Source organism: Paraburkholderia sp. J69-1, from assembly GCF_905220255.1.
GTDB lineage: Bacteria > Pseudomonadota > Gammaproteobacteria > Burkholderiales > Burkholderiaceae > Paraburkholderia.
In genome coordinates this window covers 287,784-344,710 of sequence record NZ_CAJMZG010000006.1, presented here as the reverse complement: position 1 = coordinate 344,710, position 56,927 = coordinate 287,784, and the positions used below count along the sequence as shown (strand labels likewise).

General features: G+C 62.2%; 50 protein-coding genes (2 of these 50 cut by a window edge). 24 read left to right on the top strand and 26 right to left on the bottom strand.

The window, feature by feature from the left end:
- Positions 1–380: the 5' end (the start) of an alkaline phosphatase D family protein gene (locus tag U5A67_RS13685; protein WP_321814729.1), read on the bottom strand. It extends 1,444 nt beyond the left edge of the window; 380 of the gene's 1,824 nt are visible here — the first part of the coding sequence; it begins with the start codon at positions 378–380; its stop codon lies beyond the left edge, outside the window.
- Positions 381–749: 369 nt separating this feature from the next.
- Here U5A67_RS13685 and U5A67_RS13680 point away from each other — a divergent pair, with 369 nt between their 5' ends.
- The gene (locus tag U5A67_RS13680) at positions 750–1,862 is read left to right on the top strand and encodes a ParB/Srx family N-terminal domain-containing protein (RefSeq protein ID WP_205985823.1); all 1,113 of its coding nucleotides are present in this window, start codon (positions 750–752) and stop codon (positions 1,860–1,862) included.
- 3 nt (positions 1,863–1,865) lie between these two features.
- Here the strand turns inward: U5A67_RS13680 and speB are convergent, their stop codons facing one another.
- Genes speB through U5A67_RS13640 form a run of 8 tightly spaced genes read right to left on the bottom strand, consistent with a single transcriptional unit; the run spans position 1,866 to position 8,628 of the window.
- On the bottom strand, positions 1,866–2,786 hold the full coding sequence (gene speB / locus U5A67_RS13675) for an agmatinase (RefSeq protein ID WP_415767832.1): 921 nt from the start codon (positions 2,784–2,786) through the stop codon (positions 1,866–1,868).
- A 33-nt stretch (positions 2,787–2,819) separates the two neighbouring features.
- Positions 2,820–3,509, bottom strand: coding sequence for a cupin domain-containing protein (locus U5A67_RS13670; protein WP_321814731.1), 690 nt, complete (start codon positions 3,507–3,509; stop codon positions 2,820–2,822).
- A 40-nt stretch (positions 3,510–3,549) separates the two neighbouring features.
- Entirely contained in the window at positions 3,550–4,263 is a 714-nt protein-coding gene (locus tag U5A67_RS13665; RefSeq protein ID WP_205985825.1) for a DUF1989 domain-containing protein, read from the bottom strand.
- Between the two features lie 13 nt (positions 4,264–4,276).
- Positions 4,277–5,548, bottom strand: a complete 1,272-nt coding sequence (locus U5A67_RS13660; RefSeq protein WP_321814732.1) for a M20 family metallo-hydrolase — start codon at positions 5,546–5,548, stop codon at positions 4,277–4,279.
- On the bottom strand, positions 5,545–6,390 hold the full coding sequence (locus U5A67_RS13655; protein ID WP_241024182.1) for an amino acid ABC transporter ATP-binding protein: 846 nt from the start codon (positions 6,388–6,390) through the stop codon (positions 5,545–5,547). The genes U5A67_RS13660 and U5A67_RS13655 overlap by 4 nt, the downstream gene beginning before the upstream one ends.
- Positions 6,387–7,040, bottom strand: coding sequence for an amino acid ABC transporter permease (locus tag U5A67_RS13650; RefSeq protein WP_321814733.1), 654 nt, complete (start codon positions 7,038–7,040; stop codon positions 6,387–6,389). Before U5A67_RS13650 ends, U5A67_RS13655 begins: the two co-directional genes overlap by 4 nt.
- A gap of 22 nt (positions 7,041–7,062) precedes the next feature.
- A complete protein-coding gene (locus U5A67_RS13645; protein ID WP_205985828.1) occupies positions 7,063–7,725 on the bottom strand; it encodes an amino acid ABC transporter permease in 663 nt (220 codons plus the stop codon).
- Between the two features lie 45 nt (positions 7,726–7,770).
- Positions 7,771–8,628: a transporter substrate-binding domain-containing protein gene (locus U5A67_RS13640; RefSeq protein ID WP_205985829.1), complete on the bottom strand. Its 858-nt coding sequence runs from the start codon at positions 8,626–8,628 to the stop codon at positions 7,771–7,773.
- Between the two features lie 151 nt (positions 8,629–8,779).
- On the opposite strand from U5A67_RS13640, the gene U5A67_RS13635 reads away from it, so the two are divergent.
- Both U5A67_RS13635 and U5A67_RS13630 read left to right on the top strand, forming a co-directional pair.
- On the top strand, positions 8,780–8,926 hold the full coding sequence (locus tag U5A67_RS13635) for a hypothetical protein (RefSeq protein ID WP_321814734.1): 147 nt from the start codon (positions 8,780–8,782) through the stop codon (positions 8,924–8,926).
- 99 nt (positions 8,927–9,025) lie between these two features.
- Positions 9,026–10,366: a methyl-accepting chemotaxis protein gene (locus U5A67_RS13630; protein WP_321814971.1), complete on the top strand. Its 1,341-nt coding sequence runs from the start codon at positions 9,026–9,028 to the stop codon at positions 10,364–10,366.
- Positions 10,367–10,375: 9 nt separating this feature from the next.
- Here the strand turns inward: U5A67_RS13630 and U5A67_RS13625 are convergent, their stop codons facing one another.
- The gene (locus U5A67_RS13625; RefSeq protein WP_321814735.1) at positions 10,376–12,187 is read right to left on the bottom strand and encodes a PAS domain S-box protein; all 1,812 of its coding nucleotides are present in this window, start codon (positions 12,185–12,187) and stop codon (positions 10,376–10,378) included.
- 53 nt (positions 12,188–12,240) lie between these two features.
- Positions 12,241–13,362 carry an ABC transporter substrate-binding protein gene (locus tag U5A67_RS13620; RefSeq protein WP_321814736.1) on the bottom strand — a complete coding sequence of 374 codons (1,122 nt, stop codon included), beginning with the start codon at positions 13,360–13,362 and terminating at the stop codon, positions 12,241–12,243.
- Positions 13,363–13,700: 338 nt separating this feature from the next.
- On the opposite strand from U5A67_RS13620, the gene U5A67_RS13615 reads away from it, so the two are divergent.
- The 5 genes from U5A67_RS13615 to U5A67_RS13595 all read left to right on the top strand — a co-directional run bounded on the left by U5A67_RS13615 (position 13,701) and on the right by U5A67_RS13595 (position 16,884).
- On the top strand, positions 13,701–13,982 hold the full coding sequence (locus U5A67_RS13615; protein ID WP_241024190.1) for a hypothetical protein: 282 nt from the start codon (positions 13,701–13,703) through the stop codon (positions 13,980–13,982).
- 13 nt (positions 13,983–13,995) lie between these two features.
- Positions 13,996–15,453, top strand: coding sequence for an ATP-binding protein (locus U5A67_RS13610; RefSeq protein ID WP_321814737.1), 1,458 nt, complete (start codon positions 13,996–13,998; stop codon positions 15,451–15,453).
- Positions 15,450–16,082 (top strand): response regulator, encoded by a 633-nt coding sequence (locus tag U5A67_RS13605; RefSeq protein WP_205985834.1) that lies wholly within the window; start codon positions 15,450–15,452, stop codon positions 16,080–16,082. The genes U5A67_RS13610 and U5A67_RS13605 overlap by 4 nt, the downstream gene beginning before the upstream one ends.
- 151 nt (positions 16,083–16,233) lie before the next feature.
- Positions 16,234–16,479, top strand: coding sequence for a hypothetical protein (locus U5A67_RS13600; RefSeq protein WP_321814738.1), 246 nt, complete (start codon positions 16,234–16,236; stop codon positions 16,477–16,479).
- Between the two features lie 156 nt (positions 16,480–16,635).
- Entirely contained in the window at positions 16,636–16,884 is a 249-nt protein-coding gene (locus U5A67_RS13595; protein ID WP_205985869.1) for a hypothetical protein, read from the top strand.
- Positions 16,885–17,144: 260 nt separating this feature from the next.
- Here U5A67_RS13595 and U5A67_RS13590 read toward each other — a convergent pair whose 3' ends face one another.
- Positions 17,145–17,954: an H-NS family nucleoid-associated regulatory protein gene (locus tag U5A67_RS13590; RefSeq protein ID WP_321814739.1), complete on the bottom strand. Its 810-nt coding sequence runs from the start codon at positions 17,952–17,954 to the stop codon at positions 17,145–17,147.
- Between the two features lie 306 nt (positions 17,955–18,260).
- On the opposite strand from U5A67_RS13590, the gene U5A67_RS13585 reads away from it, so the two are divergent.
- The 5 genes from U5A67_RS13585 (at position 18,261) to U5A67_RS13565 (ending at position 26,540) form a co-directional block, all read left to right on the top strand.
- Entirely contained in the window at positions 18,261–19,160 is a 900-nt protein-coding gene (locus U5A67_RS13585; protein ID WP_321814740.1) for a LysR substrate-binding domain-containing protein, read from the top strand.
- A 191-nt stretch (positions 19,161–19,351) separates the two neighbouring features.
- Positions 19,352–21,853 carry a CoA transferase gene (locus U5A67_RS13580; protein WP_321814741.1) on the top strand — a complete coding sequence of 834 codons (2,502 nt, stop codon included), beginning with the start codon at positions 19,352–19,354 and terminating at the stop codon, positions 21,851–21,853.
- A gap of 56 nt (positions 21,854–21,909) precedes the next feature.
- Positions 21,910–23,586, top strand: a complete 1,677-nt coding sequence (locus U5A67_RS13575) for a GMC family oxidoreductase (protein ID WP_321814742.1) — start codon at positions 21,910–21,912, stop codon at positions 23,584–23,586.
- Positions 23,587–23,655: 69 nt separating this feature from the next.
- Complete coding sequence (locus tag U5A67_RS13570) at positions 23,656–25,104, top strand: cytosine permease (RefSeq protein ID WP_321814743.1); 1,449 nt, start codon at positions 23,656–23,658, stop codon at positions 25,102–25,104.
- 254 nt (positions 25,105–25,358) lie between these two features.
- Positions 25,359–26,540, top strand: a complete 1,182-nt coding sequence (locus U5A67_RS13565; protein WP_415767826.1) for a porin — start codon at positions 25,359–25,361, stop codon at positions 26,538–26,540.
- A gap of 31 nt (positions 26,541–26,571) precedes the next feature.
- Here U5A67_RS13565 and U5A67_RS13560 read toward each other — a convergent pair whose 3' ends face one another.
- Positions 26,572–27,471, bottom strand: a complete 900-nt coding sequence (locus tag U5A67_RS13560) for a LysR substrate-binding domain-containing protein (protein WP_321814744.1) — start codon at positions 27,469–27,471, stop codon at positions 26,572–26,574.
- Between the two features lie 210 nt (positions 27,472–27,681).
- Between U5A67_RS13560 and U5A67_RS13555 the strand changes: the two genes are divergently transcribed.
- From U5A67_RS13555 to U5A67_RS13545, 3 genes are read left to right on the top strand one after another with little or no spacing between them, the layout of a single operon-like run.
- Positions 27,682–28,875 (top strand): branched-chain amino acid ABC transporter substrate-binding protein, encoded by a 1,194-nt coding sequence (locus U5A67_RS13555; RefSeq protein ID WP_321814745.1) that lies wholly within the window; start codon positions 27,682–27,684, stop codon positions 28,873–28,875.
- Positions 28,876–28,892: 17 nt separating this feature from the next.
- On the top strand, positions 28,893–29,429 hold the full coding sequence (locus U5A67_RS13550) for an L-2-amino-thiazoline-4-carboxylic acid hydrolase (RefSeq protein WP_321814746.1): 537 nt from the start codon (positions 28,893–28,895) through the stop codon (positions 29,427–29,429).
- Entirely contained in the window at positions 29,422–30,675 is a 1,254-nt protein-coding gene (locus U5A67_RS13545) for a Zn-dependent hydrolase (RefSeq protein ID WP_321814747.1), read from the top strand. The genes U5A67_RS13550 and U5A67_RS13545 overlap by 8 nt, the downstream gene beginning before the upstream one ends.
- A 20-nt stretch (positions 30,676–30,695) precedes the next feature.
- Here U5A67_RS13545 and U5A67_RS13540 read toward each other — a convergent pair whose 3' ends face one another.
- Complete coding sequence (locus U5A67_RS13540) at positions 30,696–31,661, bottom strand: PDR/VanB family oxidoreductase (RefSeq protein ID WP_321814748.1); 966 nt, start codon at positions 31,659–31,661, stop codon at positions 30,696–30,698.
- Complete coding sequence (locus tag U5A67_RS13535; protein WP_321814749.1) at positions 31,661–32,710, bottom strand: aromatic ring-hydroxylating dioxygenase subunit alpha; 1,050 nt, start codon at positions 32,708–32,710, stop codon at positions 31,661–31,663. Before U5A67_RS13535 ends, U5A67_RS13540 begins: the two co-directional genes overlap by 1 nt.
- A gap of 157 nt (positions 32,711–32,867) precedes the next feature.
- On the opposite strand from U5A67_RS13535, the gene U5A67_RS13530 reads away from it, so the two are divergent.
- The gene (locus U5A67_RS13530; protein ID WP_321814750.1) at positions 32,868–33,380 is read left to right on the top strand and encodes a MarR family winged helix-turn-helix transcriptional regulator; all 513 of its coding nucleotides are present in this window, start codon (positions 32,868–32,870) and stop codon (positions 33,378–33,380) included.
- Here the strand turns inward: U5A67_RS13530 and U5A67_RS13525 are convergent.
- Positions 33,352–34,371 carry an aromatic ring-hydroxylating dioxygenase subunit alpha gene (locus tag U5A67_RS13525; RefSeq protein ID WP_321814751.1) on the bottom strand — a complete coding sequence of 340 codons (1,020 nt, stop codon included), beginning with the start codon at positions 34,369–34,371 and terminating at the stop codon, positions 33,352–33,354. The genes U5A67_RS13530 and U5A67_RS13525 overlap by 29 nt on opposite strands.
- 223 nt (positions 34,372–34,594) lie before the next feature.
- Here U5A67_RS13525 and U5A67_RS13520 point away from each other — a divergent pair, with 223 nt between their 5' ends.
- The 4 genes from U5A67_RS13520 (at position 34,595) to U5A67_RS13505 (ending at position 40,491) form a co-directional block, all read left to right on the top strand.
- The gene (locus U5A67_RS13520; RefSeq protein WP_321814752.1) at positions 34,595–35,113 is read left to right on the top strand and encodes a MarR family transcriptional regulator; all 519 of its coding nucleotides are present in this window, start codon (positions 34,595–34,597) and stop codon (positions 35,111–35,113) included.
- A 421-nt stretch (positions 35,114–35,534) separates the two neighbouring features.
- Positions 35,535–36,830: an MFS transporter gene (locus tag U5A67_RS13515; protein WP_321814753.1), complete on the top strand. Its 1,296-nt coding sequence runs from the start codon at positions 35,535–35,537 to the stop codon at positions 36,828–36,830.
- Between the two features lie 30 nt (positions 36,831–36,860).
- Positions 36,861–38,048, top strand: a complete 1,188-nt coding sequence (locus U5A67_RS13510; RefSeq protein ID WP_321814754.1) for a porin — start codon at positions 36,861–36,863, stop codon at positions 38,046–38,048.
- A 37-nt stretch (positions 38,049–38,085) separates the two neighbouring features.
- Positions 38,086–40,491, top strand: a complete 2,406-nt coding sequence (locus tag U5A67_RS13505; RefSeq protein WP_321814755.1) for a glycoside hydrolase family 31 protein — start codon at positions 38,086–38,088, stop codon at positions 40,489–40,491.
- Positions 40,492–40,500: 9 nt separating this feature from the next.
- Here U5A67_RS13505 and U5A67_RS13500 read toward each other — a convergent pair whose 3' ends face one another.
- From U5A67_RS13500 to U5A67_RS13465, 8 genes are all read right to left on the bottom strand, one after another.
- Positions 40,501–41,004, bottom strand: a complete 504-nt coding sequence (locus U5A67_RS13500; RefSeq protein ID WP_321814756.1) for a molybdopterin-dependent oxidoreductase — start codon at positions 41,002–41,004, stop codon at positions 40,501–40,503.
- Between the two features lie 166 nt (positions 41,005–41,170).
- Positions 41,171–42,478 (bottom strand): replication-associated recombination protein A, encoded by a 1,308-nt coding sequence (locus tag U5A67_RS13495; protein WP_321814757.1) that lies wholly within the window; start codon positions 42,476–42,478, stop codon positions 41,171–41,173.
- Between the two features lie 93 nt (positions 42,479–42,571).
- Positions 42,572–44,620 (bottom strand): elongation factor G, encoded by a 2,049-nt coding sequence (fusA, locus tag U5A67_RS13490; protein WP_321814758.1) that lies wholly within the window; start codon positions 44,618–44,620, stop codon positions 42,572–42,574.
- Between the two features lie 129 nt (positions 44,621–44,749).
- Positions 44,750–45,994 carry a glycosyltransferase family 1 protein gene (locus U5A67_RS13485; protein WP_321814759.1) on the bottom strand — a complete coding sequence of 415 codons (1,245 nt, stop codon included), beginning with the start codon at positions 45,992–45,994 and terminating at the stop codon, positions 44,750–44,752.
- A 123-nt stretch (positions 45,995–46,117) separates the two neighbouring features.
- Positions 46,118–46,891, bottom strand: a complete 774-nt coding sequence (locus U5A67_RS13480) for a slipin family protein (RefSeq protein ID WP_321814760.1) — start codon at positions 46,889–46,891, stop codon at positions 46,118–46,120.
- Positions 46,888–48,432, bottom strand: a complete 1,545-nt coding sequence (locus tag U5A67_RS13475; RefSeq protein ID WP_415767825.1) for an NfeD family protein — start codon at positions 48,430–48,432, stop codon at positions 46,888–46,890. The genes U5A67_RS13480 and U5A67_RS13475 overlap by 4 nt, the downstream gene beginning before the upstream one ends.
- A gap of 98 nt (positions 48,433–48,530) precedes the next feature.
- Positions 48,531–50,411 (bottom strand): methyl-accepting chemotaxis protein, encoded by a 1,881-nt coding sequence (locus U5A67_RS13470; protein ID WP_321814761.1) that lies wholly within the window; start codon positions 50,409–50,411, stop codon positions 48,531–48,533.
- 113 nt (positions 50,412–50,524) lie between these two features.
- The gene (locus U5A67_RS13465; protein ID WP_321959708.1) at positions 50,525–50,839 is read right to left on the bottom strand and encodes a hypothetical protein; all 315 of its coding nucleotides are present in this window, start codon (positions 50,837–50,839) and stop codon (positions 50,525–50,527) included.
- A gap of 138 nt (positions 50,840–50,977) precedes the next feature.
- Here U5A67_RS13465 and U5A67_RS13460 point away from each other — a divergent pair, with 138 nt between their 5' ends.
- Positions 50,978–51,517, top strand: coding sequence for a DUF4232 domain-containing protein (locus U5A67_RS13460; protein ID WP_321814762.1), 540 nt, complete (start codon positions 50,978–50,980; stop codon positions 51,515–51,517).
- 18 nt (positions 51,518–51,535) lie between these two features.
- On the opposite strand, the gene U5A67_RS13455 is transcribed toward U5A67_RS13460, so the two are convergent.
- On the bottom strand, positions 51,536–52,219 hold the full coding sequence (locus U5A67_RS13455) for a DUF3142 domain-containing protein (protein WP_415767831.1): 684 nt from the start codon (positions 52,217–52,219) through the stop codon (positions 51,536–51,538).
- A 44-nt stretch (positions 52,220–52,263) separates the two neighbouring features.
- Positions 52,264–54,438: a hypothetical protein gene (locus U5A67_RS13450; RefSeq protein ID WP_321814764.1), complete on the bottom strand. Its 2,175-nt coding sequence runs from the start codon at positions 54,436–54,438 to the stop codon at positions 52,264–52,266.
- Positions 54,439–54,684: 246 nt separating this feature from the next.
- Between U5A67_RS13450 and U5A67_RS13445 the strand changes: the two genes are divergently transcribed.
- Positions 54,685–55,563, top strand: a complete 879-nt coding sequence (locus U5A67_RS13445) for a Ku protein (RefSeq protein WP_321814765.1) — start codon at positions 54,685–54,687, stop codon at positions 55,561–55,563.
- A 29-nt stretch (positions 55,564–55,592) separates the two neighbouring features.
- A protein-coding gene (gene ligD / locus U5A67_RS13440) for a DNA ligase D (protein ID WP_321814766.1) crosses the window boundary here: on the top strand, positions 55,593–56,927 show its 5' portion. It continues 1,221 nt past the right edge of the window; only the first 1,335 of its 2,556 coding nucleotides appear in the window; the start codon lies at positions 55,593–55,595; its stop codon lies off the right edge, out of view.

Sequence of the window (56,927 nt, the reverse complement as noted above, 5' to 3'; positions counted from 1 at the left end):
ACGCTCATATCGGCGCCCGCAACGAAGCGGTAGTAATACGTCGATGCCGCGCTCAGACCGGTTACTTTCGCGCGTACCGTGTAGTCGAAATCGGCCAGCGCCTGCAGCGAAACATTGGCAACGAGCGCGGAAAAATCAGCGCTACTGGATACCTGCAATTGCACGGCGACCGGCGAGGTCGATGTGCCCGCAACGGTCGTGGCGCGCGTCCAGAACACGATGCTGTCGCTGCGCGGATCGCCGCTCGCCACGCCTTGCGCGAATTGATAGGTGCCTTTGACCGGCCCGGCGAGATCGTCGCTGCCGCAGGCAGTGAGTGTGCCGGTCGCGGCGGCAATGGTGAAAAATGCAGAGGAGCGTAGGAAGTGGCGGCGGTTCATTGTGTGGTTTCCCGTTTTTTTGGCCGGCCGACTTTACGGATTGAGTTTGACGCTAAAGTGACTCGCTTCTCTCCATGCAAAGAGAAATGACGGCTTTTAAAGTCATTTTGATCTATTGGTTTTTCACGAATCGTCCTTGTAAATGAAGGCTTTTCAAGCGCTCATTCTCACGCTCGTGCGCTCGCGAAAGAGAGAATCGAAGTAATGCTCTAGAGAACGATTCCGGCGGTTTCAGGCAGGACGCAATAAACGCGCGTGTGGAGCCGAGCGCGAACAATCGTTGCGCGAGCATCGAATCTTTCACATCACTTTCATCTTTGCCCGGCACACTACAAAAAAATTACGATACTTTCATACACCGGGTTTTACATGACGACCATCTCCAGCAGGCTCGCGCTGGCGGCTTCGCTGCTTTCGCTCGTTGCCTTGAGCGCCTGCGGCGGCGACCCCGCATCCACCGAAAAGACCGCGACATCGGACGCGGCCACGTCGTCCAGCGCCGCATCGGACACCACTGCTGCATCGGCTGGGGACGCCGCGAGCGCGCCCGGAACGTGGCAGGCCGCGACGGCGGGCCAGGTGCTCGACGTCACGCTTGGCGATCTGCATCCCACGCAAGCCGCGCTCGGCTACGACCAGATCTATTACAAGCTCGGCCGCTACGAAGCCGACATGACCAAGGAGTTCGACGACTTCTGCGCCGACGAAGGCCTGACGGGACTCGCAAGCAGCAGCACGACCTCGACGCTGACCGATGCCACCTCGTACACCTGCACGGTCACCGATACGACGCAGCGCGATACCTCGGTGCTCAATCCGGTCGTGATCGGCCCGAATGGCGACACGCTCTATCTGACCGATGGCCACCACGGTTCGTCCACGTATTACGAAGTCGCCAATGGCGGCCCGACCGTGCACGTACATGTTGTGGTCAAAGACAATCTCAGCGCGTATTCGGGCAGCACTTTCTGGGCGGAAATGCAAAACCGCGGCTATACGCGCCTGAAAGACGCCAACGGCGTGGCCATTACCGCCGATCAATTACCCACGGCGCTGGGTTTGACGCACGGCATGCAAAACGATGTGTACCGCTCGCTCGTGTATTTCACGCGCGATGTGGGCTATAGCAAGCCGACGCCTTCGACCGATTTCCTCGAATTCTATTGGGCCGACTGGCTGCGCACGACGTTCCCGCTCACCGGCTACACGCTGACGAAAGCGGGCACGACCGACCCGGACCCGGCAACGGCCGATACCGGTTATCTGAATGCCGTGTGGAATGCCTCGACGATGATGGTGGCTTCGACCGATGGCGAGATTTCCGGCCTGACCGGCGCGCAACTCGGCCGGCTCGCGCAGATCAACTCGGGCAAGGCCTATACCAAGGGCACGTTTGGCGATCTGTCGAAGGCTATTACCGCTTCGAAGCCAGGCAAGATTGCGTACGCGCTCGACTACAAGACGCGCCACGGCATTCAGTAATTGTCAGCGCAGATCGAAACGCTTTGCGAACAGGCAGAGCATTTCGTACATCAAGGTCGCGGCGACCAGTGCCGTATTGCCGCTCGGATCATAGGGCGGCGATACTTCCACGACGTCGCCGCCGATCCAGTTCAAGCCGTCGAGCCCGCGCAACAGCGCCTGCGTTTCGCGCGTGGTCAGTCCGCCAATTTCCGGCGTGCCGGTGCCAGGCGTGAATACGGGATCGAGCCCGTCCACGTCGAGTGACAGATAAACCGGGCCGTCGCCCACCACGCGGCGCGCTTCTTCGGCAATGGCAGCGGCGCCGCGCGCATCGAACTCTTCGATAAACACCACGCGCATACCGCTTTCGATCGAATAACGCCAGCCTTCATCGGAATTCTGCGCGCCGCGAATGCCGATCTGGATGGTGCGCTTCGGATCGAGCAGGCCCGCTTCCACTGCGCGTCTGAACGGCGCGCCATGCGTGAATTTGGAGCCTTTGAAACTATCCCAGGTATCGGTGTGAGCGTCGATATGCACGAGCGCAATCGGTTCTTTCGGCGCCAGCGCCTGAAAGATCGGATAGGTAATCGAATGATCTCCGCCCGCGCTCAAGGCGATTTTTCCCGCCGCGAAAATCGGCTCGAAAAAGCGCCGGATATCGTCGTGCGCGCGTTCGAGATGATAGAGATCCGTGAAAGGCACATCGCCGATATCGCCAATCCGGCAGGCGTCGAAGGGATTGAAACGCGTGACATGATGCGTCGAGCGCGTAAGCGTCGACATATTGCGAATCTCGCGCGGGCCAAAGCGTGCGCCGGGCCGCGCGGTCACGCCGCCGTCGAACGGCACGCCGGCCAGCACGATGTCGAGCGCGTTCAGATCGGTGCAAAGCGGCACGCGCATGAAAGTCGGAATGCCGCTGAAACGCGGCAATTGCATCTGTGTGACGTCGGTGCCTGACACGTTGAGTTCCTAGAATGTGGGCGGCGTATTGACCCAGAAAATACGCGTGACGACCTTGCCCGGATTGCGATAGCTATGCGGCACGTTACTGGGGAAATAGAACGAATCGCCGGCTTGCAGGAGATGGCGCTCCTGGTCGAGCGTGAGTTCCAGTTCGCCTTCGATCACATAGCCGAGTTCTTCGCCCAAATGCGAAATCTGTTCGTCGCTGCTGGAATGCGGCTCGATCACATGAATATCGCCTTGCAGCAACTGGCCGGGCGCGGGCACGACCACGCGTTCGAGCCTGATCGAACCGCGCTTGCCCGCTGTGGGAAAGCTCACCGATGGCCGTTCGTTCGCGCGCTGGATCGCCGAGACATTGACATCCGGTCCCGAGACCAGCGCGGCGATATTGGTCGATAGCGCGAGCGCGAGCCGGTGCAGTGTGGCCAGTGACGGCGTCGCGCGGCCGCTTTCGACCTTGGACAGCAGGCTTTCCGAGCAGCCCGCCTGTTCAGCGAGCGCTTTCAGCGTCAACTGATGCACCATGCGCGCGTGCTTCAGGCGCACGCCAAGCGAGTCGGCTGGCGTGGCGGGCGTGGCGAGCGTACCCGCTGCGCCGGGCGCCGCTGCGCCAGGCGCGGCTGCGGCGGCATGGCCGGAAGGGGCGCGGACTTTGCCGCTACCCGTAGATGAGGACGTTTTTCTGGTTGCCACCGTAGCACTATCGATTGAGTTGATGGAGTGGGCTGCGCCCTTACGCAAACACCGTGAATTCGACTTCGAGCGGGTTCAGCGCGTTGATCGGAATGATATCTTGCGGGCACGCGGACATCACCACGACACAATCCATCACCGCCTTGATATCCACGTGATCGCCGGCCTTCGAAACCGGCGGCAGCCAGTCGATCGAATAGTCGGGCTTGACGGGGATATTCATCCACAGATTGAACGGCTGCGGCACTTCGCGCGCGCGCAGACCGATTGCCTTGAGCGCGAGGCGCATATTGTCGGCGCAATTGTCGTGGTAACCCTCCACGCCCAGATTCTTGTAGCGATAGAGATCGCAGGCGGCAATCAGCGTGTCGTGAACGCCCGGCGAGGTATCGACGACCAGTTCCGCAATCGGGCGGCGCTGGTTCGTCACGAGCGGGTCGCCCGGTTGCGGAATGACTTTGTCGATAAACGCGCGCGTATGTTCGAACGAGAGAAACTCATTCAGATGCGTGGCATTGAAAATCCACGTATCGCAGACCTGCGTGCCATGCGGATTCGCAATGCGGATCGTCTGACCGGCTTTCACGCGCACGGCGCGGCCGCAGCGGGCGGGCACCGTGTAGGTCGTGCCCAGTTCGGGCGTGCCGTCGGCGGAGATCGGTTCGGTCAGCGTGGCATTGATGCCGTTTTCGGTGCCGTTGTCCTGCACGGCGTCGAGCGCGTGCGTATGTTCGTGGCTATGAATCGTGCTCATGGTTGCTCCTTCATCAAGGTTCGTTGCAAAGCGTGGCCAGGCAATGCGCGAGTGCGCGGGTGCCCAGTACGAGGTGATCGTCGTCGGTATGTTCGAGCGGGTTGTGGCTGATGCCGTCGCGGCTCGGCACGAACAGCATCGCCGTGGGGCAGTGCCGCGCCAGATACATGGCGTCGTGAAAGGCGCCGGAGGTGAGCGTCATCGTGGGGACATCGAGCGCGGCGGCGGCCTCGGTCAGGCGCGCCAGCAAGGCGTTGTCGAATGCCACCGGCGCGTGCGAAAAGAGCCCTTGCAGCGCAACGCCATCGCGCTGCGCGCATTGCGCGATCTGTTGGTCGAAGGCGGCAAGAACGGCTGCGTCCGGGTGGCGGAAATCCACCGTGAAGGTCACGGTAGAAGGAATCGTATTGATCGAGTTCGGCGCGACGCTCCAGCGCCCGAAGGTGACGCGTGTATCGTCGCCGCCCAGCGTATGGGCGAAGGTATCGATCGTTGCGCGTACATCGATGGCCAGCGTCATCGCATCGCGGCGCACCGGCATCGGCGTGGTGCCGGCATGGGCGGCTACGCCGGTGCAGGTGATCGAATACCAGCGCACACCTTGAATGCCACTGACGATGCCGAGCGGTAAATTCGCGTTTTCGAGCTGCGGGCCTTGTTCGATGTGCAGTTCGATAAAGGCGTGCGCGGGTTGATTGGCGGGTTGGTCGGCATTACGGCGCGCAAGCGCCGGGAACGTCTGCGCATGTTGCTGCAATGCCTGTGCGAGCGTCACACCGGTTGCGTCCGCAACGGTGTTGTAGCGATCCATCAACGTTGGATCGACGAATGCGCTCGAACCCATTGCACCCGGTTGAAAGCGCGTGCCTTCTTCGTTCGTCCAGACCGCGACTTCGAGCGGACGCCGCGTGCGAATGCCCGCGTCGTTGAGCGCTTCGATGCATTCGAGACCTGCAAGCACGCCATAACAACCGTCGAGCTTGCCGCCGCTCGGCTGGGTGTCGGCGTGGCTGCCGGTCATCACGGGCGCGAGATCTTCGCTGCCAGCACGGCGAATAAACAGGTTCGCGCAATGATCGGTGGTCACGGTGCAGCCGAGTGCGATGGCGCGCTCGATCAGATAGCGTCGCGCCTGCAGATCGCGCCCGGAAAGTGCTGGGCGATCCACGCCGCCATCGTCACGCGCGCCGAAGCTTGCGAGCGCTTGAATGGCGTCGAGCAGACGTTGCGGATTCACCTGCGCTGCAGCGGCGCGAGCATCGCTGCTCAATTCATCGAGCGTCATGCGTCACCCCGTTCGGCAGCGGCGATCAAGGCCGGTTCAGTGGCGCTCGCAGGCGAAACGGAAAGGCTGCGATCGAACCACGGCTTCAGGAACTGCTGCAGACGCGGCGTGCGCGTATTGCCGAACAATTGCGCGGGCGGCCCGGCTTCGACGATCTGTCCGGCTTCCATAAACACCACTTTGTCCGAGATCTTCGCCGCGAAACTCATTTCGTGCGTGACCATCACCATCGTCATGCCGTCTTGCGCCAGCGAGCGGATCACATTGAGCACTTCTTCGACGAGTTCCGGGTCGAGCGCGGAAGTCGGTTCGTCGAGCAACATCACTTCGGGTTCGATGGCAAGGGCGCGTGCGATGCCCACACGTTGCTGCTGTCCGCCGCTCAGCCGCGCGGGATACGCATCGGCCTTGTGTTCGAGTCCCACGCGCTGCAATGCGGCCAGCGCCTTGCGGTGCGCTTCGGCCTTGCTGATCTTTCTGGACAGCACGAGCGGCGCAGCGACATTCGCCACCACCGTCATATGCGGCCACAGGTTGAACTGCTGGAACACCATGGCGACCGGGCGGCGCACTTCGGCAACGCTCGCATCGCTGTCACGGTCGCGTTCGCTGCGGCCCGCCGAGCGATACCCGAGCAACTGGCCTTTGATCCAGACTTCGCCTTCGTCGTACGCTTCTAGAAAATTCATGCAGCGCAGCGCGGTAGTTTTGCCGGAACCCGACGGCCCGATCAGCGTGACGATCTCGCCGCGCATGATGTCGAGGTCGATGCCCTTGAGCACGCGCGTCTTGCCGTACGACTTGCCGACTGCCTTGAGTTGAAGAATAGGGAGTGCGCTCATGACGTCTTCTGCAAAAAGGGAATCAATGCGGTGGCGCGCGTGGCAATCAGCGCGATGGCCTGGGTCAGCAGCCAGTAGCAGACGATCAACATCGCGTAAGGGCCGATATACGTATAGGTCGACGCGACGATATCGCTGGCGGTCATGGTGAGTTCGGGCACCGTAATAATCGACGCTACCGCGCTTTCCTTGATGACCAGGATCACCTGATTGGCGAGCAGCGGAACCGCGAAGGCCAGCACCTGAGGCATTTCGATCGCACGAAACGCAGCCCAGCGGCCGATGCCGAACGCGCGCGCCGCTTCGATCTGGCCGCGCGGAATATTGCTCCAGCCGGCGCGAAAGATTTCGGCGAAATAGGCAGCCGCGTAAATGGATAGCGAAACGATGGTGGCTTCCACGGCGGTCATCGTCAGTCCCAGCACCGGCAGACCGAAATAGACGATCACCAGTTGCGAGAGATACGGCATGCCGCGCACGAGCCACACGTAGGTTGTGTACGGCACGCCCAGCGCCTTCGGGAAACGCATGCGCAGCGTATTGAGTACAAAACCGCCGATCATGCCGAGCAGCGCGGCAAGCAGGCTGACTTCGAGCGTGACCAGCATCGCGTCGAAGAAGCGGGGGAGGAGTTCGAGGAATGCGTTCATGAATATCGGCTCTTTCGACGCATCAGCCGCGCTTCGCCAGACGCCGCTCGTAGCCGTGGGCGGCGAGCGACAGCAGCGAAGTGATCGCCAGATAGAAGGCCGCCGCGAGCGTATAGACTTCGAGCGGACGATAGCTCGACGACGCCAGTTGCTGACCCACGCGCATCAGGTCCGTCACGGCGATCACCGAAATCACCGCCGACGCCTTTACGATATCGATCATCTCGGACACCAGCGCGGGCAGCGTCATGGCCACCACCTGCGGCACTTCGATATGCCATAGCGTTTGTTGCCGCGTGAGATTGAAGGTGCGGGCCGCTTCGATCTGACCGCGGGGAATCGAACGAAACCCCGCGCCCAGGATCTGCGATTGATAGGCCGCGGTGTTCAGCGACAAACCAATTGCGGCCGCAACGACACCCGGTAATTCAAGGCCGAAAGCCGAGGGCACGTAATAGAACACCAGCAACTGCGCGAGCACCGGCGTGCCGCGAAACACGCTGACATAGACCCGCGCGGCGCGCGACATCAGGCGGCTGTCGTTCACCGACATCATGTAGATAAAGATGCCGGCAAAAAAGCCGCACAGCACCGCCACGGCGGATAACCACAAGGTAGTGATGGCACCGTCGAGTAACTGCGGCAAATAACCCAGGCAGCGGGTCAACAGGTCAGGCGTGTTCATGGCGTCTCAATTCGGATGGCGGGCCGTGCGGTGCTGCTACTGCAATTACATGGAAGGCGGCGGCAGGGCGTCGGCGGGCACATCCATCGTTGCGCCGAACCACTTCTGCTGGAGCTTCTTCATCGTGCCGTCGGCGTTCGCGCGTGCGATGCCGTCGCTGAACAGTTTGACGAGCGCAGCGCTGTCCGCATCCTTGCGCGCCACCCACGCGAAATAGCTCTTCGGGCCAATGGTTTGCGGCATCACCATAAAGACGCCAGGACGCGCCTTCATGAGCGGCCCGAGATTCGCGACCGATTGCGCAACGGCATCGAGGCGGCCGACTGCGAGATCGGCATAAGCCTCGTCGAACGCGACGTATTGCTTGATCTGCTTGAGGCCAGGACCGCCTGCGTCCTTGAGTTTCTTGTCGAGCGCAACGAGCGCCTGAAGCTGCGCGGAGCCGGTCTGCGAGCCAACGATCTTGCCGTTCAGGTCTTCGGGTGTCTTGATGGCGGTTTCGTTGGTGCGCAGCAGAACGCCGGTGGTTGCGTCCGCAACGGGCAGCGTGAAAGCGAAGTGGCTGGCGCGATCCTTGTTGACCGTCACAGCCGTGACGACGATGTCGAAGCGCTTCGCGTCGAGACCCGGCAGCAAGCCCTGAAACGGCAGATCGAGTTGCTTGACCTTGACGTCGGGGATCGATTTCAGCACGTAGGCCATGAGATCGGCGTCATAACCGACGATCTTGCCGTTATCGACGTACTCGAACGGCGCGTAGCGCGCCTCGGTGGCGATCGTGATTTCCTTGTTGCTCTTGATGCGGTTGAGCAGATCGCTGTCCTGTGCCCAGCCTGAAGCCGACGCGCAGAATGCGAGCGCGCCCGACAACGACAGTACCAGAGTGCGGAAAGGCTTATTCATGTGGCTCCCGTGCGGTTCGATGCGTGTGAGAAATGACCGTGAACAAAATTCAAGTGACTTGAATGTTGTTCACTATGCATGAAGTGTGCCAACCCGCAGAAGCCTGATTTATCGGATGCGCTGGCCGGTGATGTGCACCGCGAACGGGACGATGAGCGCATTGCGCACTCCGCTGGTGCCGCGCGCACAAGCTTGGTGGCGCGTTGGTCGAATGAAGGCCGCACGCGCGCGCATTCAGGATTTCCTGAACGAAAAATCGGCCGATCCGTCGCTGAAATTAGGCGCCGCGCGTATTTAGCTCTGGCACATTGCCGCCGTTAGTCCGTTCATCCGTTGCGTCGTGAGGTGGTCGTGGTGCGCACGCAAGCGAACTTCTTCCGGGGCAAAAAAATTGAAAATCACCATTGCGCAGCGACTCTCGCTGACCTTGTGCGTATCGCTGTGCGCGCTGGTTGTGACGTCCGCATTGTCGTTCTGGAATTTGCGCGGCGCGCAGCAGCGCTTCAGCGACGTGCAGACCCATATCGTGCCGGGCCTGATCGATCTCGATCAAACCCGGCAGGCGATGACCGACATGCGCAATGCGCTCTACCGGCATGCGCTGTCGAATGATCCTGCGCTCAAGGACGCGGCTTCGCAGGCCGTGCGCGCCGGGCTCGACCAGCACGTGGCCTATAACGTCGACGCCACGCGCAAATCGCGCGCGGCAGGCGATCTGGCCTATGCGCGTTCGCTCTGGTTCATGGGTGGTTTGACGGCGCTGGTGTTCGCCGCGAGTGTCGCGCTGGCCGTGTCCTTGTTTCGCGTCGTGGATGGCGGCTTGCGCGGCACGCGTTCGACGCTCGGCAAGGTCAGCGAATCGCTCGATCTCACGGCGCGCGCGCCGGTGCCGCGCATGGACGAGATCGGGCAGAGCGCGGCGGCGTTTAATCGCTTGATGGAGCGCTTTACGCAGGCGCTGGAATCGGTGCGGGCCACAAGCGAAGACATCGCCAGTACAACGAAGCAAATATCGATCGGCAATGCCGATCTCTCGGCACGTACCGAACAGCAGGCCGCTTCGCTGGAACAGACCGCCGCGAGCATGACGCAACTCACGCATACCGTGCAGCAAAGCGCGGGCAATGCGCGCGAAGCGAATCTGCTCGCCGGCAAAGCGGCGGGCATGGCCGAGGTGGGCAACCAGGCCGTGGCCAGCATGGTCGAAACCATCGGCAGGATTCACGAGAGTTCAAAACGTATCGCCGATATCACCGGGATGATCGACGGCATCGCTTTCCAGACCAATATTCTCGCGCTCAATGCGGCGGTGGAAGCAGCGCGCGCGGGCGAGCAGGGGCGCGGCTTTGCGGTTGTCGCCAGCGAGGTGCGGAGTCTCGCGCAGCGTTCGTCGTCGGCGGCCAAAGAGATCAAGACGCTGATCGAATCGTCGGCGCAACTGGTCGATGCGGGATCGGAGCAGGCCGCGAGCGTGGGCGTTACGATGGGGCAGGTGCGCGATGCGATACGTCAGGTGTCGGAGTTCGTCGACCAGATTGCCGCTGCATCGACGGAGCAAAGCGACGGCATCGAGCAGATCGATCGGGCGGTGCGCCAGATGGACGCCGTCACCCAGCAGAATGCCGCGCTGGTCGAGCAGGCAGCGGCCGCGGCGCTGTCGCTCGATGAACAGGCGCTGCATCTTGAACGTGCAGTGTCGGTGTTCGGCTTCGATGCGCGGCGCCGCGCGGAGGCCTGAAATAAGGCATCAACGCGGCGATGATGCGCGGGTTTCGTCGGCAGCAACGCCGTCGTGCACGCACTGCACCGTTTCGCCAAATACCAGACGCACGGTCGATCCCGCGCCTTCGCCGCTCGCGATATGGAACAGTGCGCCGATGATCCGCGCGCGTTCCTTCATGCCCTGCAGGCCATAGGAGCCGCGCTCAATCGCGTTGGATACGTCGAAGCCGCTGCCGTTGTCGCGCACTTCGAGTTCGTATCGATCCGCAGTGCGCAGAATCACTTCCACGCGCGTCGCGCGCGCGTGCCGGCTGACGTTGGTCAGCGCTTCCTGCACGATGCGGAACACGGCGGTGGCGCGGTCGTCGCTCAGCGCAGGTTCGCAGCCTTCGAGCCGGAACGTGCAGCGAATCGCATTGTGTTTCGCGAAGTCCTGCACCAGCCACTCCAGCGCCGAAATCAGCCCGAAGTTCAGCGCCGCCGGCCGCAAATGGCTGGCGACGTTGCGCACGATATCGATCGTGCGCTCGGCCAGATCGCCGATATCGCGGCACTTGTGCGTCCAGTCGCCGCCCTGGGCCAGCACCATCTTCAGCAGCGACACATTGATCTTGATGGCGGTGAGCAATTGCCCGAGTTCATCGTGAATCGTCATGGCAATTTGCCGCCGCTCTTCTTCGCGGATCGATTCCTGGTGCGCGGAAAGCTGGCGCAACTGCTCGCGCGAATCACGCAGCGCGCGCTCGGTGCGCATGCGCTCGCGCACTTCCTGTTCCAGCTGGTCGCGATGGCGCACGAGTTCTTCCATCGCCTGCTTGCGCGAGGTGATATCCGTGAGCTGCCCTTCGAGTGCAGGCAGGCTCGACGAATCGCAATAGGTGCCGCGCGCATTCAGCAGACACCAGACGGTGCTGCCATCCGCGCGCGTGAGGGCGATTTCCATCCCGGCGATCTTGTCGCTCTGGTTCAGCATCGAAAACAATTGTTCGACGTGTGGCGGCGAAAACGGCGCGGCGCCGGATTTCATGCTCGCGTGCTTCTGCGAGGTGATCAGACTGGTCACATTGGGAAAGCCGAATAGCCGCGCCATCGCCGGATTGGCTTCCTGCAGCGCGCCATGCCGATCGAGCACGAAGATGCCTTCCAGTGCGTTCTCGACGATGCTGCGGTATTTGCGCTCGCTTTCCTTGAGCGAGGCGGTGGAGTCGTGCAGCCGCCCGGCCATCAGGTTCACGCGCGCGGCGAGGCGGCCGAGTTCGGCGCTCGACTCGATCACGCAGCGGCTTTGCAGATCGCCGCCGGCAATGCGGTCCACCATTTCCTCGAGACGGCGAATGGGCTCGCGCACGAGATGGCGAATCAGCAGGAAAGTGACGACATACACCACGAGCAGGGCAAGCGCGAGCGTGCCCAGAATCGCGGCACGCGCCGTGGCGAAACCGCTTTTCGCCACGGCCTTCGTGAGCACGACCCGCACTTCGCCCAGCCGCTCGCGCGGCGCATTGCCGGGCGGCGTGAATTCGATCGGCTTCACGCGCACGACTTCTTCGCCGGGGCGCGGTTCGCGCGCGTTGCTGACATCGGCGAGCACGCCATAGCGGGTCGCGGTGACCGTGAAGCGCACGACTTCGGGATTCGGCATGAGCGTGTTCAACTGCCGCACGATGGCGTCGCGATCGATATTCCAGAGCGGTTGCGCCAGCGACTGGCCGAGCAGATCGGCGATGCGGTTGGCGCGCTCGTTGAGTTCGACGATGCGCCGCTCGCGCGCGTGCTCCAGCACCACGAACGCCGATGTGCCGGCCACCAGCGTGCCGAGTACCACCAGCGATAGCATCAACCGGGCGTGCAGGCTGCGTGGGAAGCAGCGGCGTAACCGCGTTCGCCAATTCATGCGAACCGCGCAGCGGAATTCAGCATGGGCTGGAGGTTGAAGTCATACGCGCTGGCGCCGCCGCGCGCGAGGCGCGAAAACGCGCTGAAATCGGGCGCTTCGGCGCGTTCGAACACGACGTTGTAATAACGCGCGGCATCTTTGCCGTGCAGCACTTTCAGATAGTCGAGCCGTTGGCGCGCGCCGCCGGCCTGCGCGAAGTCCGCGCCGTGATGGTAGTCGTGCAGCAGCACCATGGCGCAGGCGCCGATAAACTGATCGCCCGCAACGATGGCGGCAAGCTCGCCGTGCATCACGGATTCGACCGCTTGCGGCAAAGCCCCCAGTCCGCCGACGATCGCCTTCGCATGACGATCGCGCACGGCGCTCATGGCGCCCAGCGTCATCGAATCGTTAGCAGCCCAGACGATATTGGCGTCGGGATAACGGGCCAGCAGCACGAGCGCCTTGTCGCGCCCGTCGTCGTAACTCCAGTCGCCGTAGACCAGTTGGCAGGTGCGATCCTGCGGGCGCTGCGCCAGCGCGGATTGCACGCCGTCGGCGCGTTCGTGCGAAACCGGTGTGGCCGGGTCGCCGGTAATGCCGATCACGCGCGCAGGGGCCGCGCCGTTGCGCGCGCGTAGATAATCCATCAGACGAAAACTGCCGCGTTGCGCATCGGCCGTGACCGTGCCGATCCAGTTGGCGATCGCGCCGCGCTCGCTGCCAATGGCGGCGCGCTGTGCGGCCGTGAGATCGTTGTGGATCAGCAGGACTTTCGCGGACGAGCGCGAGAGCGTTTGCAGCATCGTCGGCGCGGTCATTTTCTCGTTGACGATGACGACGTAATCCGGCGCCACGGCCCGCGCGACGATCGATTCGGCCTGACGCAGCATCAGCAGATGGTCGCGCTCGGCGTAGATGACTTCGAGTTCCATGCCGAAACGCTGCGCCGTGGCGGCCATGAAGCGCGAGACGATCTGCCAGTGCGGGCCGCTGCTGCCTTGCACGCGTTCGCCGGGATTCAGGAATACGATCCGCGCTGCAGGGCGGCTTGCGGGCATGGCCCATGACGCTGGCGCCGCCGCCAAGGCTGCGCTCGCGGCCAGGCAGCGCGCCAACATCTGTCTTCTGTTCATGACCATTTTCGGGCGAACCGGTTCGTCCAATTGCATTGCCCGACGCCCCTGACGCCGATCCAGCGCGCAGCATACCCCGCCGCAATGACACACACAATCCGCATAAATTGGCGCAACGGGCCGCGAATGAGTGACAGAACGTCGCGCATTGCGCTCAGGGAACAGTTCGCCGTTAAGGATTTCCTGACAAGGAATTCAGCAGACTTCCCGCCTCGTTTGCAGCGCGGGACGACTGGACTCGATCCGTTGCAGCCGCCATATTGATCCGGACGAATCTGGGCAAACCGTGTCGCAGCAAGAGGCAGAGCGTGATGACTTCACCCATGCAGGACCGCAGGATGCACATTGAAGAGGCCGATACGCTATGCCTGCGCCTGTTCGACAACTGGTGCGAAACCCGCGCGCTTACGCCGCTGGCCTATCTGATGCACTGCTGGCCGCTGCTAGATCAAGGTATCGACAGGATCTTGCGTTTGCAGGAAACGCTGAAAGAGTTGCGCGCGTTTCATGGCGACCAACTGGATGCCGAGGCGCTGACGATGCTCGACGCGCTGTTTCGCTGTCTCGATGCGCTGATCGACCGGGAATCCACGCCCGTCGCCTTGCGGCTGGCGAGTTGAGCGCGACGCCCGCATGACCCTGAACGGCGAGTCTCATCGCACGATTCTGCTGGGCGGCGCGCTGGCGGGCGACGAAGCCGCTGTGGCCGCCGTGGCGCAGACGCTCGCCGCGCAGGATTGCCGTCTGCTGACGGCCCGCGACGGCGCACAGGCGAGGGCACTCGCCCAGGCCGCGCGCCCCGACCTGATCCTGCTGGACGAGGACTTGCTCGCGACCTGTCGCGAACTCAAGCACGACGAGGCCACGCGCGAAATCCCCGTGATCCTCGTGCTGTCGGCGGGTTCGCATGAAGCGCTGCATGAATCCATCGCGGCGAGCTACGACGCAGGCGCTGCCGATCATCTTCTGAAGCCTGTTTGCGCAAGAGAACTGGCCGCGCGCGTGAGCACGCAACTGGCGCTCGCGCGACTCATGCGTCCAGTCCACGCGCCCGCACACGCTCACGCGAACGTTATCGACGCCTCCAGCCCGGTCGCGCTGTGCGTAACAGCGATGCCCGGCGGCGAACTCCTGTACGCGAACGAACCGTTGCGCCAGCTATTGCGCCTCGACGAAGGCACGAGCGCGCAGGTCAATATCGTCGACTTCTATGTCGATCGCAGCGTGCGCGAGCGGCTGATCCGCCACCTCGCATCGGAAGGCAATCTGCTCGATGCCGAAGTCGAATTGCGCCGGCGCGACGGCACGCAACTCTGGGCGCTGGCCAATGCGCGCGTCGCGACTTATGACGACGTGCCGGCCATCTTTGTCGGCCTCTACGATATTTCCGGGCGCAAGCAGATCGAGCAGGAACTGGTGCGCTCGCGCGAGCAGCAGCGCGAACTGTTCGGCTATTTCGACAGCGCGGGCGAGGACGAGCGCAAACGCAGCGCTTTCCAGATTCAGGACGAAGTGGGGCAACTGCTGACCGCCCTGAAAATGGACGTCTCGCTGCTGCGTATGCGCGTGCGCGAAGATGCCGATGCCATCAGCAAGACCGACGACATGCGCGCGCTGGTCGAGCGCTCGATCTGGACCGTCCGCAATGTGGCGAGTCATCTACGGCCTGCTGCGCTAAACTTCGGCATCGCTTCCGCGCTCGAATGGCTCGCCGAGGATTTCAGCCGCCGGCATGCCATCGCCTGCGAACTGCGTGTCGAAGGCACCGAGCCTGCCTTGTCCGATATGCGCGCGACGGTGCTGTTTCGTATTGTCGAGTCGGCGCTGGATAATGTCGCGCGCCACGCGGGCGCGCAGCGCGTGCAAATGAGCCTGGCAAACCGCAACTCGATCGATCTGACCATACGCGACGATGGCTGCGGCTTTAACGCATCGACGGGTGGCGCCGGTTCTGCAAGGCACGCTTACGGGCTGCTCGGCATGGCCGAACGCGCGCGGCTGCTCGACGGCACGGTGCGGATCGACAGCGCGCTAGGCAAGGGCACGACCGTATCGATACATATTCCGCTCGAGGGCACGACGCATACATGATCAGGATTCTCATCGCGGATGACCACGCCATCGTGCGTGGCGGGCTCAAGCAGATCATCGCAACGACGCACGATATCGTCGTCACGGCCGAAGCCGCGCAGGGCTCGGAAGTCGTCGATAAACTGCGCAGCTGCGAGATCGATCTGCTGCTGCTGGACATGACGATGCCGGGCATCAGCGGCGTCGATCTGATCCGCCGCGTGCGCGCCGACCGGCCCAGCTTGCCGGTGCTGGTGCTGAGCATCCACAACGAAGCGCAGGTGGCTTCGCGGGCCTTGCGCGCGGGCGCGACCGGTTATGTGACCAAGGACAGCGATCCCGATGTGCTGCTCGCCGCCATCCGCAAGCTGGCCGAAGGCGGCCGCTTCATCGACCCCAAGCTGGTGGACGCGCTGGTGTTCGACAAGCATGCCGGCGACGAGCCGCCGCATGAAGTGCTGTCCGACCGCGAATTCCAGGTGCTGCAGATGCTGGCGGCGGGGCGCAGTATCAACGATATCGCCGATGCCTGCGCCCTGAGCGCCAAAACCATCAGCACGCACAAGATGCGCCTCATGCAGAAGCTCGGCCTGACCAATAACGCCGAGGTGATCCGCTACGCGATCCGTCATGGATTGATCGCCGAATAGGCGCGCTGCCCGGCGCGCGTGCTGAAGGAAATCCTGACGCCGGAACCAGATTCTCCCGAGGGAACTATCCGTTGCCGCCGATATTGCGCGGCCCGGCGCTTGCCTACGATGCTTTCAGGAACCCGGGTGGCTCATACGGCAGGAGATCGGCATGACGGTGCAGCAGTCGCTTCGCATGGCAGTGGTCAAATGGCTCGCCCCGGGAGACGGGCATACGGTGCGTGTGCTGACTGTGCAACGCTGCACGGCGGGCCGGATTGTCAGCGTATGTGTCGAAATGGAGGGCGCGAACGGCCCGCGCGCGCTGTTTTTCTTTCGTCATGCCGACCGCGAATGGCGGGTGTTTTCGCCCGACCGCGCGCGTCCGGCGATGGGAATCGAGCGGATGTCGACATAATCCACGCAGCGATTGCGCTTCTGAAGTATTGTCATTAAAGGCAGCGCGCAGAAGAAGATAAGCAAACGTAAGGGACCACAGTAAGGGACCACAGTAAGGGACCACAGTAAGGGACCACAGTAAGGGACCACAGTAAGGGACCACAAGGAGCGGCCAATGCGAGTCACAGCATCGCTGGAGGTGCAGGGGGCGCAGGAGCTTGAGGAGGCGGTGGAGGCCCTGTCGGTGTACGAGACAGAGTTGCGTGCGTGGATGAGTCAGTGGTTCGACCACGCCGTTCTGCAGGGGCTCGTGCGACCGCCTTTTCTGCTCGACGAGGTCAAGGCCCGGCGTCTGGAGGGATTGTTTATTGCGGGGCTCACACCGGGCGAGGGCGCGCAGGCGTTTTTCGGCGTCGCCCACTGACGCGTTCATCGAATGCAGCACGAATGCAAAAAGGCCGGCAAGCGCCAAACGCTTGCCGGCCTTTTTTTGCCGTATAAAAAAGCCGCGAAAGCTACCGCGACGTAAAGAGCTCCAGCATCGGGTAACGCTGGAACCTGAGAGAGGGTGTATGAGGCAACGTCAACTTGCGGACCATCGTACCGCCTCTCTCACGCCGCGACTTATAGGTAATCGCTGAATCTCCGTTAAGGATTTTCTGCTTTTATCCGGCCAGGACGTACTTATTCAGCGGTTGCCGTGATCGGCAGGTCGACCGCTTGAGCCGGCGCTTCGACCGCTGCGACCGGAGCCGCCGCTTCCTGCACCTTGCTCACGGCTGCGGCTTTCTTTGCCGGAGCCTTTTTCTTTGCTGCGGGCTTCTTCGCGACGGCGGCCTTCTTTGCCGGTGCCGCCTTCTTCGCCGCGACCGGCTTTTCAGCAGGTGCTACCTTCTTTGCGACGGCTGCTTTCTTAGCCGGCGCTGCCTTCTTTGCGACCGCCGCTTTCTTTGCGGTTGCCGGCTTTTTCGCGGCTTGTGCTTCCGTTGCGGGACGGGCAGTTTCTGCAATCAGAAAGCGCGTGCGGTCCTTGGCGTTGGCGATCCAGGCGGGTGCACGGCCACGGCCGCTCCACGTTGCGCCGGTCTTGGGATCGCGATAGAGCGCCGGTTGCGGACCGCGCACATAGTTGCCGGCCTTGCTGGCCTTCACCGGAGCGACTGCTGCCGCCGATGCCGATTCAGCGCCTGCCACGAGGAACTTGCTGCGATCTTTTGCGTTGGCGATCCAGTGCGGTGCGCGGCCATGACCCGACCAGGTTGCACCGCTCTTCGGGTCGCGGTACTTCGCCACCGTTGCGGTCTTGACGGCACTGGCCGCCTTCGCGCCGCGACGCTTGCCTGCGTGCGCCTCGATGTCGGAAAGGCTGATGCCGTGCTTGCTCATCAAGTCGCGGATCTTGTTCAAGACGACGATCGATTTGCTGGCGGCGATGGCTTGTGCCTGCGCCTGAAGCTTTGCAATTTTCGTCTGAATGGATTCGAGCGTTGCCATTTTTTTCTTTCCCTGAAGTTAGTTGGACGCACTATGCCACATTGCGAATTGATTTTGTGAAAGTGCACGCAATATTGTGATTTCAATGCGTGCTCTTTCGATTTCCAACTATTTCCTGACGGCTCTTTCTGGAGAGAATGAGTTGGTGGTGGACGAACGGGCAAGCTTTCATTTGAGTGAGTTCGTTGTCACTTCTTGCATGTCGGGGTGTTGGGTGGTCAGACAAAATCACTCGAAATCCTTATCGCTTTGTCATGCAGATCACCGTACGATGCAGATCGCCCGTTACCTGAAAACGCCTTTCCGATGAAAAGATTGCCTCCGCTCAACTGGCTTCGTGCATTTGAATCGTCCGCGCGACACCTGAGCTTTACGCATGCCGCGAATGAATTGAGTCTGACGCAGGCCGCCGTTAGTCAGCAGGTCAAGGGACTCGAATCGCATCTGGGCACGGCGTTGTTTCGCCGTCTTCCGCGTGGAATAGAAATGACCGATGCGGGGCTCGCGTATCTGCCGGTCGTGCACGAAGCGATCGAAAGACTGGCGGTGGCAACCGATGAGATCTTTGGCCGCATCAATCTGCGCGTTCTGACCGTGCGCGTCAGTCTGGTGTTCTATACGCAATGGCTTGCCGTGCGTCTGCCTGCATTTCGCGCCTTGCATCCGGGAATCAGTCTGCGCATCACCAGCAATATCTGGGGTGGAGACAGTTGCGTAACCGATGTCGATGCGGATCTCGAGATTCGCCACGGCCATGGAAAATGGTCAGGATTACGTGCGGAACGCCTGACGTGGGACACGCTGATTCCCGTCTGCGCGCCGGGTCTGCCTTGCTCAGAAAGGCCGCTTGCCAAACCGAAGGACCTTGCCGCACATGAACTGCTGCACGTGCTCGGCTACGAAGAAGGCTGGGGTTACTGGTTGCGCAAGGCGGGCGCGGCGAAGGTCGATTCGTCGTCGGGCATGCATTTCGATACGCTGATTTCCGCGCTGAAAGCCGCCGAACTGGGACAGGGCGTCGCGCTCGCGCGTTCGTCGCTGGTCGAGCAGATGCTGGCGGACGGTCAACTGGTCGCGCCGCTCAAACCTCATCTGCCGACCGACGAAGCCTTCTGGCTGGTGTACTCGCCGCACAGCATCGTTAACCCGAATGCAAAGGCTTTTGTCGACTGGCTCGTCGAAACGGCAAACCACGCCCATCCCTGATGCCAGCGCAGCCATAAGAAAAACCGCCCCTCAGTCGTTTTTTTTATCGTTTTACCGCCGCCCCGCTCTAGCCGAAAGTCTGCTCCGGGCGCGCCGCCTGATCGCTGCACCGATCGCTGCGCGGCGCCGCCAGCCCATAACACGACGAGCCGCAGACGGCCACGCGCCGCTGTGCTGGAGGCAGGACGGAGATGACGGAAGCACAAGACAAGCGCCCGCTGAGCGGCGTCAACGTGGTCGACTTCGGCCAATACATCGCCGGGCCGGCGGTCGCGATGATACTCGCGGATCTCGGCGCGAAGGTGATTCATATCGATCCGCCCGGCGGCCCGCTCTGGGATAGTCCCGCCAATGCCGTACTCAATCGCAACAAGCTCACGGTCCAGCTCGATCTGAAGACCGCCGGGGGCCGCGCCGATGCGCTCGCGTTGATCGAACGCGCCGACATCGTGATCGAGAACTTCCGTCCAGGCGTGCTCGACCGGCTTGGCATCCGCTTCGCCGATCTGCGCGCGGCGCGTGCCGACCTGATCACGCTTTCCCTGCCGGGCTTCGCCAGCAACGACGTCTTGCGCCGCGAATGGCGCGCGTTCGAGCCGATCATCGCATCGGCGTCCGGCGTCTTCACCGACATGGGACAGAACCGTGTGCTGATGGGGATTAACCCGAGCTTTTCGCCGCTGCCGCTGGCTTCGTCGTACGGCACGATGCTGGGCGTCGCTTCCGTCGTGCTGGCGCTGCAGGCCCGCGAACGTACGGGGCGCGGCGACGGCATTGAAGTCCCGCTTTCGTCGGCGGTTCTGGAAGGGCTTTCGTACAACTCGATCAAGATCGACGACTATCCGCAGCGCTATAAAACGCTGCGCGAAAAAGAAGTCGAGCGCCGCCGCGCCGCAGGATTGCCGATGGATCTTTCATACGAGGCATTGCAGGAATATCTCGATCCGTTTTACCGCACTTATGAATGTGCCGATGGGCGCAAGTTCTATGCGGTTTGTCCGTCGCACAACGCGCACGCCAAACGTTGCCTGATAGCGATGGGCCTTTACGAAGAAATGATCGAGGCCGGACTGCCGACGGTCGCAGATTGCTATCGCCCCGTAGCGGAGTGGGAAGGCGATGCGTCGCTGGGCGTGTATCCGCTACCGGCGCATTGGGCGGCTCGCATCGCCGCGCGTATGAAAGCGGTGTTCCTCACGAAAACAGCCGCCGAGTGGGAGCGCATTTTTGGCGAAGGTGGCTTTCCGGGCGCCGCGCACCGCAGCACGCAGGAGTGGTTGCATGACGATCACGCGAATGCCGCCGGTCTCGTGCTGGAGGCGCATGATCCCGAATTCGGCACGATTAAGCAGCCGGGCCCGGTTGCCTGGCTCGAAGACAGCGCTGAAGCGATGCTCGCGCCGGCGCCGCGCTGCGCGGTGTCCGCTGCCGAAGCCCTCGCTGCGCTCGACGCCACGGCGCGCCCGGCGCGAGCGGTCAGTCCTCGCGATGACGTCGGCGGCTGGCTCGACGGCGTGCGCGTCCTCGATCTGACCAACGTGATCGCCGGTCCGCATTCGACGTCTTTCCTCGGCCGCTTCGGCGCGGAAGTCATCAAACTGGACCCCGTTACGCCGAATTACGATCCGTGGAATACGGTGGTCTTCGGCATGTCGTCCGCGCGCGGCAAGCAAAGCATGTTGGTCGATCTCGGTAAGGACGAAGGGCGGCAGGTGTTCCAGACGCTAGCCCGTTCGGTCGACGTGATCGTGATGAATGCGCCCGACCGGCAACTCGCGCCGCTGGGTCTGGACGAAGCCAGTCTGCGTGCATTGAATCCGGGTGTGGTGTTTTGTCAGCTAGATTGTTTCGGCGGCCCCAGGCGCGGCCCGCGAACGGACTATCTCGGCTACGACGATCTGATCCAGGCCTGCACGGGCATCATGGTGCGTTTTGGCGGCGGCATGGCGACGCCGGAAGAGCACGCGCATGTCGGCACCATCGACGTGATGTGCGGCTTTGCAGCGGCGCTGGGCGTGGCCGCCGCGTTGTACCGCAAGGCCCGTACCGGCGCGGGTGGCCGCGCACGGACGTCGCTGGCCGCGCTCGGCAACCTGGTGCAGATTCCGTTCTGCTACGACTACGCTGGCCGCGCGCCGTTCGACGAGCCGTCGGGACGCGAGGCTACGGGATTCGGGCCGCTGTCGCGATTCTTCCGCGCGGCCGACGGCTGGATCTACGTGCATACCGATGAAAGCGAAGTCGAACGGCTCGACGGTATCGAAGGTCTGCACGGCATTGCCGGTTCGCCAGCTCCGGCCGATTTTCTCGCCCACGCGCTCGCAGCGGATTCGGCCGCAAACTGGCAAACCCGGCTGCAAGCCGCCAATATCGCGGCCGCCGTGCCAGACAACCTGGACAATCTGCGCCGCAGCGCCAGCCGTCCCGCCGACGGCGAACCCGGCATCGATCGCGGCAGCTATGCGTTCAGCGTCTACGAGTCGCATCCCAGCGGACATCGTGTGACCCAGCTCGATCCCGTTGCCGTTCGACCCGCCAATGCGCCCGTTCGCGCACCGGCGCCCGCAGAAAAATTCGGCGCTTCGACGCGCACGATCATGCGCTCGCTCGGTTATTCCGAAGGCCTGATCGATTCGCTGATCGACCGTGGCGCGATTGGCGTGAGCTGGTCGAAAGAGTATCTGCCGAGCTGATCGGCTTCCGGTTCAATCGATTCAGATCTACTACATCGTCAGTTATGCAAAATGAAATGATATCGAAACGGCAATCACTCGGCGATTTCGACTTTATCGTGATCGGCGGCGGGACTGCGGGATGTGCGCTGGCCAACCGCCTTAGCGAAGACGCCAGGGTATCCGTGCTGCTGCTCGAAGCGGGCGGAAAAGACAACTATCACTGGATTCATGTGCCAGTAGGCTATCTGTACTGTATTGGCAATCCGCGCACCGACTGGAAATTCCGCACGGAAGACGAGCAGGGCCTGAATGGCCGCTCGCTCAGTTATCCGCGCGGCCGCGTGCTGGGTGGCTGTTCGTCGATCAACGGCATGATTTATATGCGCGGCCAGCGCGAAGATTACGACGAATGGGCGCACATAACCGGCGACGCGGGCTGGCGCTGGGAATCGGTCCTGCCGGTTTTCCGCCGCAGCGAGGATTACCACGGCGGCGCGAGTGAGTTGCATGGCGCGGGCGGTCCCTGGCGCGTCGAGAAACAGCGCCTGCGCTGGCCGATACTCGAAGTCTTTTCGCAAGCGGCGCAGCAGAGCGGCATACCCGCGACGGTGGATTTCAACGGGGGCGATAACAACGGCGTGGGCTACTTCGATGTCAATCAACGTCGCGGCATTCGCTGGAATACGTCAAAGGCATTTCTCCGGCCAGCCGCGCATCGAAACAATCTCACGGTCGTCACGCTGGCTCAAACTGAGCGCCTGAAATTCGACGGTAAGCACTGCGTGGGTGTCGAAGTCACCGTCGATGGCGTGCCGATGCAAGCCACCGCGCGGCGCGAAGTGATTTCATGCGCGGGTGCCGTCAATTCGCCGAAGCTGCTTGAATTGTCGGGCATCGGCGACCCGGACCGGCTGGCGGCATTGGGCATTCCGGTGCGTGCCGCGCGACTTGGCGTTGGCGAAAATCTCCAGGACCATTTGCAATTGCGCATGGTGTTTCGCATCGACGGCGCGACTACGCTCAATACCTTGAGCGCGTCCTGGTGGGGCAAATTGCGTATCGGGCTGCAATACGCGCTGGACCGCAGCGGTCCGATGGCCATGTCGCCGTCGCAATTGGGCATTTTCACGTCCACCCGCTTCGGCAGCGCGAATCGTCCCGATGTGCAGTATCACGTGCAACCGCTTTCTCTGGACCGATTCGGCGAGCCGCTGCACGGGTTCGATGCGATTACAGCATCGGTTTGCCAGTTGCGTCCCACGTCGCGCGGCAGCATTCATGCTGTATCGGCCGATTCTTTTGCGCCGCCGCGCATCGCGCCGAATTATCTCTCCACCGAACTCGACCGCAAGGTCGCGGCCGATGCGCTGCGCCTCACACGACGGATCGCGGCGGCGCCCGCATTGGCGCCGTTCCATCCGCGCGAAGTGCTGCCGGGCCTTGAATTCCAGAGCGAAGAAGAGTTGCAGCGCGCTGCCGGCAATGTGGGCACGACGATCTTTCATCCGGTCGGCACCTGCCGCATGGGGCGAATCGAAGACAGCGACGCGGTGGTCGATTCGCGCTTGCGCGTGATTGGCGTCACGGGTCTGCGCGTAGTCGACGCCTCGATCATGCCGACGATTACCTCGGGCAACACGAATTCCCCCACCTTGATGATCGCCGAGCGCGCAAGCGACATGATTCGCGAAGACTGGGCGAATGCGCGAAACATCGCATTGGTTCGCGACGACGAGGAACGGGTCGCCTGAACACGTAGTTCGCGCGAGCGGGTGGCGCGCCGCTGACCCCCGCGACAATTAAAACTCTTGGAGACAGTGATGCAACACAGCAGCTCTACGGTGGTCGCGGAGCCCACGAAGCCGCGCCTGGGAGTCGAGCGTCGGTCGATCGACTATATTCCGCACGCCGAGCGTCACGGGAAAATCTGGCAACTCGGCACGATCTGGTTTTCCGGATCGACGCAGATCGCCACGCTGGCCGTCGGCGCGCTGGGCGGGGCGATGGGATCGAATCTGCTCTGGACCGCGATTGCGGCGGTGCTCGGCGCGGCGTTCGGGACTTTCTTCATGGCGTTCCACTCGACGCAAGGGCCGCAACTCGGTCTGCCGCAGATGATTCAATCGAGGCCGCAATTCGGGTATATGGGCGCGTTGCTGGTGTGGGTCGTCGCGCTTGTTACCTACGTCGGCTATAACGCATTCAATCAGGTGCTGGCGGGAGATTCGCTGCATCATCTTCTGCATATCGACGCACATGTCGGGCTGATTGCGTTCACCGTGCTATCGCTGGCCGTGGCATTCCTCGGTCATGACTGGATTCATCAGGCGCAGCAATGGCTGGCGGTGATGATGGTCGTCGTGTTGTCGATCCTTTCCATCGGTATTGTGACGACGGTGCATTTCGATGCGGCCATGTTCAGCGTGAGCGGGTTTCGCAGCGTGCCGTTCTTTGTGCAGTTTTTCGCTGCTGCCGCTTATCAGTTGAGCTGGGCGATCTATGTATCCGACTATTCGCGCTACATGCCGGCCAATGTTGGCGTACGAGCTTCGTTCTGGTGGACCTATCTGGGCGCATTCATCGGCGGCGCGTGGATGATGCTGATTGGCGCGGCGGCTGCGGCCATTCATGTGAAGACCGATATTGGCGCAGCGGTGAAGCAGGTGGGCGATGCCATTTACCCGGGCCTCGGCGGGTTGACGCTGGTGCTGTCCGTGGCCACGCTCGTGACGATGGCGAGTCTCAACTTCTACGGTGCGTCGCTGACGCTCATGAGTATTGCGGATTCGCTGAAATTGTCGAAGCCAACGGTTCGCGCGCGTTGTGTCAGCCTGATTGTCGTTGCCGTCGTGGCAACCGCGATTGCTCTCGCCGCTTCCGGCGACTTTATGGCGAAATTCGGCGATTTCCTTGGCGTTCTGCTCTATCTGTTCACGCCCTGGACGGCGATCAATCTGGTCGACTTTTACTTTGTCCGCAAAACGGAATATTCCGTGCGCGAGATTTTCAATCCGCGAGGCATGTATGGGCGATGGAACTGGCGTGGTCTGAGCGCCTATTTCATTGGCTTTGCCGCGATGCTGCCGTTTTCGTCGACGGGCTTCTATATTGGCCCGCTGGCGCGTATGCTCGGCAATATCGACATGGGTATGGTGATTGGCCTGGTGGTGTCCGCGAGTGTCTATTGGGTGGCTTGCCTGTCACTGGATACGCGTGCGGAGCGCAGCCTGGCGCGCGACGCCGATCGTGGCCTCGATAGCAATATCTGATAGCGGTATTTCCCAAAAACTCTCGACCAGCCAGGCGATAGACCGCCTGGCTTTTCTCATTTCAGCGCGATTAACCCCCGTTCGAGGAAAGGTACTTTCGCGCGCATCGTATTAATCATCTCGCAAGCTGCGCCGACAATCGCGACCTTATGCGCGCACGGTCCCTGCGCGCGCCGCCTTTCCAACAACAATACGGGCGAGCGATGCCGCGAGTGAGTTTGCGCGCGCGGCCTTTACCCCCGCAAGACCAGAACATGATGAACAGGAAAGTCCTTTCCGCCTGCGCCGCCTGGATCGGCGGCCTCAGCGCCGGTGCTGCGCACGCACAGAGCAGCATCACGCTGTACGGTTTGATCGATGCTTCGATATCCTATGTAAACAATCAGCGTACGAATGGCGCTGGTTCGCCAGGTAGCGGCAATGTGTCGATGAACAGCGGCAATCTCAGCGCGTCGCGTTGGGGGTTGCGTGGTAGCGAGGATCTGGGCGGCGGTACATCGGCGATTTTCATGCTGGAAAGCGGCTTTTCTTCCGTCAACGGCAAAACCAGCAACGGCGGCAATCTATTCGGGCGTCAGGCCTACGTGGGCTTGCGCAAGAACGGTTACGGCACGTTTACGATGGGCCGCCAGTACGATTTCATTCTGACCTTCGTCACGCCGTTGGGCGCGGCCGGTTCGGGCTGGGGCGGCAATCTGGCGATGCATCCCTATGATAACGACGATTCGATCCAGAATATCCGCATCAATAACGCCGTGCGCTATACGAGCGAAACGTATCGCGGCTTCACGACGGGCGCGATGTACGGCTTTTCGAATACGCCAGGCAGCTTCGGCAATAACGCCGCGTATAGCGCGGGGCTGTCTTACGCGAATGGTCCGTTCAAGGCCGGTGCTGCATTCCTCAAGATCAATCGCGACGGCCACGTGGCCAATCCCGATGGCGCCGTGAGCACGACCGACGGTTCCGCGACCGTCACGGGCGGCGATCAGTTGATCGTGGCCGTGGGCGCGCGCTATGCGTTCGGCCCGCATTCGGTGGGCGTGAGCTGGACGCATTCGGCCACAGACGACGTGACGGGCATTTATCAGGGCGGCAAGATTGCTTCGCTCAAAGGCAATACGCTGATCTTCGATAACTACTCGATCGATGGCCGTTACGCGGTGACGCCTTCGCTTTATGTATCGGCGGCTTATACGTATACCCAGGCACGCTTCGATGCAGGCGCCGCTTCCGCGCGCCCCAAATGGAATCAGGTGGTGGCGCAGATCGATAAATCGGTGACGCCGCGTACCGATCTCTATCTGGAAGGCGTGTACCAGAGCGTCAGCGGCGGGCGCAATATTGCGGCATTCGATGCGTCGGTTTATACGCTCACGCCTTCGTCGAACAGCAATCAGGTTGTGGTGGCGATGGGGATGCGTCACCGCTTCTGATTGATTCGCTCGCGCGCATGCTCATGCGAAATCAGCTGCTTTTAGCCGATTCCAGCAGCCATTGCGCGAGCCGCTGCGCGCCGTCCGGCATTTCCGCGTCGGCGCGCCAGCACAGATAATAGTGACGCCCATCGTCGAGTTCCTGATCGAACAACTTCTGCAACGCGCCTGAAGCCAGTTCGCGCGAAATCAATGGCGCACGCAGCAGCGCGGCGCCCAGATCGGCCAACGCGGCGCTCAAGGTCAATTGACCGTCTTCGAAAAGCGGGCCCTCGGTGCGTGTGACGTGCTTTGCGCCCGCGCTTTGCAGCCAGTTCATCCACGCACTGCGATCTTCGTCGTGTACGAGCGGCACGCCCGCGAGATCGGCGGGCTTGCGCAGCGGCCCGTAGCGGCGCAGAAAACGCGGCGTGCACACTGGCACCACCGCGCCGGAGAGCAGCGGCGTACTCGTATAGCCGATCCAGTCGCCGGTGCCGAAGCGAATCGACAGATCGGCGGCATCGCTGCGGTAATTGCGGTGATTCGCGTAGAGCACGGTGACATCGACGTCTTCATTGGCGCCGAGAAAGTCATGCAGGCGCGGAATGAACCAGCCCATGCCGAAGAGCGGAATCAGGCTGATCGTGATCTGTCGGCGCGCGGAGCGCTCGCGCACGAAGCCTGTCGCGCTGCGCAGCACCGAGAAAGCCGCGCTGATCGAGCGGTAGTAATCGCGGCCTTCGTCGGTGAGCACGAGCGCGCGGCCGCTGCGAACCGTGAGCGGTGTCTGCACGAATGACTCCAGCAATTGCAGCTGATGGCTCACAGCCGAAGGCGTGATGTCGAGCTCGCGCGCCGCCGCCGCCACCGATCCATGCCGCGCGAAGGCCTCGAAGGCACGCACTGCGCGCAGGGGCGGATCATCGGGGATATGCTGAATTTTATTCATGTGTCGAATTATATCGAACAGCCTGGCTTCCGGTGGTGATTGAATTTATATCGATAAATCATGGCGTTATGGCGCATATTGTCGTGCGGGAATAATGATCGAACTAAAGATCATTTAGGCTGTTACGCATCAAACCGTAATCTTTTTCATCATTCGAGGGCGGCGCAGCAAGTGCCTCTCCGTTCCCACATTGCACGCATACTCACGAACATGAAAAAGAAAGCTCTGCTGTTGACCGCCGTCGCGCTGGCCGCAACACTCGTTGCGGGTGCGGCGCAAGCCCAGGACGAACAGGTCGTGCTGATCGGTCTCGCCGCACCGCTGACCGGCGGCTCCGCCCGTATCGGCAAGGATCTGGAAAACGGCGCGCAACTCGCCATCGACGACGCCAACGCGAAGCATCCCACCATCGGCGGCAAGCCCGTGACCTACAAGCTCGCGAGCGCCGACGATCAATCGGACCCGCGTACGGCCGTGACCGTCGCGCAGCAACTCGTCGATCGCCATGTGATTGGCGTGGTGGGCCACTGGAATACGGGTTGCAGCGTGCCGGCCGCGCGCGTCTATCACGATGCGGGCATCGCGCAGATCGCACCGGCTTCGACGGGGCATCAATACACGCTGCAAGGCTTCGACACGTCGTTCCGCATCATGGGTCACGACGACGATAGCGGCGCCTACACCGGCGCTTATGCGGTGAAAACGCTCAATGCGAAGCGTATTGTCGTGATCGACGATCAGACGGCGTTTGGCGCAGGGCTTGCGAATCAGTTCATCAAGGGCGTGCAGGCCAATGGCGGCGCGGTGATCGATCATCAATATGTGACCGACAAGACCATCGATTTCAGCGGCGTGCTCACGGAAATCAAGGGCAAGCGCCCCGATCTGATCTTTCTGGGCGGTATCGACGTAGAAGCCGCGCCGCTCGTGCGCCGTATGCGTCAGTTGCATATTCAGGCGCCGTTGCTGGGCGCGGGCGGTTTCGTGAGCCAGACTTTCCTCAAGCTTGCCGGTCCCGCGGGCGAAGGCGTGACGGCGCTCGAACCGGGCCGTCCGCTCGATCGCATGCCTGGCGGTCCGGCATTCGACGCGCAGTATCGCGCGCGCTGGCATGCGCCGATCGAACTGCACGCGCCGTTCGCCTACGACGCGGCCGCTACGATTATTGCGGCCACGCAGCAGGCTAATTCGACCGATCCGAAGAAGATCGTCGCGACGCTGCACACGATTCGCCGTGACGGCGTGACGGGCACCATTGCGTTCGATGCGCAGGGCAACCTCAAAGATCCGGCGTACACGATCTATCAGGTGCGCGACGGCAAGTGGGCCGTGGTGGACGTGCTCGGCGGCGGGGAAAAATCCCAAACCCAGGCCCAGGCCAAACCCAAAGCGGCCGCGCACTGAGTGACGAGGAGACGATCATGACGCAACAACACGAAACGCACGCGGAACAAACCGAAGGCGTGAATGGTGTGACGCTCGGCATTCTGGAGCGCCGCCGTATCGAGGCGGAAATCATCAAGCCGATCTACGAGATTCTCAAGCGCGACTTCGGCGCAGAATGTGCCGCTGCCGTGATTGCCGAAGCCGTGCGCGGCGCGGCCGTCGATGCGGGCCGTGAATTCGCCGCGCGCGAGCCGAATGGCACGAGCATCGCTTCGTTCGTCGCGCTGCAGGTGCTCTGGGAAAAGGACGATGCGCTCGACGTCGAAACGCTGCGCGCCGACGCCGATGCCTATGATTACAACGTGCATCGTTGCAGCTATGCGGAGATGTATCACGCGATGGGGCTGGGCGAGATCGGCCATCTGCTGAGTTGCGCGCGCGATAGCGAATTCATCGCGGGTTACGATCCGCGCGTCGAACTCACGCGCACGAGCACGATCATGCAGGGCGGCAAGCGCTGCGATTTCCGCTATCGGATGCGCGAAACGAATGCGGGGAATGGCGATGTCTGAGCAGTTTGAAACGGCGCAGGCTGCGCTGCGCGTGAATGGCGCGCGCCTGTGGGAATCGCTGGAGCGCATGGCGCAGATTGGCGCGACGGAAAAAGGCGGCGTGTGCCGCCTCGCGCTCACCGAACTCGATCGCGAAGGCCGCGATCTGTTCGTGCAATGGGCGCGCGAAGCGGGTTGCGCGATTCGTGTGGATCGCATGGGCAATGTTTTTGCGCGCCGTGCGGGCCGCAATCCGCACGCCGCGCCCGTGCTGACCGGCTCGCATGCCGATACGCAGCCCACGGGCGGTCGCTACGACGGCATTTACGGCGTGCTGGGCGGCCTCGAAGTCGTGCGCACGCTCAACGACGCAGGCGTGGAAACGGAGCATCCGCTCGAAGTCGTGATCTGGACCAATGAGGAAGGCTCGCGCTTTGCTCCGGCGATGATCGCTTCAGGCGTTTATGCGGGCGTTTATCCGCTCGAATACGGGCTCTCGCGCACGGATGCTTCGGGTACGACGATCGGCGAGGCGCTTGCGCATATCGGCTATGCGGGCGAGGAGCCGGTGGGCGGCACGCCGGTTCACGCGGCCTATGAACTGCATATCGAACAAGGCGCGATTCTGGAACGCAGCGGCAAGACCATTGGCGTCGTGACTGCGGGACAGGGGCAGCGTTGGTACGAGGTCGAACTCGTCGGCGTGGACGCTCATGCGGGCACGACGCCGATGGATCTGCGCCGCGATGCACTGGTGGGTGCGGCGCGCATGATCGGGTTCGTCGAGGCGCTGGGCCGCAGCTATGCACCGCACGGCCGCGCGACCGTCGGCATGATCGAGGCGAAGCCGAATTCGCGCAATACCGTGCCGGGGCGCTGCTTCTTTACGGTGGAGTTTCGTCATCCGGAGTCCGAAGTATTGGCGGAAATGGACGCGAAACTGCGTGCCGAACTGGCACGCGTCGCGCAAGAGGCGCAGCTCGGTCACACGATCGAGCAGATCTTCAACTACGCGCCCGTGCCGTTTGCACCCGAGTGCATCGAAGCGGTGCGCCGCGCCGCCAACGATCTCGGTTTGCCGAATGCCGAGATCGTTTCCGGCGCGGGCCACGACGCGTGTTATCTCGCACGCGTCGCCCCCACGGGCATGATCTTTATTCCGTGCGTCGATGGTTTGAGCCATAACGAAGCGGAAGCGATCACTCCCGAGTGGGCCGAAGCCGGCGCCAACGTGTTGCTGCACGCGATGCTGGCGAGCGCTGCCTGAACGTTTGAACGCCTGAGCGTTTAAAGATCGAGTACGAGCAACGGCGTGTGCGAGCGCGAGCAGCAAGGCAGGAATTGATCGCCAGCGGCTTTTTCTTCGTCGGTGAGATAAGCGTCGCGATGATCGGGGCGGCCCTCGATCACGCGCGTGATACAGGTGCCGCACACGCCTTGCTCGCATGACGTCAACACATCCACGCCATTGGCGGCGAGCGCTTCGATTACCGTGCATCCCGTGGGCACGTCGATCGTTGCGCCGCTGCTGGCGATACGCACCTGAAACGCGGCATCGGCGGACGACTGTTCGACGATGCCGCCAAAAAACTCGTAGTGCAGGCGTGTTTCGTCCCACTGCTGCCGCCGCGCCTCGGCGAGCACGGCATCCATGAAGCCGCGCGGGCCGCAGACATAGAGGTGGCTTTCCGCTGGCGCATTCGCCAGCGTGGCCGCGATATCGAAGCGCGGCGCGTGCGTTTCATCGTCGAAATAGAGCGCTGTGCGATTGCCAAATGGCGACGCCGTTACCGGCTCGACAAAAGCCGCGCGCTCACGCGAACGCGCGCAATAGTGCAGATCGAATTTTTCGCCCGCGCGAATCAGATGCTCCGCCATGCAGAGGATCGGCGTAATGCCGATACCGCCCGCAATCAGCAGATGATGGGGCGCGGCGTGCGCGAGCGCGAAATGATTGCGCGGCGCGCTGATCCTGATCGTGTCGCCCTGATTGACCTTGTCGTGAATCGCGCGCGAACCGCCGCGGCCATTCGCGTCGCGCAGCACGGCAATACGATAGTGATGCGTGCTGCCAGGATCGTTGCACAGCGAATACTGGCGAATCAGGCCATCGGGCAAATGCACGTCAATATGCGCGCCCGCGCTGAAGGGCGGCAGGGCGTTGCCATCGGCGTGAGTGAACTCGAATCCGTAGATATCCTGAGCTTCTTGCCACTTGCGCGAAACCGTAACATCGAGCGTGGTGCCTGCCATCATGCCTCCGTAACAGCAGACGTGCTGCGTTCTGCTGCGAGCATCCGGTCGATGACCTTGCGCGAGAGTACGCCGCCGGCATCGATATTCAGTTTAAGCAGTGTGCGCTGCGGCCATGCTTCGAGATTGCGTTGCTGGCGCTCCAGCATTTCCAGATCCTCGGAGAAAATCTTGCCCTGGCCTTCGCGAATCTGATCGGTCAGCGCGGCGTCGCCGGGCTGGAAATTGCGCGCCATGCCCCAGAAATACCAGATCGACGATTCGGTTTCGGGCGTAATGAAATCGACCACGATGGACGAGGCCTTGTATTCCGCCGGTGCGTGATAGCCGCCATGCCCCGCGTGTGCCACGCCCACTTCGATCATCACGTGGCTGGGCGGCGAGAAGCGGCAGATCTGCCAGCGGTCGACCGGTACGTCGTCGGCGAGACCGTTGCCGCGCAGCGCCATGCGCCAGAACGGCGGCGGCATGACGTTTTCCATAAAGCGGCTCGTGACGACTTCGTTGCCCTCGCTGGTGGTTTTTGGCGGCGCTTCGTCAATTTCCTTCTGGCCGATGCTGCTCGCGTGCACGTAGGTCTCGTGCGTGAGGTCCATCAGATTGTCGATCATCAGGCGGTAATCGCAGCGGATGTGATACAGGCCGCCGCCATAGGCCCAGTTGGGATCTTCGGCCCAGGGCAGCGGATGCAGCGCTGCGGGATCGGCGGCGGCCGCGTCGCCCGGCCACACCCAGATGAAGCCATAACGCTCGATGACGGGGAAGCTGCGCACGGCCGGAAAGCCGTTCACGCGTTGTCCCGGCATGCCGGTGGCCTTGCCCTGGCAGCCCATTTCCAGGCCGTGATAGCCGCACACGAGCGTGCCGTCGCGCACGAAGCCCAGCGAAAGCGGTGCGCCGCGATGCGGGCAAAAGTCCTCCAGCGCCGCCACCTTGCCGCCTGCCGCGCGGTAAAAGACGATGGACTCGCCGCAGATGGTGCGGCCGAGCGGCTTCTGCGCAATCTCGTCGGGCGTACACGCCACATACCAGGCATTCTTGAGAAACACCGTGCGTCTCCTTGGGGATAGGTTTGTCGTCGCGTACGGAAGCACGATCGATCATTCCGTACACTGAATGACATTCAGTGTACTTACTGATATCGCTACGGACAAGCGCTGCGGTATGCTGGTTTTCCCGTAACGCATTCCCGGCACGCACGATTTCATGGCAACGATTGAAGCCCAGCACGACGTTATTGATGCGCGCTCGCGCACGCTCGATCTGTATGACGACGCGGGGCATTTGATTCGCCGCGCCCATCAGATTGCGGTGGCGCTGTTTCTGGAAAAGATGGGCCGGGACGTGACGCCCGTGCAGTACGCGGTGCTGCGCATGCTGCACGAAACGCCGGGTATCGATCAGGTGACGCTTGCGCAGCGCGTGGCGCTCGACACCTCGACGACAGCCGAACTGGCCGCGCGGCTCGAAGCGAAAGGCTGGATCTCGCGTGAAATGATGGCGCGGCGTCAGCGGCGGCTGACGCTCACGCCAGCGGGCGAGGCGCTGCTATTGCGGCTCGTGCCGGATGTGGAAGCGCTGCACGACGGCCTGTTCGAAAGCATGGACGATGGCGAAGCGGGGGAATTGATCCGCCTGTTGCGCAAATTCGTCGATCTCAACAATGAGCAGAGCCGCGCGCCGCTGCGGATCAGCCCGGCGACGTCAGACCGGCAATGATGCGCCGCGCGCGATTGGCGCCCACATCGACGTGAATATCGATCTGCGGACCCGCGCCAAAGCGTTGCTGGTTGCGATATTGCGCTTCGATCACCACTTTGTCCTCTTCGAAAGTCAGCGCTGTCTGTTCGAACACCTTGTCCATATTGCTGCCGCCGTCGGGGCGGCGGTTGGTCGACATCGTCCAGAAATAGTGCGTCGTGTTGGCTGTTTCCGGCGTGACGCCATGCAGCCCGCGCATATGAAAACCGCCGCGCGACGGATCGTCCAGTGTTTCGCTGCCCGCATCCACGGCGCCGGTCCAGATGCGCAGATGGCTCACGTCGAATTCGATTTCCTGCCAGCGGTCGATCCTGTCCGCGAACGGCCATGCGGCCGCATAGGTGGCAGGCGGCTTCGAGTGACGCATATGGCGCACGACGCGCACCGTATTGCCCGCACTCTCGACTTTCATTTCGGCCTGCATATGCGTCGATGGGTCGCCGCCTATCGTGCGCAGATGCACGTAACCCAGGTGACTCAGGTCGAGCAGATTGTCGTGAATGAGTTGATAGGGCGCGTCGTAATGATAGACATCGCCGCGAAACTCATAGCGGGGATCTGCGTGCCACGGATAGTCGGGCGGATCTTGCAGCGGCGCAGGATGATCGGCATCGCCGAACCAGAGCCAGAGAATCTGGTCTTTTTCGCTCAAGGTATAGGCCGGCACGCGGCATTTGCCGGGGATCTTGTCCTGGCCGGGAATGTCGAGGCACGCGCCGTCCGGGCCGAATAGCAAGCCGTGATAGCCGCAGCGCAAGCCGCGCTCTTCGATCGTGCCGAACGACAAGGGCAGCGCGCGATGACAGCAGCGGTCTTCCAGTGCGGCGGCGCGTCCATCTGGAGTGCGAAATAATACGAGCGGCTTGTCGAGCAACGTGCGGGCGAGTGGTTTGTCCTGATCGAGTTCCCAGCTAAAGCCTGCGATGTACCACTGGTTGAGTGCGAACATGGTGTCTCCTGTTCCGGCCGATTGCAATATCGACGATATTCAGCATGCTTAACATCTAACGTTCAGTGTACATAAGAAATGGCTGGGGCGTTTTCAGTACCTTCCCTGGGGCGGTAACGCGAAATAGATACGTGCGCGGGACCTGAGCGGGCCAGGCGATGCGCTAAAATCGCCGCATCGAGAAACGGGCGCGATGCAGCACCGTTTGACCAGAGGACATCCCATGAGCAGTACGGCACCGCGGCCAGCCACTCGGGCGCGCAAGAAGAAAAAAGACGAGCTGTCCACCGATCTTTACGAACAACCGGGCCATTTGATTCGTCGCGCGCATCAGATCGCCGTGTCGATGTTTCATACCGTGCTGGGCCCGGATATCACGCCGGTGCAGTACGCCGCGCTGCGTATTCTTCAGGACCATGCGGATATCGATCAGGTGACGCTCGCGCGTTACTGTGCGCTCGACAATTCGACCACCGCCACGCTCGCCGTCCGGCTCGAAGAGAAGGGCTTGATCGAGCGCTTTACGCCGCCCGAGGACAAGCGCGTGCGCCTGCTGCGTCTGAGCGGCGCGGGCGAGGCGCTACTGGACAGCCTCGTGCCTTCGGTGCATGAACTGCGCCGGCGCATGATGCAGACGCTTTCGGCGGAAGAGCAGGAAACCTTTCTCGCGCTGCTCTCGAAGTTCGTGCACATCAACAACGAAAAAAGCCGCGCGCCGCTGCGCCGCGGCGATCCAGATTGAGGGGCACAGGGCTGCACTTTTCTGCCAGCCTGTCAGCGGCGCCCGTGTGGCGCCGTTTTTACATTCAACATCTGCAACTAACAGCCAAATCCTGCCGATTCCAACGCACGCCGTTTCACGTCGCATCCTGTGGATCGCATGCCACGTCGGCAGCCGTAGCGGCGTTACATTGCTTAAAGATGTCTGACGTCGTACTTAAATCTGCGCCTGTCCGCGTTTTCGTTTCTGTTCGTTTATAGGCCTTTTGCCTATTGACCATGTTCGAAATCGAACATAGGATCGGCCTGTCGTCGGGATCGCGGGCAATGCCTCGTGCATCGATGACGAAAGATAGTCGTGTTTCGCCGCCCCAACAAACGGCATAGTCATACGACAACGTAACAGATCGAAAGCAGATCAAAACAAGACGGAGACAAGCGGTATGGAGGCAGTCTCGCAAGGCATCAAAGGATTGCGCTGGTGGATCATCGCGCTGGTTTGCATCGGCACGATCATGAATTACCTCACGCGCAATTCGCTCGGCGTGCTCGCGCCCGAGCTGAAGGGCGAGCTCAATATGTCCACGCAGCAGTATTCGTACGTGGTGGGCGCGTTCCAGGTGGGCTACACGATCATGCAGCCGGTGTGCGGCATCATCGTCGACCTGATCGGGCTGCGGCTTGGCTTTGCTCTGTTCGCGGCGCTCTGGTCCGCGACGGGCGTGCTGCACGGCTTCGCTACCGGCTGGACTTCGCTCGGCATGATGCGCGGTTTGCTCGGCGTGTTCGAGGCGGCCGCGATTCCCTCCGGCATGAAAGCCGTCGCCGAGTGGTTTCCCGACAAGCAAAAGTCCGTCGCCGTGGGCTATTTCAACGCGGGCACGTCGCTGGGCGCCTTGCTCGCGCCGCCGCTCGTGGTGTTTCTTTCGCTGCGCTATGGCTGGCAGTCCGCGTTCGTGGCGACGGGCGCACTCGGCTTCGTCTGGGCCGCCGTCTGGTATGTGCTTTATCGCTCGCCAGCCGAACATCCGCGTATTTCCGCGCAGGAACGCGAATTGATCGAGAGCGGTCAGGCGCGTGTCGCGCCGGTGGGACGGCGTCCGGTGCTCGATATTCTCGGCTCGCGGCGTTTCTGGGCCATCGCGCTGCCGCGCTTTTTCGCGGAACCGGCGTGGCAGACCTTCAGTTTCTGGATTCCGCTTTATCTCGCCACCGAGCGGCACATGGATCTCAAGCAGATCGCCATGTTCGCGTGGCTGCCGTTCCTGGCGGCCGATATGGGCGGCATTCTCGGCGGCTATCTTTCGCCGTTCCTCATGCGCTATTTCCGCGTGCCTTTGCTGTGGTCGCGGGTCGCGGGCGTCGTGCTGGGCGCCTTCATGATGATCGGCCCGGCGTGTATTGGCCTTGTCGCGTCGCCGTATATGGCGATCGCCTTGTTTTGCCTCGGCGGCTTCGCGCATCAGATGCTGTCCACGCTCGTCAACACCTTGTCCGCCGATGTCTTCGATCCCGATGAAGTCGCCACGGCCAGCGGTTTCGGCGGCATGGCGGCGTGGATCGGCGGACTGGGATTTTCGCTGATGGTGGGTGCGCTCGCCGATAAGGTGGGATTCGGGCCGCTATTTGGCTGTCTTGGCGCGTTCGATCTGATTGGCGCGGCCTTACTGATTCTGCTGATACGCGGACAGACGCGCGAAGCACGCGCCGCCATGCCCGCCTCGCGCGCCGCTGCGTGATTTGATCGGACTCCAAACGATAAAAGAAAAATGCACACATCACACTTCTCGTACCGCAGCAAAACGATCAGGACCTTGCTGGCCGCTGGCCTGTCCGTCGGCGTGCAGGCGGCTCACGCGCAATCGAGCGTCACGCTTTACGGTGTGCTCGACGATTCAATCGCCTACGTCAACAACCAGAAAGGCCACTCGAATGTGTATCTGCGGCAGGGCAATCTGTATGCGTCGAAATTCGGCTTCAAGGGCACGGAAGATCTGGGCGGCGGCACGAGCGCAATCTTCGATCTGCAGGCGGGTTTCGATCCGAACAACGGCACGGCGTCATCCTCGGGTCTGATTTTCAATCGCCAGGCGTATGTGGGTCTGCAAAACAGGACCTGGGGCACGCTCACGATGGGCCGGCAGTACACGCCGTATTTCCTGCTGGTCGGGCCGCTTGCTTCGAGCACGTATCTGACCGGCGCCACGGGCGCGCACCCCGGCGATATCGACAGTCTGGATACGACGGTGCGCATCAACAATTCGGTCACGTGGACATCGCCGAACTGGCAGGGTTTTAGCGCGAGCGCGCTTTATGGCTTGAGCGGCGTGCCCGGCAATGTCGGCGCGGGGCAAAGCTGGAGCGGCGCGGTGCGCTATTCGATTGGCGGCGTGAATCTCGCCGCGGGTTTCCTGCGCATGAACAATACTGGCCGCACGGCGGGATTCGATTCCAGCGCGACCGGCTCGTTTGCGACTTCGGCGCTGAATGCGGGTTATCTTTCGGCACGCGCGGTGCAGAATGCCGCGATTGCCGGGGCATGGACGACCGGTGGCCTCACGCTGGGCCTGACTTATACGAACGTCGAATATCTCTCCGGCAGCTATTCGGCATTCCGCGACACGGCCGTTTTCAATACCTACGCTGCGCATGCGGTGTATCGCATTACGCCTGCATTCGATATAGCGGGCGGCTACGCGTGGACGCTGGCGTCGAAAGCCAATGGCGTCACCAGTGCGGCACGCTATCAGCAGGTTTCGCTCAAGCAGGCGTATCACTTATCGAAACGCACGACGCTTTACGCGTTGCAGGCATGGCAGCACGCGAGCGGGCAGACGCTCGGCGCGAATGGCGCGATCGTCGACGCCGTGCCGGACGTGGGCGACTCGCAGAATTCGACGCCATCTTCCACGCGTTCGCAATTTGTCGGCATGCTCGGCATCGCGACGGTGTTCTAAAGACAACGTATCAAGCAATCGTTTAAGGAATCGCCAGATGGCATCGCTTTTGAATCGCCCACTTTTCCGGCTGGTCGACGACGCCGACAATCGCCTCGCGCTGCAAAGCGAGCAGGGTGCGGCGTTCGAAATCTTCGTGCTCGAAGAGGATATCGTGCGGGTGCGCGTGCTGCCCGATGGCAAGGCGCACGGCCCGCGTAGCTGGGCGATTGCGCCGGGCGCTGACGACGTGCCGTTCGAAGGACGCGACCGCCTCGATCTTTCGGGTTTTGCTTTGCCGCGTTATGCGAGCGAAAGCACGCCCGGGTATGTGCGTGTGAGCACGGCGAAAATCCGCCTGACCGTACAGCTGGACGGTGGCTTCTGTTCGTGGGAAATCAATCAGGATGGCGAATGGATTGCGGCGATGGAAGACCGCAATACGCAGGCCTATAACTTTGGCTGGTGGGACGAGCGCGTTTATCACTACGTACGCCGCCTGCCTGGCGAGATGTATTTCGGGCTGGGCGAACGCGCGGGCGAACTCAATCGCGCGAATCAGTCGTACCGCATGACCAATGTGGATGCGATGGGTTACAGCGCGAAGACGACCGATCCGCTGTACAAGCACATTCCGTTTTATCTGACGTGGCGCCCGCAGACGCAAACAGGCTTTGGCCTGTTCTACGATACCCTTGCCGATTGCACCTTCGACATGGGCCGCGAGATGGATAATTATCACGGCCACTATCGTCATTTCGTGGCCGATCACGGCGATCTCGACTATTACTTCATCGCTTCGCCGGGCACGCCGCTCGACGCGGTGCGCCGCTTTACGTGGATGACGGGCCGCCCGGCGCTGATGCCGAAATGGGGCCTCGGCTATTCGGGCTCGACCATGAGTTATACCGATGCGCCGGACGCGCAGGCGCGCATGAACGAATTCACCGATCGCTGCGCCGAACACGACATCCTGTGCGATTCGTTTCATTTGTCGTCGGGCTATACGTCGATTGGCGCGAAGCGTTACGTGTTCAACTGGAATCGCGAGAAGTTTCCCGATGTCGATGGCTTCGTGCAGCGCTATCTCGACCATGGGGTGAAGCTGTGCGCCAACATCAAGCCTTGTCTGCTGCGCGATCATCCGGAATTCGAACAGGTAGAGCGCGACGGGTTGTTGATTCGCGCGTCGAACGGCGAACCGGCGTGGGTGCAGTTCTGGGACGAAGTCGGCGCTTATCTGGACTTTACGAACCCGGCTGCCGTCGAATGGTGGAAGCAGCACGTGACCGATGCGCTATTGCGTTATGGCATTGCGTCGACATGGAACGACAATAACGAATTCGAAATCTGGTCGCCCAATGCCATTGCGCACGGCTTCGGCAAGCCATTCCCCGCGCGCGAAGCCAAGGTGCTGCAGACCATGCTGATGATGCGCGCGTCGCGCGAGGCGCAGCAGGCTTATGCACCTGAAAAGCGGCCCTATCTGGTTTCGCGTTCGGGCGGCGTCGGCATGCATCGGTATGTGCAGACGTGGTCGGGCGATAACGCCACGTCATGGGAGACGCTGCGCTACAACCTCAAGATGGGACTGGGGCTGGCGTTATCGGGCGTGTCGAATATCGGTCACGATATTGGCGGCTTTGCCGGCCCTGCGCCGGAGCCCGAATTGCTGCTGCGCTGGGTGCAATTCGGCGTGTTTATGCCGCGTTTCAGCATTCATTCCTGGAATGACGACGGCACGGTCAACGAGCCATGGATGTATCCCGAACTCACACCGAAAATCGCGCAATTGCTGAAACTGCGCTATCGGCTGATTCCCTATCTTTATCAATTGCTGCACGATTCGACTGCGCAATACGAGCCGGTATTGCGCCCGACATTCGCCGAGTTTCCCGCAGACGCGCAGTGTTACGCCGAATGCGACGACATGCTGCTCGGCAAGTCGATGCTGGTTGCGCCGGTTTTCGAAGCGGGCCAGCGCGAGCGGCAGGTCTATCTGCCGGCGGGCGCGCGTTGGGTCGATTACTGGAGCGGCCAGGCTTTCGATGGCGGCCAGACGGTGACCTTGCCCGCGCCGTGGGAGCAGCCGGTGATGCTGATCCGCGAAGGCGGTGTGATTGCGCTGAACGTTGCCGAACAGCATTTCAACCAGCGCGCCGATCGCCGCGCGTTTATCGTCGTGCCGATGGCGGGCGAGGGCAGCACGAGCGCGCGCTATGTCGAAGACGATGGCGAGTCGCGCGAAGGCGCGAGCGGCACGTGGGTCATCTCGGCGCGGGGCGAGGCGGGAACGCTTTCGATCACCGTCGCGCGCGAAGGAGACCGCGCGTTCCTGGCCGACACGATCGAACTTCAACTGCCCGCGCAGGAATCGCGCGCGATCGTGCTGGGCGCGGGGCGTATCGTCGGCGACGAGCGCGACGGCGGCTGGCGCAGGTTGACGATGAATCTGGGCGAATGACCGTCGGCGTCAGATCGACATCGCACGCACATCGATGCGTGCGAGCCGTTTGACGTGACGCGGCGCGGGCACGAGGTCCGCGCCGGAAAACAGCACAGGCGCGCCGTCCTCTTCGCTGAGCGGCACGCCACCGCATTCGTAGACGATGAGCGCCTGCTTGCCAACCGGCGTATTGAACAGTTCGTGCCACGTGAACGGAACCGCGTAGCCGTCATGGCCGATCGCGAGAAAGATCATCCGTTTGAATTCGCCGTGAACTTCGCAGTGCAGCCCGGCGTGCTCGATCAGATCGGTCAGCAACACGCCGCGATAGGGCTCGACCGTGCGAATGAAACGTTGCGTGGTGTAGCAGCGCAGATCGAAGGGCGCGCAGGTCACGGACGGGAAGGCGCGCAGCGCGTCGAGCGTGAGCGTCTGCGGGCGCAGCAGACGGCCCGTGAGTTGCAGCGTGGCCGCGTCAGGGCGCGTGGTGTTCGAAATGGCCGGAATGGCGTCGGTCGGCGCGATATCCATCGTCGGGTCTCCCGGCCTGGGCGGCCAGTCAGAGGGTCAATAACGGAGCGATATGATCGCACGTATATTACGCTTCGCGCGCGTGATTCTTCAATGCATCGTGCGGCATGGCCATTATGTCGATGCGATTATTCAGGAGTGGGGTCGGAGCGTTTGAGGTTTGCGATCAATCGCCCTCCCGAGCCTCTTCATCCATTTCCCGCAGCCAGTCCAGCCGCCCGGCGAAGCGCGCTTCCAGCCCGCGCGGAACGGGTCGATACCAATAGGGTTCCGGCACGCCATCGGGCAAATAGCGTTGGCCTGCCGCGTATCCGTGTGCTTCGTCGTGCGGATTCCGGTAGCCCTGACGACCCGTACTCAAGGCCTGCGCGGCCACGCTCAAATGCGCCGGCACCGGCCGCGCGCCGTCATGCGCGACAAACCCGCGTGCCAGCGAGAGCGCCACACCGCCCGCATTGCTCTTCGCCGCGCAGGCGAGCATCAGCACCGCCTGCGCGAGCGCCAGATCGCCTTCTTCGCCGCCGAGTAATTCGCTCGCTTTCACCGCATCGCTTGCATAGCGCAACGCACGTGGATCGGCGAGACCGATATCGTCCCAGCCGATCGCGATAATGCGTCGCGCGAGATAGCTGCGCTTCACGCCGCCGTCGAGCATGCGGGTGAGCCAATAGAGCGCGGCATCGGGATTCGAGCCGCGCACGGATTTGTGCAGCGCGGAGATCTGATCGTAGAACTGTTCGCCGCCTTTATCGAAGCGCCGCGCGCCGCGTGTAAGCAGCCCTGAAACAAAGGCCTCGTCGATAGTGCGCGTGCCCGTTGCCGTCGACAGCGTGCCAATCTGCTCCAGTAGATTCAGCAGCCGCCGTGCGTCGCCATCGGCATAACGAATGAGCGATTCCACGGCGAGCGCATCGAATTCGAGTTCAGTCAGCGCGCGTTCGCGCGTGCGTTCGAACAATTGCCGCAATTCATACGCGTCGAGCGGATGCAGCACATGCACGCGCACGCGAGCGAGCAGGGTGCGATTGAGTTCGAAGCTGGGATTTTCAGTCGTCGCGCCGATCAGGATCACTTGCCCCGCGCTTACGAAAGGCAGCAACACATCCTGCTGACCCGCATTGAGCCGATGAATTTCGTCGATAAAGAGAATCGTGCGGCGACCGGTACGCTGATAGTTTTTCCCGGCGTCATCGAGCGTTGCGCGAATTGTCTTGAGTGTGTCGAGTACCGCCGAAAGCGCGACGAATTCACCGTCGAAAGCCTGAGCGGCGAGACGCCCGAGCGTGGTTTTGCCGACGCCAGGCGGCCCCCAGAGAATCATCGAATGCGCTTCGCCGGACGCGAACGCGCGTTGCAGCGGCTTGCCTGTTCCGAGCAGATGCGACTGGCCGATTACCTCGTCGACGCTTGCGGGGCGTAGCGCCTGCGCAAGCGGCGTGCGCGGCTGGGCGTGCGATGCGAACAGATCGGCCATGAATCGCGGGCCCGGAGGGCACCCTTGAAGGCAGCGTGATGCTGCGAAGCCGCGATTATGCCGCGAGTTTCACCACAGGATGAATTGCGCGTTTCATTCGACCTCGCCGCCGCGTGCCTTATGCTGCGCCGCGAGCTTGTCCTGCTGTGCGGGCGGCACGGCATCGTAATGGCTCAATTGAATGCTGTAATTGCCATTGCCGCCTGCCATCGCATTCAGGCGCGATTGATAGTCGTTGAGTTCGGCGAGCGGCACTTTGCCTGCAATCACCATCGCATTGCCATTCACATTGCGCGTGCCGTGCACCTGTCCGCGCCGCGAAGAGAGATCGCCGATCACGTCGCCCATTGCCGCTTCGGGCATCATCACCTCGATATCGACAATCGGTTCGAGCACGATGGGCTGCGCCTTGAGCACGGCATCGATAAAGGCCTTGCGCCCGGCCGTCACGAACGCCACTTCCTTGGAATCGACGGGATGGCTCTTGCCGTCGAACACGGTCACGCGCACATCCTGCATCGGAAAACCCGCAAGCGGGCCGCTGTCGATCACCTGCTGGATGCCTTTTTCGACGGCCGGAATGAATTGCGTGGGGATGGCGCCGCCCTTGACTGCATCGACGAATTCGAAGCCCGCGCCGCGCGGCAGCGGCTCGACGCGCAACATGACTTCGCCGAACTGACCCGCGCCGCCGGTCTGCTTCTTGTGGCGGCAATGGCCTTCCGCCTTGCCGCCGATGGTCTCGCGCCATGCGATGGTGGGCGGCCGCGTGATGACTTCGAGCTTGTGCTGATCGGTCAGCCGTTCCAGCATGTAGCGCAGATGCAGCTCGCCCAGACCACGCACGACGGTCTCATTGGTGCCCGCGGGATGGCTGATGACGAGACAGGGATCTTCGGCAGTGAGTTTTTGCAGCACGTCCCAGAGGCGCTGCTCGTTGCCGCGCCGCGCGGGTTCGATGGCAAGACCGTAGATCGGATTCGGGAATTCGGGCGGCGTGAGATGGATGTTGCCGTCTTCGGGCGCGTCGTGCAGCACGTCGCCGAAGGCGATATCGTCGGCTTTCGCGACCGCACAGATATGACCCGGCCCGGCGCGCGGAATCTCGACGTGATCCTTGCCTTGCATCAGCAGCAAATGCGCGACCTTGAACGGCTGGCGGTCATTGCCGATATAAAGCTGGCTGTCGCGCGTGACCGTGCCCTGATGAATGCGAAACAGCGCAACCTTGCCGATATACGGGTCCACCACGACCTTGAAAACATGCGCGAGCACGTGTTTATCGGCGCGTGGCTCGGCTTTCACCGGCTCGGTTTTATCGCCGGTCTCGCGGTAAAACAGCGGTGGATTGCCTTCGGTCACGTTGGGCAACAGGCTCACGAAAATGTCGAGCAGTTGTGCAATGCCTGCGCCCGTTGCCGCCGATGTAAAGCACACCGGTACGAGATGGCCCTCGCGCAGCGCGCGTTCGAAAGGCTCGTGCAATTGCTCGGGACGAATCGCTTCGCCTTGTTCGAGATAGAGCTCCATCAAATCCGCATCGAGCTCGATCACCTGATCGACTAGCGCATTGTGCGCCGCTTCCACAGAATAAAAATCCGCCTCGCCGGACGGATTGAAAAAGCAATCGACTACGTCGGAGCCGCCTTTTGCAGGCAGATTGATCGGCAAACACTGCTTGCCGAAGCGCTCCTGGATCTGTGCAAGCAGTGCGGGTAAATCGACTTTCTCGCCGTCGATGCCGTTCACGATAATCAACCGGCAGAGCCCGCGCGCCTCGGCGGCGGCCATCATGCGCGCCGTGGTCATTTCGATACCGGTGCGCGCGTCGATCACGATGGCCGCGGTTTCCACCGCAGGCAAGGCGCCGATCGACATGCCCGCGAAGTCGGGATAACCGGGCGTATCGAGCAGATAAATGCGCGTGTCGCGATAGTCGAGATGCGCGAGCGCGGAGCTGAGCGAATGATGATACTTGCGCTCAAGCGGATCGAAATCGCACATTGCGGTGCCGCGTTGCACGCTGCCTTGCGCGTGTAGCGCGCCGCTCTGATGCAGCAGGGCCTCGGCAAGCGAGGTCTTGCCGCAGCCGGCGTGACCGACCAGCGCGACTGTGTGGATGGCTTCGGGGCTGTAATCCATTTGGCGATCCAATGATGTACAGAGTCATCCAGTGGGATCAATAATTTAAGGCTATTTTCTACGTGTAATCAAGTTCCCACACTACGGGAAAACGCCCGCTTTGTCATGAGAGACACACTCGGGCGTTTATCACGCCATGACGCATGTTGCCGCATTCAACGGATTCGCGGTCGCTTCCTGATAGGTACGGAGCGTGTCGCTGGCGGACTCGCCGAGAACGGCCCGCGCGGTGACAAGTGCGCTGCGCTTCCAGCTGAAGCCTGAAAGATGCTGCTCCATGGCGATGCGTTTGCCGGCCCGCTCATTTGCGTTGATGGACACCAGTTGAAGCAAACCTGCAGCGATCTCTTCGATATCGTGGGGACGTTCCACGAAGAGGGCGGCGCTCTCGCGGCTTCCTTGTTCCCTTAACGACGGCACTCTGGTGGCCAGCACGGGAACACCGCAAGCATACGCCTCCAGTGTCGGCATGCCGAAACCTTCGTACAACGGCACAAAGGCGAATCCGTGCGCGCCACTATAGAACGCGGGCATATCTTCGTCTGCTACGAAAGCGTTTGGCCGGACGATGGCAACGCCAAGGCTCGTCGCTTCATGGATACACCGTTCCAGTTCCTCCTTGTTCCAGCCATCCGCGCCAACCAGTACCAAAGAAAAGTCTTTGAGAACGGAGGCAGGCAGCGTAGAAAAGGCTTTGATCAGGCTAACGAGATTTTTTCTCGGTTCGAGGTTGCCGACAGACAGGATGTACTGGCCGCATTCAACTCCGTATTTTTTTCGAATCAATTCGGCTCGCTTTGTTTCCATCGGTCGATAGAGTTCGCGATCTACCGCCGGTGGCGCAACGTAAATGCGATCAGGATCGATGTCGAAATAATGAAGAATTCTTTCTTTTGTGAATTCGGAGACCGCTATCACATTTCCAACGCTCGATACGGTATTGGCGAGAGTGCGGGTTAGACGATCGACGTGATACTGCGTCACGCATTCAGGAATGTCGCGATAGGCCATGTCGTGTACCACGACGGCCGATGTACGCGATCGCATGGGCAATGCGTGGAAAGCAGGGAAATAGTAAGCGCCCTTGGGAAGCAGGCTGTCCATCGTGATGCCAAGTTTACGCTTGACGATCTGATGCGCTATGTTGCGGCGAAGCGAGCCGAAGGTGTATTTTCTGGAAAGATTATCGAGCGGTAAATGCTTGAGATGATCGGCGGTCTTTTTTCTCAACAATATCGAGTAAGACAGTATTCCGTCTTCAGATAAAGCATCGAGTCCGCTCGTTATACCAAGGGCGTAATGACCAATACCGCTAGGTTTCGCGCTGATGCATTCAGTACCATCGATTACGATGTCAGGTTGCGATTTCCGCATTGCAGTCGAATTGTCAGGAGGCAAGTGTAGAGCGGATGTAGTCTACAGCCATGTGGCGTTGCCGCAAAAAGCGGCGGCTAACTCCGTCTTACCGCTGCAATAGCCTCATCGTGTCACGCTCGCTCAAGGCGCTTTCGGCACCCCCAACCGCTCCATCACCGCCGAAATCAATTCAATTGGCAACGGAAACACAATCGTCGAATTCTTATCCGCGGCGATTGTGGTGAGCGTTTGCAGATACCGCAATTGCATCGCCTGCGGCTGCAACGCGAGTTTTTGCGCCGCCTGCAGCAATTGTTCGGAGGCCTGCAATTCGCCTTCTGCGTGAATCACTTTTGCACGCCGCTCGCGCTCCGCTTCCGCCTGGCGCGCAATCGCGCGGATCATCGTTTCGTTGAGATCGACGTGCTTGATTTCGACGGTCGATACCTTGATGCCCCACGCGTCCGTTTGCGAGTCGAGCGTCTTTTGAATATCGGCATTCAGTTGTTCGCGTTCGGCCAGCAACGCATCCAGTTCGTGCTTGCCGAGCACCGCGCGCAGCGTCGTCTGCGCAAGCTGGCTTGTCGCTTCGAAATAACGCGCCACCTGAATCACGGCCTTTTCCGGGTCGACCACGCGAAAATACACCACCGCATTGACCTTCACCGACACGTTGTCGCGCGTGATCACATCCTGCGAAGGCACGTCGAACACGACCGTACGCAAGTCGATACGCACGGCCTGCTGCACGACCGGCAAGATGAACACGAGGCCCGGCCCTTTGACCTTCCAGAAGCGCCCCAGCATAAACACGACGCCGCGCTCGTATTCGCGGAAGACGCGGATCGCGGAAACGGCCAGCACCACCGCGAGCACTATCAACAGACTCGAAAAGCCAAACGTAAAGCCGATCATGACGATGACCCTCCCGACGAGGTCGCTTCATGCGATTGTTTTTGATTCACAGCGGCGCCGGCCAGCGGCGCGACAGTGAGCGTGAGACCGTCGCGCGCCGTCACGCGAACGCGCGCGCCCGCCCCGAGCGGGAGCGCGCAAGCCACGCGCCAGCGCTCGCCACGCACGCGCGCCCAGCCTGTCGATGCGGCCGCACCTTCGCCCGGCGCTTGCAAGCCGTCGTCGATGATTTCGCCTTCGCTGCCCACCATCGCCTCGGAGCCCGTGACGACCGGCCGCCGCCGCGCGCGCAGCGCCACGCCCGAGACGCACGCGACGAACACCGCGCCGCCCAGCGCCAGGCCCGCCACCAGCGGCAGCGGAATGCCGTAGCCGGGCACATCGGTATCGATCAGCATCACCGCTCCGAACGCGAACGCCACGATGCCGCCCAAGCCCAGCACGCCGAAGGTCGGCAAAAACGCCTCGGCGACCAGACATCCCAGGCCGAGCAGCACGAGCCCGAGGCCCGCGTAATTCACCGGCAAAAGCTGCATCGCGAACAGACCGACCAGCAGGCAGATGCCGCCCGCCACGCCCGGCAGCACAAAGCCGGGATTGGCGAATTCGAAGAACAGGCCGTAGACGCCGATCGTCAGCAGGATCAGCGCGACATTCGGATCGGCGACGATGGCGAGCAGGCGGCTGCGCCAGTCGGGTGCGACGGCAACGAGCGGCGCATGCGCGGTGGCAAGGCGCACATTGCCCGCCGCAGTGGCGACGACGCGGCCGTCGAGCTGGCGGGCCAGATCGGCGGGATCGGGCGCGATCAGGTCGATGACGTGCTGATCGAGCGCTTCGCTGGCCGAAAGGCTCACGGCTTCGCGCACGGCGCGTTCGGCCCACGCGGCGTTGCGGCCGCGCAGTTGCGCGAGGCCGCGAATGTAGGCGGCGGCGTCGTGCGTCATCTTGCGGGCTTCGGTGGAGGCGGTGTCCCTGGGCAGCGGAGTGGAAGCGCCCGAAGGCGAGGCCGGCCCCGGCGCAGCCGGCAGGCCGGGCGTGCCCGCGCCAAGCTGGACCGGCGACGCCGCGCCGAGGTTGGTGCCTGGCGCCATCGCCGCGACATGGCTCGCGTAGACGATGTAGGTGCCCGCGCTCGCGGCCCGCGCGCCGCCCGGCGCGACGAACGCGGCCACCGGCACCGGTGAGGCGAGGACCGCCTTGACGATCTCGCGCATGGCGGTGTCGAGGCCGCCTGGCGTGTCGAGTTGGAGAATCGCGAGCGCCGCATGCTGCTGCGCGGCGCGAGTGAGCGTGCGGACGATGAAATCGGCGCTGGCGGGGCCGATTGCGCCATCGACGCTCATCACGACAACGGCGTTGCGCGGTGCCGCCCAAGCGCCGAACCGCGCACCAAGCGACGAAAGAGCGATCAACGCCGCACATAACACGGCACGCAACGCGACACGTGTTATCCGCGCCGGCCACGGCAAGTGCGCACGGCGAAGGTGAGGCGGCAGCGCGTCGGGCTCCGCCGCCCGGGTAGGGCGATGAGCGCGCATCGAAATGTCCGGAAGGGCCGTGGGATGGCCCGATGTTTAAAGCTCAGTTAAAGCTTAGGCGCTTTCCGGCCAATGCGCCGGAGAGCGCCGGGCAGTGCTTACCCCAGCGTGCTTTCCTCGCCCACCTTGAACACCGCCACCAGCCGGTCCAGTTCGGCGGCCTGCTGTTTGAGGCTTTCCGCCGCCGCCGCGCTTTCTTCCACCAGCGCCGCGTTCTGTTGCGTGACCTCGTCGAGTTGCTGCACTGCATCGCCGATCTGGCCGATGCCCGCGCTCTGCTCCACGCTCGCTGACGTAATCTCGCTCATCATCGTGCTCACGCCCTGCACCTGCGAGACCACGTCGCCCATCACGCGGCCCGCATCGGCGACCAGGCGCGAACCGGCATCGACCGTGCCCGCGCTGTGCTCGATCAGCGCCTTGATTTCCTTGGCGGCCTGCGCGCTGCGCTGCGCGAGATTCCGCACTTCCGAGGCCACCACGGCGAAGCCGCGCCCCTGTTCCCCGGCGCGTGCGGCTTCCACGGCCGCGTTGAGCGCGAGGATATTGGTCTGGAACGCAATGCTGTCGATCACGACGATGATCTCGGATATTTTGCGCGACGCGGTGCTGATCTGCTCCATCGTGCTCACCACCTGGCCGACCACTTCGCCGCCTTGCGCCGCAGCCGTGGAGGCGGTGCTCGCCATCTGCGCGGCGGTGCGGGCCGTGTCGGTGTTGTTCTTCACGGCGGCGGTGATTTCTTCCATCGACGCCGCCGTGCGTTCGAGATTGCTCGCCTGTTCCTCGGTGCGCTGGCTGAGATCGGCGTTGCCCATGGCGATCTGCGTGGAGCCGATCGCAATCGACGTGGACGAAGCGCGCACGCGGCGCACGAGCGTGCCCATCGACGCCACGAAGCGGTTGAAGGCATCGGCGAGCTGGCCGACTTCGTCGCCGGTTTCGACGGTCATCTGGCGCGTGAGATCGCCCTGGCCATTGGCGATTTCGGCGAGCAGCATGGCGGCGCGGCGCACCGGCGCGGCAATCGCGCGGCCCACCAGCAGAATCACGCCTAGCGCCGCGGCAAGACCCACCACGGCGGCGATCAGCGTGGCGGTGCGAATCGTGCGCTCGAACGGGCCGAGCAGTTCCGCCTGCGGCACCTCGACCACCACGTACGCGTTCAACTCGGGAATCAGCGAGGTGGCGATGTAGCGCGTGCCGTCGGGCGCGGGGTAGGTCATCGACGTGTAAGTCTTGCCGCCGAGCAGCGCAGCGGCGGTATCGGCAGGCATGCCGGGCATGTCCTTGAGGAAGTGCTTGCCGTCCACGAGGGCGGTATCGCGATGCATCATGATCGTGCCGTCCGGGTGCACGAGATACGCAAAACCCGTCTGGCCGATCTTGTAGCTGGAAATGCCGGCGGCGAGCGCATCGACGGACAGCGCCATGCCCGCGACGCTGTTCGAGCTGTTATCCGCGCCCTGCACACGGGCGTTGATGAACATCATGTAGCCGCCGACGGCGACATCGCGGTCCATATTCACTTCGTACGGCTTGCCGGTGGCGAGAAAGGCCTTGAGCCAGCCGTCCTGCTCGCCGATCTTGCGTTGCAGGCCCGCTTCCGTGTAGTAGTTGCCGGTTTTCGCCGAAATCCACTGCACGCTGGCGGCTTTTTCCTCCGCCTTGATATTGGCGGCGAGGCGCGTCCAGCTGGCCGCGCCGGTTTCGGGCTCGCCATCGGCTTCCCATTGCTGCAGGAAGGGATTGAGCGCGATGGCGCGCGCGGCCGTGATCGGGCCGGCGAGCTGGCGCTGGACATCGGCGCGGATGCCGTTGACGGCGGTGGGCAGTTCGTCGTTCACGACGCGCTCGCGCACGGTGCCGCCGATCAGCCAGATACTCAGCCCGCTCGAAATGCCGATAAAAATCAGCAGGCAGGTGGTCATGCTCAGAACCAGCTTGTTCTGGATGGAAAGTTTGCGCCAGATGGACATGAAAGTTTTTTGTCAGCGATGGAGAGAGGGCCCGTGCTGACGTTATCGGACGTTTTGCGCCGAAACTTCATGTGGGAAAGCAAATAACGCTTATCACGCTGCGGCGGGGCGTGTTATGGCCCCATGTGTGCCAGCGGGGAATTCAGCGGCAGCGTGGCGTCGGCGTGCAACTCGCACGTGTTAGCGTTGGACGTATTGGTTTGCTGTGCAAAAGCGAACGACGTAAAGCCGGTTGCGCTCATTGCGCCGAGTGCAGCTATCAGGCGGACTGGAATGGTCATTTCGAAGTGCTTTGATTTCGAAGGGTGGACTACACCCCAAGTATTTTCCGCACTGGCGAACGAAGCTGTGTGATCGATCGATGTGGTGTGATCGCGGTCAAATACCGTTCGGACATTTGCGCGCGCAACGATCTTTATTTCAAACATTAAATCGGTATAAGGGAAATTGCCGAGTGCGTGTCAGGAATATGAAATGCGTAAAGACGTAAAGAACCAGCTTTTGGCTTTCCATTACAATCGATTCGACTGGCTGACGCCCGAAGGCGAAAAGAGGAGCGATTGACTATGACCGGATCGAAATTCAGCAAAGCACATTTCGTGAGCCTGCTGCTGGTTGCGGCCGCATCGTTTCAAGGCGCGAACGCCTACGCCCAATCCACACCATGCCAGCCGCGCCAACTCGCACTGAGTCTTGACGATGGAGGCGGCGATTTCAACGGCATGTCGCATGGCGGCACGTATCTGATGCTGCGTAATCGCAGCGCCGTTGCGTGTTCGATTCCCGCGCGGCCTGGGATTACGTTTCTCGATTCGCACAAACACCCGCTACGCGCCGCCTTGCAAGCCATGCCCGGCATGCATCCTGGGCCGGTTTTGCTGCCGCTCGTGATTCCCCCGCAGGCGACGGTCAAAACCAGCCTGCACTGGGTAACGGGCGACGTGTTCGACGATACGCAGTGCATCGACACGGCGTATTTGCGCATTGCCATTGGCAACGGCGCCGTGAGTGCGCCGTTACGCGCGCACCTGTGTGGCCCGCGCGCGCAAGGCCCGCAATATCAGTTCGTGCCCTTCCAACCGAAACGTCCGCCCACCGATGGTTAAGTTGCGCGACGCTGCGATTCAAGGGTTGCGCAGAAACACCACATAACCGCGAAACCACGGATTCGCGGCGAGATAGTCCGGCGCATCCCACGTACCGCCTTCGATCAAGCCGATGCGAAATGGCAATTGCAGGCGCGCCACCCGCGGCAGATACGCATCGTAACGCGTGATCGTGTGGCGGCCCTGATAGGTCTGCACCACCACTTCATCGACGATCTGCTTGAGCTGGTTGACCTGACTCGCGTCGATACGGCTGCTCCAGTCGAGCAGCCCGGTGATGCTCAACCGGCAATCGGCGGGCAGTGTTTTGCGCAGCGTGCGCAGGAAATCAAGGTAGTCCTGAAGATGCAACGTGCGCGCATCGAAGTCGATCTGAATGCCCACGACTTCATGCCCCGAGCGATGTCCCCACGCACGCCAGCGCGCGAGCTGGGCCAGCATGATCTGCGTGATGCGCGGCGTCCAGTGCAGCGTATGCGCGCGATACGCCAGCCAGATTTGCGCGTGCGGCGCGTTGGGTGTCGCCGCGCCTTGGGCGATGAAGCGGACCTGCGATTCATCGCCGGGCGCGGCTTCGATCTGGCCTTGTAGCACGTAGATCGTGCGCGCATCGTGCACGACGGCCTGCGACTTCACGCCAGCCCATAGCCAGAACGCGTCGTATTGCGCGGCATCGATCGTGCTGGCCGATGCCGATGCCATCTGCGCGCACGCCAGCAGGGCCGCGCAGAATGCTTGCTTCACGTTCACCAGTAATACTTGAGCGACTGCGCCCATTGGCTCGACGGATACGTGGTTTTAAGCAGGGTGAACCAGCGCTTGCGCGTACTCTTCGGCAACTTGTTGCCGCCGCATTCGCTATAACCGCCCGGCGCAAAGCAGTTGATCGCCCGATACAGCGCATAGGCGCGGTCGTTGGCGCTGGCCTGCGAATTGCCGATCACGCTCTGATAGCTCGTCATGCGCTGATACGGCGAACCCTGAAACTCCGACGGCTTGCTGCCCAGCGTTGTAGTGTCCGCGGACGGATTGGGCGGTTCGAGCTCATAGGTATTCTCGCCGAGGCCGCTCGCTGGCGGATGGTTGCGCGCGAACTCCGCGAGACAGTTCAGGCCCTTCGGGTCGTTGGGATTCATCTGCAGCGTCGCGGCGATGTCGCGCGCCGACGGGCACGTATAGCCGTCGTCGTTCTTCGCGCCGGGCAGCGTGAACGGCTTGAGCGCATCGTTCGGCGTAGCGGGCATCAGCGCGAGATCGGCGAGGAAATCGGCATATCGGCTGCGCGTGAATTCCTTGTAGAGCAGCGTGTAGAGCGCGATATCGCGCAGCGCGCCGCTCGTGGCCTTGTTTTGCGCCTGTGCGCGCAACAGGTCGGCGTTCGCTGCGTGTTGCAGCATCATCGAGCGTAGCGCGGCGTTCTGGATGGGCGAATCGTCGGCGAAGGCGCGATTGACCAGATTGGCCTGCTCCAGATTGATTGCGAGCGCGAGTTCGAGCGCTTCGCGCTGGAGGCGCAGTTTGGCCAGCGCAATCAGATCGCTCCAGAGTTGGCGCGCCTTATCGGCCTGACCGTTGTCTTCGAGCGCGAATGCACGCAGCGCTTGCTGGCTCAGCGCGAAATAGCCGAGCGGGGCATCCGCTGCGGGCGGCGCGTCGGGCAGCAGCGCGAGCGCCTGATCCGGCTTGTGATCGACATAGACGTGATAGGTGGCGAGCAGATAGTCGTACAGCGACGGGTTGCTGGCAAAGAGCGGCTTTTGCGTCTGCAATTCGTCGAGCGTGATGGGCTTGAGTTGCGTCGAATCGAAACTCCCATTCGCACGCATGCGCATCAGATCGACGATGGCGAGAACGCCCGGCGACTTCACTTTCGTTGCATCGGCATTGCTCAAAACCAGCTTGCTGTCGAGTTCGTTGGCGAGTTGCATGAGCGGGACGTTTGACGCGTCGGGCGCCCAGCGTGCGAAGGCGCGCGCGTAGCCGTCGGCCTGCTGTACGGAATTGCCGCCGAGCCACGCCAGGCGACGCTGCAGACCTTGCGCCGAGTCGGCATATTGGCCGCCCGGATAGACCTTCAGATAGGTGCTAAAGACCGTTTGCGCGGCGTTGAGCGAAACCTGAATAACCTTGCTGCGGTCGATGTTGCTATCCGATCCGAATGCGTTGGCCTGCGCGGCATTGAGTTGCGCGCGGCCCGTCATGTAGAGCGCGGCTTCGCGCAACCACGGATCGGTGCTGTGCGAGGCGCTGGCGAAGGACTTCGTCGCGGTGAAGAAATCGTATCGATAAAACGCGTTGGCGCCGTCCAGATAGGTGGCGAACTGCTGGCCCAGCGCGCTCTTCAGGCCCGTGGGTTTGTGCCAGTCGCCTGCACTGCTGGTGTTGTTGTTGCCGCTGTCGCTCGCCGGGCACGCCTGGGCGAGATCGCTGCGTGCAGCGCGCAGACGTGCGGCTTCGTCGGCCGGCAAGCCTTTCGCGGCGCTCAAGGCGTCGTTGAAATCCGCGCTGCCCGATTCGATGCTGCGGCAGATGTTGCCTTCGCCGTCGGCATAGGTCGAACTGGCGTTGTCATCGCTGCTGCCGCCCTGCTGGCCGATATTGATCCAGCCCGAGTAGTCGTAAAGAAACGGCACCACGAGTGAATTCGTACGATCGGCTGCGGGAATTTTCTTCGGGTCCGGCAGCGTCTGCGAAAGCTGTTTGCTGTCGGCCATCAGTAGCATCGCGTTCATACGCGTGTCGTTGCCTGGGCTGAGAATCGGCAGGCCGCCGCAGGCATAGCTGGGCTGGCGTAGTGCGGCGCCGGGATAGCAGCCCGAGTCGCCGCTCGCGTGCGCGGCCGTGGCGGTCAGCAGCGGGAGCAGGCTGGCGAGCAGTCTGGCGATGGGGTGTCGAGGCAGCAACGGAGTTCTGGACGTCATGCGTGTGCAGGTGTGAGGTCGACGAAGGAATGAGCGGACGATTCTCGATCAGGTTGCACCGAGCGCGCTTGCCCAATAGGCATTTATTTGATGCGTTTCAATGTGTCGCCGAATGTGGCACCAAAATCGGCGCCACGTACTATAGCCAAAGCGCGCGCGTTGCGTTTGCCGCGCGTACGCAGGCATCGCGTTTGCTCCACGATCGTTCCCTGCACGGGCAGGCAATCCAGCGGAAGGAGGGCGATCATGCCGCGAGCGATCTGGAAAGGCGCTATCAGTTTCGGGCTCGTCTACGTGCCGGTCGAACTCGTGCCCGCCACGCAGAGCGAGCACACGGGTTTCAATCTGCTGGAGCGCCGCAGCTTCGACCCGATCGGCTATCGTCAGATCAACAAGCGCACCGGCAAGGCTGTGGAGCGCGACGATATCGTGCGTGGCTACGAGTACGAGAAAGGCGCGTACGTGGTGATCTCGGACGAAGAGATTCGCGCGGCCAGCGCCGAGGCCACGCAGACCGTCGATATCCTCGCGTTTATCGACGCCTCGCAACTGTCGTTCGTCTACCTCGATACGCCGTACTGGCTCACGCCCGACCGGCGCGCAGGCAAGACCTATGCGCTGCTGCGCGATGCGCTGGCGGCCAGCGGCAAGATTGGCATTGCCAATGTGGTGATGCATAGCAAGCAGCATCTCGCGGCGGTGATCGCGGCGGGGCCGGCGCTGGCGTTGCAGACCTTGCGCTGGTCCACGGAAGTGCGCGAATTCGAGGACATTCAAGCCCTGCCGAAGAGCGCAAAGAGCGAAGGCGTGAGCGCGCGCGAGTTGCAGATGGTGCGCAAACTGATCGACGATCTGACCACCGACTGGCAACCCGACGCGTATCGCGACACCTTCCGCGATGCGATTCTCGAACTTGCCGAACGCAAGGTGAGCGAAGGCAAGGCGCATGAAGTCACGCGCGTGCAGGCGCCCGCGCAGAAGGCGCGTAGTGCCGATATCGTCGATCTGACCGAATTGCTCAAGCGCAGCCTGGGCAAGCGCAAAGGTACGGCGCGCGATGACGATGCAGCAGGCAGCGGCACGCCGCGTAAAACGGCGAGCCGTCGCGGCAAGCGTGCGGCCTAGCGCTTCGAAGCCGTCTGGAGTCAATGCATATGCCGACTCGCGCAAATCTCAAGGATTACGAATCAAAGCGCCGGTTCGATAAAACACCGGAGCCAGCCGCCAAGGCGAAACGCGCGGCGCACGGTGGAAAACGCAAAAGCGCGAGCGCCGGTTCGTTCGTGATCCAGCGGCACGATGCGCGGCATCTGCATTACGATTTCCGCCTCGAACTGGATGGCACGCTCAAGTCCTGGGCGGTGCCTAAAGGGCCGAGTCTCGATCCGGGCGTCAAGCGTCTCGCCGTGCACGTGGAGGATCATCCGGTCGAATATGGGCAATTCGAAGGCCGCATTCCCGAAGGCAGTTATGGCGCGGGGACCGTCGAGATCTGGGATCACGGCACGTGGAAGCCGGAAGGCGGCATGCGCGCCGCGCGCGAAGGGTATGCGCATGGCAAGCTGGCTTTGACGCTCGACGGCGAAAAACTGCATGGCGGCTGGGCGCTGGTTCGTAGCTCGATGGGCGATGTGAAGCACGATAACTGGCTGCTCATCAAACAGCGCGACGATGAAGCAGTGTCCGAAGATGCCGTCCATGTGACCGACGATAAGGCGGCGAGTGTAAAGCGCAAGCGTGCAGAACCCAGGCGCGCTCGCCGCACAAAAGCCGCTACCTCGCGCGCCGACCTCGCATCGCTGGAAGGTGTCGTTCGCGCTGCACTCCCGGCCACGTTTTCGCCTCAACTCGCCACGCCCGCCAGCGCGCCACCCGGAAAAGACGGCTGGCTCTACGAACTCAAATTCGACGGCTATCGCGTGCTGGTCCGCATCGAACACAACGCGCGCGGCAAATCCGACGTGCGCATCGTCACGCGTTCCGGCCACGACTGGACCGCGAAATTCCCGCAGCAGGCAGCGGCGCTGCGCACGCTGAAGCTGGAATCCGCATGGCTGGACGGCGAGGCCGTGGTGCTCGATAAAGCCGGCGTGCCCGATTTCCAGGCGCTGCAAAACGCCTTCGATGAAGGCAGCAGCGACCCCATCGCCATCTGGTTCTTCGATCTGCCGTGGCTCGACGGCTTCGATCTGCGCAAGGTGCCGCTGGAATCGCGCCGCGCGCAGCTTCAGGCCTTGCTGGCGGATCGTCCGCACGAAGCGCTGCGATTCTCCGAAGCCTTCGCGGGCGATCCCGATGCGCTTTTGCAAGCCGCGTGCGAAGCGAATCTCGAAGGTCTGGTCGCCAAGCGTGCGGGCAGCGCCTATACATCGACGCGCAGTCCATCGTGGCTCAAATTGCGCTGCTCGCGGCGCCAGGAATTCGTGATCGGCGGCTATACGGAGCCCGAGGGCAGCCGCGTGGGTTTCGGCGCGCTGTTGCTGGGTGTT

What these genes read in the sequence shown, in the direction of transcription:
- U5A67_RS13680 (WP_205985823.1), top strand. Translation starts at nt 750, where the DNA reads ATGACGACCATCTCCAGCAGGCTCGCGCTGGCGGCTTCGCTGCTTTCG.
- speB (WP_415767832.1), bottom strand. Translation starts at nt 2,786, where the DNA reads ATGCAATTGCCGCGTTTCAGCGGCATTCCGACTTTCATGCGCGTGCCG.
- U5A67_RS13665 (WP_205985825.1), bottom strand. Translation starts at nt 4,263, where the DNA reads ATGAGCACGATTCATAGCCACGAACATACGCACGCGCTCGACGCCGTG.
- U5A67_RS13660 (WP_321814732.1), bottom strand. Translation starts at nt 5,548, where the DNA reads ATGACGCTCGATGAATTGAGCAGCGATGCTCGCGCCGCTGCAGCGCAG.
- U5A67_RS13655 (WP_241024182.1), bottom strand. Translation starts at nt 6,390, where the DNA reads ATGAGCGCACTCCCTATTCTTCAACTCAAGGCAGTCGGCAAGTCGTAC.
- U5A67_RS13650 (WP_321814733.1), bottom strand. Translation starts at nt 7,040, where the DNA reads ATGAACGCATTCCTCGAACTCCTCCCCCGCTTCTTCGACGCGATGCTG.
- U5A67_RS13645 (WP_205985828.1), bottom strand. Translation starts at nt 7,725, where the DNA reads ATGAACACGCCTGACCTGTTGACCCGCTGCCTGGGTTATTTGCCGCAG.
- U5A67_RS13640 (WP_205985829.1), bottom strand. Translation starts at nt 8,628, where the DNA reads ATGAATAAGCCTTTCCGCACTCTGGTACTGTCGTTGTCGGGCGCGCTC.
- U5A67_RS13635 (WP_321814734.1), top strand. Translation starts at nt 8,780, where the DNA reads ATGAGCGCATTGCGCACTCCGCTGGTGCCGCGCGCACAAGCTTGGTGG.
- U5A67_RS13625 (WP_321814735.1), bottom strand. Translation starts at nt 12,187, where the DNA reads ATGCTATCGCTGGTGGTACTCGGCACGCTGGTGGCCGGCACATCGGCG.
- U5A67_RS13620 (WP_321814736.1), bottom strand. Translation starts at nt 13,362, where the DNA reads ATGAACAGAAGACAGATGTTGGCGCGCTGCCTGGCCGCGAGCGCAGCC.
- U5A67_RS13615 (WP_241024190.1), top strand. Translation starts at nt 13,701, where the DNA reads ATGCACATTGAAGAGGCCGATACGCTATGCCTGCGCCTGTTCGACAAC.
- U5A67_RS13610 (WP_321814737.1), top strand. Translation starts at nt 13,996, where the DNA reads ATGACCCTGAACGGCGAGTCTCATCGCACGATTCTGCTGGGCGGCGCG.
- U5A67_RS13605 (WP_205985834.1), top strand. Translation starts at nt 15,450, where the DNA reads ATGATCAGGATTCTCATCGCGGATGACCACGCCATCGTGCGTGGCGGG.
- U5A67_RS13600 (WP_321814738.1), top strand. Translation starts at nt 16,234, where the DNA reads ATGACGGTGCAGCAGTCGCTTCGCATGGCAGTGGTCAAATGGCTCGCC.
- U5A67_RS13595 (WP_205985869.1), top strand. Translation starts at nt 16,636, where the DNA reads ATGCGAGTCACAGCATCGCTGGAGGTGCAGGGGGCGCAGGAGCTTGAG.
- U5A67_RS13590 (WP_321814739.1), bottom strand. Translation starts at nt 17,954, where the DNA reads ATGGCAACGCTCGAATCCATTCAGACGAAAATTGCAAAGCTTCAGGCG.
- U5A67_RS13585 (WP_321814740.1), top strand. Translation starts at nt 18,261, where the DNA reads ATGAAAAGATTGCCTCCGCTCAACTGGCTTCGTGCATTTGAATCGTCC.
- U5A67_RS13580 (WP_321814741.1), top strand. Translation starts at nt 19,352, where the DNA reads ATGACGGAAGCACAAGACAAGCGCCCGCTGAGCGGCGTCAACGTGGTC.
- U5A67_RS13575 (WP_321814742.1), top strand. Translation starts at nt 21,910, where the DNA reads ATGATATCGAAACGGCAATCACTCGGCGATTTCGACTTTATCGTGATC.
- U5A67_RS13570 (WP_321814743.1), top strand. Translation starts at nt 23,656, where the DNA reads ATGCAACACAGCAGCTCTACGGTGGTCGCGGAGCCCACGAAGCCGCGC.
- U5A67_RS13565 (WP_415767826.1), top strand. Translation starts at nt 25,359, where the DNA reads ATGATGAACAGGAAAGTCCTTTCCGCCTGCGCCGCCTGGATCGGCGGC.
- U5A67_RS13560 (WP_321814744.1), bottom strand. Translation starts at nt 27,471, where the DNA reads ATGAATAAAATTCAGCATATCCCCGATGATCCGCCCCTGCGCGCAGTG.
- U5A67_RS13555 (WP_321814745.1), top strand. Translation starts at nt 27,682, where the DNA reads ATGAAAAAGAAAGCTCTGCTGTTGACCGCCGTCGCGCTGGCCGCAACA.
- U5A67_RS13550 (WP_321814746.1), top strand. Translation starts at nt 28,893, where the DNA reads ATGACGCAACAACACGAAACGCACGCGGAACAAACCGAAGGCGTGAAT.
- U5A67_RS13545 (WP_321814747.1), top strand. Translation starts at nt 29,422, where the DNA reads ATGTCTGAGCAGTTTGAAACGGCGCAGGCTGCGCTGCGCGTGAATGGC.
- U5A67_RS13540 (WP_321814748.1), bottom strand. Translation starts at nt 31,661, where the DNA reads ATGGCAGGCACCACGCTCGATGTTACGGTTTCGCGCAAGTGGCAAGAA.
- U5A67_RS13530 (WP_321814750.1), top strand. Translation starts at nt 32,868, where the DNA reads ATGGCAACGATTGAAGCCCAGCACGACGTTATTGATGCGCGCTCGCGC.
- U5A67_RS13525 (WP_321814751.1), bottom strand. Translation starts at nt 34,371, where the DNA reads ATGTTCGCACTCAACCAGTGGTACATCGCAGGCTTTAGCTGGGAACTC.
- U5A67_RS13520 (WP_321814752.1), top strand. Translation starts at nt 34,595, where the DNA reads ATGAGCAGTACGGCACCGCGGCCAGCCACTCGGGCGCGCAAGAAGAAA.
- U5A67_RS13515 (WP_321814753.1), top strand. Translation starts at nt 35,535, where the DNA reads ATGGAGGCAGTCTCGCAAGGCATCAAAGGATTGCGCTGGTGGATCATC.
- U5A67_RS13510 (WP_321814754.1), top strand. Translation starts at nt 36,861, where the DNA reads ATGCACACATCACACTTCTCGTACCGCAGCAAAACGATCAGGACCTTG.
- U5A67_RS13505 (WP_321814755.1), top strand. Translation starts at nt 38,086, where the DNA reads ATGGCATCGCTTTTGAATCGCCCACTTTTCCGGCTGGTCGACGACGCC.
- U5A67_RS13500 (WP_321814756.1), bottom strand. Translation starts at nt 41,004, where the DNA reads ATGGATATCGCGCCGACCGACGCCATTCCGGCCATTTCGAACACCACG.
- U5A67_RS13495 (WP_321814757.1), bottom strand. Translation starts at nt 42,478, where the DNA reads ATGGCCGATCTGTTCGCATCGCACGCCCAGCCGCGCACGCCGCTTGCG.
- fusA (WP_321814758.1), bottom strand. Translation starts at nt 44,620, where the DNA reads ATGGATTACAGCCCCGAAGCCATCCACACAGTCGCGCTGGTCGGTCAC.
- U5A67_RS13485 (WP_321814759.1), bottom strand. Translation starts at nt 45,994, where the DNA reads ATGCGGAAATCGCAACCTGACATCGTAATCGATGGTACTGAATGCATC.
- U5A67_RS13480 (WP_321814760.1), bottom strand. Translation starts at nt 46,891, where the DNA reads ATGATCGGCTTTACGTTTGGCTTTTCGAGTCTGTTGATAGTGCTCGCG.
- U5A67_RS13475 (WP_415767825.1), bottom strand. Translation starts at nt 48,432, where the DNA reads ATGCGCGCTCATCGCCCTACCCGGGCGGCGGAGCCCGACGCGCTGCCG.
- U5A67_RS13470 (WP_321814761.1), bottom strand. Translation starts at nt 50,411, where the DNA reads ATGTCCATCTGGCGCAAACTTTCCATCCAGAACAAGCTGGTTCTGAGC.
- U5A67_RS13465 (WP_321959708.1), bottom strand. Translation starts at nt 50,839, where the DNA reads ATGTTTGAAATAAAGATCGTTGCGCGCGCAAATGTCCGAACGGTATTT.
- U5A67_RS13460 (WP_321814762.1), top strand. Translation starts at nt 50,978, where the DNA reads ATGACCGGATCGAAATTCAGCAAAGCACATTTCGTGAGCCTGCTGCTG.
- U5A67_RS13455 (WP_415767831.1), bottom strand. Translation starts at nt 52,219, where the DNA reads ATGGCATCGGCATCGGCCAGCACGATCGATGCCGCGCAATACGACGCG.
- U5A67_RS13450 (WP_321814764.1), bottom strand. Translation starts at nt 54,438, where the DNA reads ATGACGTCCAGAACTCCGTTGCTGCCTCGACACCCCATCGCCAGACTG.
- U5A67_RS13445 (WP_321814765.1), top strand. Translation starts at nt 54,685, where the DNA reads ATGCCGCGAGCGATCTGGAAAGGCGCTATCAGTTTCGGGCTCGTCTAC.